Origin of the sequence: Hydrogeniiclostridium mannosilyticum (genome assembly GCF_003268275.1) — a bacterium.
GTDB lineage: Bacteria > Bacillota > Clostridia > Oscillospirales > Acutalibacteraceae > Hydrogeniiclostridium > Hydrogeniiclostridium mannosilyticum.
In genome coordinates, this window is record NZ_QLYR01000003.1 from 1 (window position 1) to 56613 (window position 56613).

Here is a 56613-nt window from a genome sequence, read left to right on the forward strand (position 1 = left end):
GAAGACGATATGATATTTGCAATTCCACGTCGTATGCGTTAAACTATTCATGTCGTTCATTTCGAATGACCTCCCTTTGCTTTTGTCGTGCAGTTGGCAGACCGCACTTCTATTTTAGCAAAGGGAGTTTTTTTGTCTACATCATCGGCATAAGCCTTCTTTTGAACCACTCGCCTAGCGAGTGGTTTTCTCCATACAAAAAAACCGGAAACCCACACGGGATTTCCGGCAATTATTTTATGCTTTCCTTTTAAAGCTGTCTTTTAAGGATACGCTGCGGTTAAAAACAAGATGTTCCGCTGAACTATCGGCTTCATCCGGGCAAAAATAGCCCTGGCGCATGAATTGAAAGGAATCCCCTGGCTGTGCAGTTGATAGGTACGGCTCAGCCTGACACCCCTCTAAAACGAGGAGTGAATCGGGATTAAGCGCCTCCATAAAATCGCCCGCCTCCGGGTCCGCAACAGCGAAAAGGTTATCGTACAGACGCACCTCAACGGATACTGCGGAGGCAACCTCCGCCCAGTGGATGGTACCTTTGATCTTTCTGCCGTCGGCTGCATTGCCGCCCCTGCTTTCCGGGTCATATTCGGCAAAAACCTCTGTGACCCTTCCATTTTCGTCTTTACGGCATCCGGTGCAGCGGACGATATAGGCCGATTTCAGCCGGACCTCACGGCCGGGAGAAAGCCGGAAATAGCCCTTTACGGGTTCCTCCATAAAATCCTCTTCTTCAATCCACAGGTTGCGCGAGAAGCTGACGGTATGGATGCCCTCTTCAGGGCGGGTCGGGCTGTTATCCACCTCAAAATCCTCGGTTTTATCCTCCGGATAGTTGGTGATGGTCAACCGCAGGGGGTGCAGCACAACCATGGCGCGGGTAGCATTTTCGTTGAGGTCTTCACGCAGGCAATGCTCTAAAAAGCCGTATTCAATGGTACTGTTGACCTTTGCCACGCCGACGCGCTCGCAGAAATTACGAATGGAGGCGGGCGTATAGCCTCTGCGGCGAAGCCCGCTTAGGGTCGGCATTCTGGGGTCATCCCAGCCGCCGACAACGCCATTTTCAACCAGGGTGCGCAATTTACGTTTGCTCATGACCGTATGGTCGATGCCGAGCCGGGCAAATTCAATCTGGCGCGGCTTTGACGGCAAATCAAGGTTCTCAATGACCCAATTGTAGAGGGGCCGGTGATCCTCAAATTCCAATGAACAAAGGGAATGTGTAATGCACTCCAGGGCGTCCTCAATGGGATGAGCAAAATCATACATGGGATATATGCACCACTCAGTCCCAGTACGGTGATGCGCCATGTGATTTATACGGTAAATGACCGGATCGCGCATATTAAAGTTGCCGGAAGCCAAATCAATTTTAGCGCGCAAGGTCATTTTTCCGTCTTCAAACTCACCGTTTTTCATGCGCGCAAACAGATCCAGGCTTTCTTGAACGGGACGGTCCCGGTATGGGCTGACTGCCGGGGTGTTCAGATCTCCGCGGTTTTGGCGCATTTCCTCCGGGGTAAGCTCACAGACGTAGGCAAGCCCTTTTTTAATCAGCTCTACTGCACATTCATACATTCTAGGAAAATAATCGGACGCATAATAAAAACGGTCCGCCCAATCAAAGCCGAGCCAACGGATATCCCTTTTAATGTTCTCAACAAACTCGGTGTCTTCTTTGGTAGGGTTCGTGTCGTCCATGCGCAGGTTACACAGTCCTCCAAATTTTTCCGCAGTGCCGAAATCGATGCAGATCGCTTTTGCGTGCCCGATATGAAGGCAGCCGTTCGGCTCCGGCGGGAAACGGGTATGCACCTTCATTCCCTCATAGGCGCCGCCCGGCGCAAGATCCTCCTCGATAAAATCATGGATAAAATTGCTCCATGTTTCTTCGTTTTTTATCATCTCATCCATAAAGTAAAGCTCCTCTATGTTATTCTTGTAGTTTGCCCCAACGATAGACGGGAACATACCGCCTTTCTCCGCTTCAACAGACAGCATGTTTTAGCCGCTCCCAGGTCCCAAATGTAGTTCATGCGCTGAACCAATGAGAGATTAGCCCACTTGAGATAGCCGATCCAGGCCGTTCTGAAGACGGCGGAGCGCTTCCTCCTTACCAAGGAGCGTAAGAATCTCCATTGCGCCGCCGGGTGTAACCAGCGTGCCTGCGGCAGCGATTCTGACAGGCCACAGCAGCGTCCCGTTCTTTACTCCTAATTCCTGGGCCAACTGTAAGAGCAGCGCATGAAGCACATCCAGCTTCCAATCAGCAACGCCTTGCAAGGCATGAATAGCAGCTCTCAGCATATCTTTGGAATTTTCCAAATTGGTCTTGCTTTTTTTGTTGATAAAAAAATCAACCGGATAGTCGGGAAGTGTGCTAAAGAAAGCAAGCAGTCCCGGGATTTGAATAAATTTTGTAATGCGTGGCTGAAGAATTCCTACAAGAATGGCCCAGTCAGACGGTCCGCCGTTCGGGAAAACCTGCTGAAAATAAGGCAAAGCATGCGCTATGAACTGCTCTGCGCTCATAGCATGGATATGCTCACCGTTAAACCACTCCAGTTTGTCGTAATCGAACACAGCGGGGGATTTACTGATGCCGTCTATTGAAAACTCCCTGGTAAGCTCTTCCAGCGTAAATTGCTCGCGGTTGTCCTTGGGGCACCACCCCAGCAGGGCAATGTAGTTGACAATGGTTTCAGGCAGATACCCCTCCTTAATCAGCCCCTCAAAGCTGGTGGATCCGTGCCGTTTAGAGAGCTTGCTGACGCTGCCATCCTCATTTTTACCCATAATCAAGGGAAGATGGACGTAAGTGGGGATTTCCCAACCAAAAGCCTCGTAAAGAAGGTTGTATTTAGGTGTAGAGCTCAGATACTCGCAGCCGCGTACAACATGCGTAATATTCATCAAATGATCGTCAATCACATTGGCAAAATTATATGTAGGATAGCCGTCGGATTTCAACAAAACTTGATCCTCAAGCTCCTTATTTTCAATGGTAATATCCCCGTAAACGGCATCATGAAAGGTTGTGGACCCATCAATGGGCATACGCTGTCGAATGACATAAGGGGTTCCCGCAGCCAGCATTGAGTCAACCTCAGCCTGCGAAAGGCTGCGGCAGTGACGGTCATATCCGCCAAAGTCCCCTTCTGCATGGAGAGCGTCCAGCCGTTCTTTGGAACAGAAGCAATAATAAGCCTTTCCCTCCCGAACCAACTGCTCCGCGTAAGGGCGGTAAATATCCCTGCGTTCACTCTGCACATACGGGCCATAGGCGCCGCCTACATCCGGGCCTTCGTCATGCTTCAAGCCGACGCTCTGCAGCGTTTGGTATATGACCTGGACAGCGCCTTCCACAAAACGTTCCTGGTCGGTGTCCTCAATGCGGAGGACGAAGTCGCCGCCCATGGACTTGGCAATCAGATATTCATACAGGGCCGTGCGCAGGTTTCCCACATGCATAAAGCCGGTAGGGCTCGGCGCAAAACGCGTGCGAACTTTTTTGTCATTCATAGCATTTCCCACACTTTTCTTAAGATTATTTTATTATATCAAAAATAAGGCGGGAAAGGAAGTAAGAATTGACAATTTTTTACCGTTTTATCTACCGAGAGGAGGCCGAAGGGCTGCCGGCATATTCCTCCAGGCAAAGGCCAAGACGGTTTATCTCCCTTGCATGCTCACTGCCAACATAACGAAAATGCCAGGGCTCAAAGCGGATGCCGGTAATGGACTCTTTCTCTTCAGCATACCGAAGAATAAAGCCATAGTCCGCTGCATGCTTCATCAGCCAACGATATTCCGGCGTAGTGTCGAACTCCTCCGACACACCGTTAAAGTCAACCGCTAGGCCGGTGCTGTGCTCGCTAGAGCCAGGTCTTGCAATGGAGTTGGCCGCAACAGCCTCCGCTTCAGAGGAATCCATTCCCTCGTTTCTATTCTCGTTTACTGCCTGCTCAAAAAGTTGGCTTTGACGCTGAGGGGAACGGTAAGCTGAGGACAGTACCAGATGGACGCCATCCTTTTCACCCGCGGCAATCATTTCTTCCAATAAGCTGGCTATGCGGCTGTCTACCATGACGCCCTGCACCTGTGCCAGCTCAATTTCATAATCATCAGGAAGCGGATGTTCGTCGTTCACAAGAATGAGAGGCCATTCTTCCTGGCGAAACGACTGCTCCGAAGCGCTACTTTCGCCGGCAGAAGAAGAGGCTGTGCTGGATGAGAGCAAGGTCTCTGATGAAACAGGCCTTGACGAGGCCATGGATGAAGCCGCCCCCGCGGAGATGGGCAGCGCATGCTGCATGACGGCCAGAAAAAGCATGCTGACGCCGAAAATAGCGGCAGTAGCTATCAGAATTGTTAAAACGGAATACAGCGCTTTTTTTAACATAATACACCACCCATTATTCAGTATATAATACCTACGTTGTTAGTATGGGTCATATTTTTGTAGCTCATTCCGGTAAAAAAAATACAAAATAAAAAATATCAAATAAAGCTTGCAATTTGGTTTTATTTATGATAATATATTTCTCGTTATCCGGGTGTGGCGCAGTTGGTAGCGCGCTTGACTGGGGGTCAAGAGGCCGTGAGTTCAAGTCTCGCCACTCGGACCAAAAAGAAACGACAATTTTCGGTAGAAGATTGTCGTTTCTTTTGTACTTTTCACTCTTCGCTTTCCGTTCTTCTCTCTTCTCTAAAATTGTCGTTTCCAGTAAAAAAATAAAAGAGAAAAGATAAGAGGATCGGTAGCTTTGCCAAGGCAAAGCGTTGCCATATAAGCAAATATATGCTATAATTTGTTCAAGGTGATGATATGAATAGTCCCCTTTTAGAGAAGTCTTTGGATTTTGCAACAGACATTGTTTTATTTTATGAAGCATTCTCAAAATCACGCAAGGACACCACCATTGTAAAACAATTGTTACGCTCAGCTACATCTGTCGGTGCGAATATTAATGAAGCCATTTATGGAAACAGTAAAGCTGATTTTATTTCTAAGCTTCACATCTCTCTCAAAGAAACCAGCGAAAGCATCTACTGGCTGACTTTGTTAAAACGAACAAAATTATTTGAGTATGATTTCGATTGTTTGCTTTCTCTGGCCGACGAGATCAAGCGTATGCTCATCTCATCGATAAAAACTGCCAAGGAGAATAAATAATGATTTTTGCAGGATTATGTCTTACAACCGATGATGTCCGCCGACTGTCTGATTTTTATCAGAGAGTGTTACGGACAACCTCTGATTGCGATGACAATATACATCAGGAAATTCACACTTCGGGAGCGTCGCTGGCTATCTTGAAAAGTGACAATATCTCAGAGCACGGAAATAAAAACATGTCCTTAGCTTTTACCGTTGACGATGTGGACGCAGAATATATCAGGCTGAAATCTCTCGGAATAGAAATTCTTGACTCTCCAACCGTTAGACCATGGGGTGCAAAGAATATGCGCTTTTGTGATCCTGATGGTAATTTTATAGTGTTCAGAAGTTTTCCAAACTCATAAAGTTACGGTTGATTTTGCGAGAGTTCAAGTCCCTGCATAAATTTTATAAGCCGATCTTTTTTGTATCACCTTTACATTCCGAGTGTTCATATGGACACTCGGATTTTTTATTTTTCAAGTTTCGTTATGAACATCGGTACCACATCGCGGCGAATCCTTGAGGTTCGCCGTACTTTTTGTGCAAAATACAGCTTCACCGTTCGGATTGCTACCAACTTTTTGCAGATTAGTGCTACGATCACATGCCTGTATCTTTTTTGTCAACGCTTCCCAGGCTGAGCCTGGACACACTTCACGTTCCGGGTTCAGTTTTTTATTTTACCTGCTTACTCGCGTTTATGGCGAGTGTCTATATTTTGTAGCGTAAACCCAAATCGGAATGAGCGTAACTCGTTCCGATTTTTTATTCCCGCAAATGTTATTATGAAAGCCTGAAACAAAACCGGGCGCTTAGCCAGATATTCATGGTATCTTGCTAGGCTCCCGGTTTATTATTAATTGAACCTTATTCTTTGTAAGCTACCTGTCAATAATTTGAGCTGGTGCTTTTTCTAAATACCAGCCCTTCCCCTTTTGCCGTTGTGACTTGCTCTGTAACACTTTTCTCTATCTGCTCAAAGCGCCTTTTTCCCATACAGCAGAGAACCACCTTAGGCCGGCAGCCGCTGAGTCTAATATTTACCTTTCGTCTATAGCCGCAACCCCTTAACATCCTTAATGCGTGACAAAATCACCTGGCTGCTGATGTGCATAATCCCTGGCAAACGGTCAAGATCCTCCAAAATAAACCGCTCCATCTCCTCCTGGCTGGCGGCAACCGCATGGACATGCAGTCGGCTATTCCCGGTGACTCTATAAATTTGCGTCACTGTGCTGTTGTTATACAGCGCTCCGGTAACCGCTGTCAGTTTGGCTGGTTCGGTCTCGATCTCAAAAAAACATGAAACGGCTCCGCTGATCTTTTGCGGGTTAATGATGGTGGTGTACTCCTCGATAATGCCTTTTTCTTCCATTGCCTGTACCCTGGCCTTAACTGAAACGCGGGAAAGCCCCACCTGTTCCCCCAGCTCCGAATAAGACAATCGCGCGTTTTCTATTAACAAAGCCAACAGCGCCTGATCGGTCTGGTCTAATCCATTCAGAAACACGTCCATTCCCCCTTATGTTTTAAGTATAGCACAGCATTTTATTCTTGACAATCCGCAATTTATACCTTAACATATAGTATATAAAATTCGTTTTAATTTATTTTTTTGAAAGTTTATTTCGTCTATTTGTAAGGAACACTATGAAATCATTGAATCTTACCCAGGGAAGCATCACAAAAAGCCTGCTGCTCTTTTCCTTGCCCATTATGGCCGGCAACCTCCTGCAGCAATTCTACAATATAGCCGACACCCTCATTGTCGGCCGTTATCTAGGCGCTGATGCGCTGGCTGCCGTCGGTTCTTCCTATACGCTCATGACCTTTTTAACCTCTATTTTATTGGGGCTATGCATGGGGAGCGGAGCGCTCTTATCCATACGTTATGGTGAAAATGACACCGAACGGCTTAAGTCCACCATCTTTACGTCATTTATCCTTATAGCTGCCGTTACCCTTCTGCTCAATGTATTGGCCTTTTGCGGAATTGATGTAATTATTCAGCTTTTACAGGTTCCTGCATCTGTCGTTCCTGATATGAGGGACTATTTATGGATCATATTTCTGGGAATTAGCGCTACCTTTTTATATAATTATTTTGCAGCATTACTGCGCGCGATTGGGAACTCGCTTATTCCGCTTTTATTTCTCGGTGTCAGCGCAATCCTGAATATATTTCTCGACCTGTTTTTTATTTTATCATTAGGATGGGGTGTAAGCGGCGCAGCGGCAGCCACTGTTCTGGCTCAGTTTTTATCCGGTATCGGCCTCTCCCTCTATACCCTGGCGCGTTTTCCTGAACTGCGGTTCAGCCGAAGGCACATGCACTGGAACCCGGCATTGATCAGGGAATTGGCCGGTTTTTCCCTTCTTACCTGCGCGCAGCAATCTATTATGAATTTTGGCATTCTGATGGTGCAGGGGCTGGTCAATCAATTTGGCCCCACCGTCATGGCCGCCTTTGCCGCAGCAGTAAAAATCGACTCCTTCGCCTATATGCCGGTTCAGGATTTTGGAAACGCCTTTTCTACCTTTGTAGCCCAAAACTATGGCGCTCGGCAGACCGGCCGGATTCGCCTCGGAATCCGCCGCGCAGCCGCTGTTTCCCTGATATTCTGCCTGGCGATCAGTACCATTGTTTGTATATTTTCCGGCCCGCTGATGCAAATTTTTGTTCAGCCGGGTGAACACGAAATTATAGCCACAGGCGTTCAATATCTTTGGATAGAAGGGTCATGCTATGTCGGTATTGGTCTTTTATTCCTGCTCTATGGTTTTTACCGTGCTGTTAAACGGCCTGGCATGTCTGTTGTTTTGACAGTTGTCTCTCTGGGCGCCCGGGTCCTGCTTGCATATACACTGTCCGCGGTGCCTTTCATCGGCGTTGCCGGGATTTGGGCCGCCGTTCCCATCGGATGGTTTCTAGCAGACGGAATCGGCCTGATTTATTACTGTAAACATAAAAATTCCTTTTTATCCTCTCCTCGCAGCTAGGGGCTTCAGCAAAAAATAGAAAGCCAGATCCGTCCCGTAGCGGCCGGTCCGGCTTTTTGTATAATACATCTAAGAAACAGCAAAAAGCGCCTTGCCGGTTGGCAAGACGCTTTTTTAAGAATAAAATGCTTATTTCATGCTCTCTTCGTACTTCTTGATCATGTTTTTGACCATCTGGCCGCCAACAGAACCGGCCTCCTTGGAGGTCAGGTCGCCATTGTAACCCTGCTTGAGGTTTACGCCGACTTCAGAAGCAGCTTCCATCTTAAACTTATCCAGTGCGCCACGAGCCTCGGGTACAACAACCTTGTTCTTAGACATAGTAAAAACACTCCTTAATTTTTAATTGAATTTTGTTTTGTTTTACGTTTGCCTTCCTATTTTGTGCACCGGGCCAAATATTATAACTGTAAATTTTTGGCGATACAATCTTTTTTTGATTAGATTTTAACCGGCTAGGATAAAAGCGCAGAGGCAGCCCAAAAGCTTTGAAACGCCCCTGCTTTATAAGCCAATCATAAATCCGTCGGACGAATCCATTCCCAACAAAAGCAATACCATTGCCACTACCAGCATATGCCGGGGACTCACCCGGCTATGGGTCTGCACCTGAAAATCATGCGGCTCCAACAGGCCCCCGCGAATAGTTTGCACATTGCGGAGCAGGCTCAACACGGCATTGCCATAATCCAAGCTGGAGATGCTGAGGGTGTCACGTGCACTTAGCCCGCAAACCGCAGCAGAGGCGCCGGCATTTTTCAGAACCTCCGCCGCATATTGGTTATGAGACTCGAATACGCATAGAAATTCAGGCGGAACCTGTATACTCGTTAACGGGCGGTAACTGTTTTAAAACCAGAACGCCGCTCTCTAAAGCTACCTCAGGAATCTGTTCACAGTCCCATACTAAAAAAGCGGGACTTTCCGGCCCAAATTGGCGTATTTGATCTCTGCTGCTAAACCGCACGCCCCCGTACCTAGATAATGAGGGAATCAAGATTTCACTTAAAGCGTGATCTTCCGCTTTGCCGCACAAAATGATATCCGTCAAAAAAGTTCCACCCTCTCCTCAAAGCTAATTGGTCAAACTGCCGTCTTTCTTCCTCTTAGTATTAAGAAAATCAGGTGGAATATGTAATTGAATATATTGAATAACCTAGCGATAGGGGGCATTGGCGCTATTTTGAAAGATACTCTTCCAGCAGCTCTTTCAAGAGCTCAGCATTTTTCCGTTCCAGCTGAATGCTCAATGGAGACAACCGCATTCCTGTTTCCGCGCCGGCCTCATAAACCCACATGGAAAAGTAACGCTCGTCCATATTAACCTCCGCCACTGTTTTTTCTTTTGCAGCTATTTTGCGGTCACAATGACGAATATCCATGATAACTGCCACCCTTATTCTCTCCCCTTTCATCCGTAATATTTTTAGGAAGGTGCCTATTATGCCCCATTCACCCGTCAACTATAAAAACAAATTGCCGCTGGCAGCCCTGCTCCTGCTCAGTGTCCTGCTGCTTTTCAGCGCTGGGGAATGGTCTCAAGCGCTTTTTACCTCGACTTACCCCTATTCCCCCCCGCTGACCCATATTAAAACAGATGAAAAGATTGTTGCCATCACTTTTGATACAGAATGGAGCAGCAGCGGCATTGAGCGTCTGCTGCCAGTTTTAGCGGATTATCAGATTAAGTCCACATTTTTTGTCACAGGAGATTGGGCCAGAGAGCACCCCATACAGCTGCGCAGTATAGCAGAAGCCGGCCATGAAATCGGCAATCATTCCACCCGTCACCGGCATATGCAAAGTCTAAGCCCACAGGCTGTTCAAGAGGAGATACTGGAATGCAGCAACACTATTCGCGGCATCACCGGAATAAAACCCGCCTGTTTCCGCCCGCCCTACGGGGAATATGGAGAGGATGTGCTCAGGTCGGCGGCACAATTTTCCATGAGGACAGTTTTATGGAATTTAGACAGCTGCGACTGGAAGAACCTTTCTCCAGCTTCCATTGCAGAGAAGGTTTTAGCGCAATGTACCCCTGGTTCGATCGTGCTTTTTCACAGCAGTGCGCTGAACACACCTGAAGCGCTAAAAATAATATTACCGGCACTGCAATCTCAGGGCTATGAAATTGTGACTGTATCCGGGCTCCTCGCCTATCGAGGCTCCTAGGCAAAAAGAAAAACCGGATTGGCAAAGATAAAATCCCACCCCGGCTTTTACTTTTTCTTTTATTATGCCTCAAAGAACGCTTTAATGCCCAGATATGTCATATATAGATCTGTTTTGCTGATAACCTCCAACGGGGCATGCATAGAAAGCACCGGGACGCCTACGTCTATGACCTCAATATCCCGATTGGCAACATACATCGCCACGGTTCCGCCGCCGCCATTGTCGACCTTGCCCATTTCGCCGGTCTGCCAAAGCACATTATTTTTTTCAAAAATTGAACGCACCTCAGCCATTAGCTCCGCGGATGCCTCGCTGGTTCCAGATTTTCCACGGGACCCTGTATATTTGACAATACAGACGCCGGCATTGACCGCGCAGGAATTATTGACATCATAAACACTGGCAAAGTTTGGGTCGTAAGCGGCTGTTACATCGGCGGACAAGCACTTGGAGCGGCGGAGTACATAGCGCGCCTCCAGGCCTTCCGCCACCGCGAGATCCTCGATAAAATGGTGTAAAAATTCAGAATTCATACCCGTATTTCCGCTGCTGCCAATCTCTTCACGGTCCGCCAGCACGGTCAGCACCGTGTTTTCCGGTGTTTTTGCATGGATGGCCGCCATAACGGCTGGATAGGCGCACACACGGTCATCATGTCCATAGGCGCCAATCAACGAACGGTCAAAGCCAATATCTCTGGCTTTAAAAGCCGGCACAAACTCAATGTCGGCTGAAACAAAATCCTCTTCTGTAATGCCGTATTTATCATACAAAAGCTTCATAATATTCAGCTTTACAAGGTCGCCGCCCTCTTCGTCCGCAACCGGGCGGCTGCCGACCAGAATATTTAAATCCTCCGCCGAGATTGCCTGATGCATGACCTTACTCATCTGTTCCGTACTTAAATGAGGCAGCAGATCTGTGACACAAAACTGAGGGTCCCCCTCCTCTTCACCGACAACAACCTGGACGCTGGTTCCATCCTTTTTGACCAGCACACCATGCATTGCCAGTGGGATGGCCGTCCACTGGTATTTTTTAATGCCTCCGTAATAATGTGTTTTAAAAAACGCCATGTCATTGTTTTCGTATAACGGATGGGGCTTAAGGTCCAGCCTTGGGGAATCAACATGGGCCACTGAAATCCGTACTCCCTGCCGGCAGCCCTTTTTGCCGGCCACCATCAGAATTACCGATTTATTGCGGTTGTTATAATAGACCCGGTCGCCCGCTTCATACTTCTTACCTTCCTCAAAAGCGGCAAAGCCATTCTTCTTCGCCAGTTCAACAGCAGCCGCAACCGCTTCACGCTCTGTCTTGGAAGCATCCAGAAAAGCCTTGTAGCTTTCTGCAAAGCCCTCTGCCTTCTCCACTTGTTTTTCGCTCAGCTGGAAAAAACCATTGGTTCTGGGAATGAGCAGCTTCTTTTTCAGCTCCTTGACATCTACCTCTTCTTTCTTTGCCATGGGATTGTCCTCCTTTAAGAAATTTGATAAAGTTCTTTATAAACCTGATAGTTGCCAGCCACGGACTCTACATATCTGCGTGTTTCGCCAATCGGTATACTTGATAAATTTTTTCCGTCTACCGAGGTTTCACTGTCTGCAAGCCATCGGTCCACGTTTCCCGGCCCCGCATTATAGGCCGCCAATGCCGTTTCTAAAATTTCATAGCGCTGGCAGAGCCATGCCAGATAGTAGCACCCGTAGCGGATATTTACGGCAGGAGTATAAAGGTCCTCTTCTGTAAAAGCACCGCTTTCACCGCGCTTGCTCTGCAACCAGACAAAGGTCTCCGGCATCATCTGCATCAAGCCGCGTGCCCCTGCGTGGGACTCCGCCTCGCAGTCAAAATTGCTCTCCGTTTTGATAACGGCAAACACCAGCGCCGGGTCGAGGCCGGCTTCCTTGGACTCCTCCAGGACCGTTTCTTCATATTCCAGTGGATAGGCGCGCTTCATGATATATTCGCGCCCGCCGCCTATGGCAAACCACATGCCGGTTAAAAGAGCGGCAAAAACGACGAATGCCAGAAGGATTAATGCGATACGTCCACCCCAGGATTTTTTTCTCTTTATGGTATAGTTCATTTTATCCCTCATTCATGATACGCACATAGAGCCGAGCCGCCTTTTCCTTGTTCTCCGGCTCTGAGCCGCCGGTGTCAATGGCGTACGTGCACAGGCCGGCATAATAGGCATTGTCCTTTTGAACCGACATTCGCAGCTCAGCCTGCCGCGCCGTGATAGCATCCCGGTTCATAATTCGTTTTTTCCGAGTCTCCGGGGCGGCAACCACAGCCACAGTGACATCGCAGTAACGCTCCACACCGCCTTCGAACAACAGCGGGGCATCGATAACAATAGCGGCGGCCCCGGACTCCTTATAGCACATAATCCTACGCTCTAATTCCCTCAAAATGGCCGGATGCGTGATCTGGTTTAAGCGAGCGGTTGAAGCCGGAGAACGAAATGCCCGGTCAGCCAGCTTCTGCCGGTTCAAGACCCCATTCATAACAATGTCGCTGCCAAATGCGCCGCACAGTGCGCTGATGCAAGCCGGGCTTTCCGTCGCTTTACGGGCCAATCGGTCACAGTCGATAATTTTTGCCCCCATATCCGCAAACACGCCGGCTATGACGGATTTTCCCGCTCCCGTAGGCCCGGTTAAGCCAATAATCTTAGTCAAGGTCAATCACCTCAAAGCCTGCCGCGCGAATCAGCCGGTTATAAACCGCCAATCCCATCCCTACCGTTGACGGCGGACAGTGCACATAAACCTGTTTTGCATGCATGGAATCATCCACCTCACGTAAAGCCTCAAATAAACGCCGCGCCTGGGCCCAGCTGTCCGAAGCGCTGCCATAGGCTAGGCAGGGGATAAGCAGCTCCTCCTTTTCCTCATCAAAGCACAACGCGGCCACACCGTCCGCCCTGTGCATATTGACAAAGCGGCAGAAATCCGGGCTTGCAGCGCGTACCAGCGTCACATTAGCCAGCGGTGAATAATGCTTGTACTTCATGCCGGGCGACGGGGCTTGTTTTCCTTCAGCAAGCGGCTGAGTAATGGCAGGGTCCACCTCCACAGTACCCAGTACAGCCTGAAGCTGCTCCAGTGTAACACCGCCCGGCCGCAGCAGGCGCGGCGGCTGTTCGCTCAGATTCAGAACCGTAGATTCCACCCCGATTTGGCAGGGTCCGCCGTCAAGTATACCGTCTATCCGGCCAAAAAAATCATGCCAAACGTGTTCTGCCGTGGAAGGGCTTGGATGCCCGGAAAGGTTTGCAGAGGGCGCCGCCAGCGGTACACCTGCTAATTCAATCAGCCTCTGTGCAACAGGATGCGACGGAAAGCGGATGCCGACCGTGGGCAGTCCGCCGGTAACCTCGTCTGGCACACAGGCTTTTTTCGGCAGAAGAAGCGTCAGTGGACCAGGCCAGAAGGCTTTCGCCAGCCGTGATACCTGCTCAGGAATTTTTGCCGCCAGCAGATCTATTTGTTTCATGTCTGAGATGTGCACAATCAGCGGGTTATCCACCGGGCGCCCCTTAGCGGCAAAAATTTTCCGGGCTGCATTACCGTCCAGCGCATTCGCCGCCAAACCGTAAACCGTTTCCGTCGGCATAGCTACCAGACCGCCCTTTTTAAGGATCTCCGCTGCGGCCTCTAATGCACCCGCTTCCCCGGCCTTCCAATAGAATGTCTTCATGTCGTCCCTTTCATTCCTTTGAAGCTCTGAAAATAAACATCATATTTTTACATCCGCCTATCCATTCAAACGTTTTCCATTGCCGTGGACTCCTGCAGCTTTTTTGCCCGATCTTCTTCAATTAATGCGTCAATAACGCCGTCGAGCTCTCCGTTCAGAAACGCCTCCAGCTGGTAAAGGGTTAGGCCGATCCGGTGGTCCGTCACTCTTCCCTGCGGATAGTTATAGGTGCGGATTCGCTCCGAGCGATCCCCGGAGCCAACCTGGGAGCGCCGTTCGGCGGCAACCGCGGCATCCTGTGCCTGCTGCTCCATCTCATACAGGCGCGAACGCAGGACCTTCATCGCTTTATCCTTATTTTTCAGCTGGCTTCGTTCGTCCTGGCATTCCACAACCATTCCCGTCGGCAGATGTGTAATCCGAATTGCCGAGGAGGTCTTGTTAATATGCTGGCCACCTGCGCCGCTGGAACGGAAGGTATCAATCTGGATGTCCTTCGGATTGATTTCCACCTCTACGTCGTCCACCTCCGGCAAAACCGCCACCGTTGCAGCCGAGGTATGGATTCTTCCCTGCGTTTCCGTCTCCGGTACACGCTGAACCCGGTGAACGCCGCTTTCATATTTCAAGCAGGAATAGGCGCCGGCGCCTGTAATCATAAAGCTGATCTCCTTAAAGCCACCCAACTCGGTCTCGTTTACATTCAGAAGCTCTGTCTGCCAATGGCGGGCTTCAGCGTACATGGAATACATGCGAAACAATACCGAAGAGAACAGGGCGGCCTCCTCGCCGCCCGTGCCCGCTCGAATTTCCATGATAACATTTTTATCATCGTTGGGGTCTTTGGGCAGTAGGAGCAGCTTCAACTCTTCAGCCAAAACCTCCGACCGTTCCCGCGAGGCTGCAAAATCCTCGGCAGCCATTTCCTTCAGCTCACGCTCGAGCCCCGGATCCTCCATCAGCTCGCGGGCCTCCTCCATGGCGCGGTTGTTCTCTTTCCACTCCTTGTATTTCTCTGCAACCGGCGTGACCATGCTGTACTCTTTCATGAAATCACGATACAAACTTGGATCCGCCAGTACGGAAGGGTCCGCCAGCTTCTGGTTGAGCTCCTGATAGCGCTGCTCAAAAACGATCACATTTTCAAACATTGTCGTTCATCCTATTCCATTCTATTTTATTCAACTGGGCCACAGGATGAATCGCTACTGCCCATCCTCTATATTCTCCCGAATAATCTTCTTGATATTTTTCTCACATTTCAACCTCGGGAGCATGATCTCGTGCCCGCAGGATAAACAGCGTATTTTAAAATCCATTCCCGAGCGAAGGACCAAAAAACTCTTCCCGCCACACGGATGCGGCTTTTTCATCAGCAGGGTGTCCCCCGGCCGAACATCCATGGTACTCCCTCCTTTAACCTTTATGCTTTAAAGAATAGTATAACACCAAACCCGTAAGACACACAACCCCTTTTTATCCCCGCCGGTTTCCTCCTAACCCCTCAAGCCGCCGCCCTGCTTTTCAAGAACCCGGGAATGACACAGAGCCCTAAAAAATTTGAAAAGCAGCAGGCGCGCCGCGTAAAATATGCTATAATAAAATATTATTACAGCAAGCTGGACTGCACGCTGGCAGGAGGAACGCGCTTATGACATTATTGGAACAGGAATGGCGGCAATTAACCCAGGCGGCTACAGTGGCAGAAGGGCCTCTTTTCTGCCGCGAAATCCATTTTCTCTCAACTGTAGATTCGACCAACGAGGAAGTCAGACGCCGGGCGGAGCAGCGAGCGCCGCACGGCAGCGTCTACGTGGCAGAGCAGCAGACCCGCGGCAAGGGACGCCTGGGAAGATCCTGGTTCTCCGCCCCCGGCACCGGCCTTTACTTTTCACTTTTATTGTACCCTGAAAAAATCCATTCCGCCCCCAGCAGCTTTACACTGTTGGCGGGACTAGCCGTTTGCCGGGCTATCCGGGCGCTGACAAATTGTCCGGCTATGATAAAGTGGCCCAACGATATTGTCATTGGGCCAAAAAAAATCTGCGGAATTTTAGCCGAACGCTCCCTTACGCCATTGGGACAGGCTTTTATCGCGCTCGGCATCGGTATCAATGTAAACGCCGGCGTCTTCCCGGATGAGCTGCAAAAAAAGTGCAGTTCTCTTTTCCTGGAAACTGGAAAAAAGCAGAACCGCGCCGCGCTTTTTTTGCAAACGCTCAGCTGCCTGGACAAGCTGTACAGCCAGCCGGAAGCGCCCATTGCAGACTACGCCGCCCTTTGCGTAACCCTTGGCCGGGAAATCTGCTATTCTAGGGAAAATCAGATTTTATTGGGAAAAGCCATTCAAATTTTGCCTAACGGCGAGCTCCTCGTCCTGCGCAGCGACGGCCGGGAGGAAGTGGTCTCCTCGGGTGAGGTTAGCGTACAGGGAATTTATTGAGAACAGGTCACCGCCATAACCGAATAATCAGCGGAAAAAGATAGACCGCAAAGAATAACGCGCACCATAAGGCGCCAAGTAAAATCCCCGCTGGCAAATACAGGCTGCACATACGCTCAAGCAGCCCTTTCTTAAGGCCGTAAAGCAATAGCAGCAACAGGACAGCGCCAACGCTCAGCAAAACCAGCCCCGGCCTCATTCCAGGCGGGCAATACTGTATTTCAACGGTATTGCCTCCCTGCTGCAGCGGAATGGCTAAAAAGCAGTCCATCACTGTTTCCGGTACTACCTGTTCCCCGTTGACAACCGCGGTAAAGCCGCCGTCATTAACCACGGGAACAAAGAGGTATTCCCCGCTGTTCTCCGCCGTTACAGTGCCAGAAAGGCCATTGCTTTCCTCCGTCAATTCTGCAGCGTTTAGGGTTTCTGCCGCCTGTCCTAAAACATCCAGGCGTATACCGGCAACTCCAAAGGAAGCGGTGGAAAGGCTTTTATGGACATCAACCTGAATCACCACCCGCTCATCTGTATAGGTTCCCAGATTTAAAAGGCCGTTTTCACTTTGAGAAGGATATGGGCCAGCCACCCTCTTCCCATTGACCGTTATGGTAAAGCTGTTATTGATTGACTCGCTTAGGCTATTTGAGAGACGGTCAAAACAATCAAAATATAAGGTCTGGGTTCCCTTAACTGAAAGCTCATATAAAAAATAGCTCGGCGCGTCAGGATTGTCGGGGCTGATATTGTACTTTCCATCTGTAATATAGCAATTTGTGTTGACAGCATGCTGTAGTTCATAGGACATGACCAGCGTTTCATCCGTGTGGAAAAGCGCCGCAAATATCTGTTGCTGGCGCTCCATCCGGCCGGTATCCGGCAGCTGCTTCAACATAGCAAACGCCTCGCTGTTCATGGTAAAGCCAAAAGGCGTTTCATAATTGGATTTTACAATCGAATATCCCGCATTGGTATATTCCAGGTTTCCCGCAGCATACTCAGCGGTGTTCAGGTCGTCATTGCTGTAAATGGTATAGCGGTTACCCAACAGGACGTCTGTAAACGCCGTTCCCCCGTTAGAATTGACCTCCATCCAGTACGATGAGTACCCTAGCTTCTTCATGGCAAACATGTAGGACTCCGCGGTAAGAGACGTATAGTGGTTTAAAGTTCGATAACCTAGGCCCCCCAGTAAATTGGCATCGAAATACTTTTTATTATTTCTTACACGATAGATTTCCGCATCTTCAATTTTCCCTTCCAGATCAGCAATAGTCTGGTAGCCCTGCACATTGCCGCTAGGTGAGCCGATATAAACGCTGGCGTTAAAGATGCACTCTACTAAAACAGCCACCGCCAACAGGACGGTAAAGGCTGTTCTGCGCATAAAGCGGTACTTGTAAAATAAGAGCAATACAAAATAGGCCAGTGCAATGATAAGCGCAAAGGAAAGCGTTTTTTCCAGCGAGTCTGTATTTCCCCACAGCGTTCTGGTATATACGGTAAGCTCCCGGTAATACCGGCCGAGCAGCAGGCACATCACTGCCACCGCCGCCGTCAGAATTACGGCTGTTACCACACCGGCGGTAATTCCATTTGACAGTGCCGGCAGCCGGCTTGTTTCATTGTAATCAGAAATCAAATAGGCCAGCATAATCAATCCGAAAAACACCGTCATATAACCGTAGCGCACCGGAAAAGCCTGATAGTTCCCCGTGTGCCACATTTTGTTAATCGGCTCGATAATAACGGGCAAGAGCAATAATAAGAATAAAACGAGTACGACACAGCGCTCCCGGCCTTCCCGGGCTGCCGGTATTTTCCCCGAAGCGATAAAAAAGGCGGCGGCAATAAAGATGACCGAGGTACAGAGCAGTACCGCAAGGGTCGTGGGAAAGGCTGTGAAGAGCGCGCTGTATTGCAGTGAGAATACCAAGTCCCCCATGCGTGCCGATTTGATGTATTCCAGCAGCGACGGCAGCCAGACCGGCGCCGTCAGCAGGGCTGCTGCTGCCGTTGCAAATCCCAGCAGCAATGCACGCCTTCCCCTGCTGTTCCGCTCTACGCAACAAAAAATATAAAGCCCGGCGGCTAAAACAATAAAAATCGCCACCATATAGCTCAAGTAAAAATTAATGGTCATCACCGCTGAGAGCGCCAAGACATAGGGCAGTACTTTTTCCTCGTCTGCAAGCTTTTTCAAGGCGATCAATAATAACGGGAATAAAGCCATCATATCCAGCCATACAATATTCTGGTAATAAAAAAGGGTATAGCCGCAAAAGGCATACAATACGCCAAGAATGCTGCACTGCATCCTGTCCAACCCGCAGAAATAGCGGTGAAAGAACAGAACAGCCGTAAAGGCGCAAAGCATCATCCTTAAAAGAAGCAAGATGTTGACCGCATAATAAATATCCGCTTTTTCTATAAAAGCCACCAAAAATGAAAACGGGCTGGAAATAAAAAACAAAAAAACGCCCCAAAAGTTCATGCCTCCGGCGTTCTGCATATTCAAGAGCAAGCTCGACTTTCCCGCGAGAATATCCTTAAAGTCCATCAGCAATGGAATGACCTGTTGATTCATATCGCACCAGGCGATGCTTTTTTCTCCAAAAGGAAACTGACCGTGTGCAGCCATAACCGCGCAGGTCAAAGCCAACACCGTAAGCGGCGCCAATAAATAAAAGAAAACTTTTTCCGCTCTTTTATTCAACCTCATCCCCCGTTCCATATGAAGCGGCAGCTTTTAGGGTATGCACAAGCTTGCCCATCATAAATTCAGAATGCTTTTATTATAAAGAAAATCCTGTAAAAAATCAAATTTTTCCAAACTGGGGACCCATATAAAAGCGCCCCGGGCAGAGCATCCCCGGGGCGCCGCTTTCATCTACATGCGAGGCCTGCCGCTTTTATAAATCCTTTTTAATTTTATCCAGCGCACCCTTTTCAAGCCGCGAAACCTGGGCTTGGCTGATATGAATTTCACTGGCTACCTCCATTTGAGTCTTTCCCTGAAAAAAGCGCATGGTCAATATTTTTTTCTCTCTATCGCTCAAATCGTTAATCGCTTCCTTCAGCGCGATTTCATCCAGCCAATTACTGTCGTCATTATTGTCGCCTACCTGGTCCATGACATAGATGGTATCACCTCCGTCATTAAACACAGGCTCATACAACGAAACCGGCTCCACAATAGACTCCAGTGAGAGCACCACGTCCTCGCGGGGAATATCCAGCTCCTTGGCTATTTGATCCATAGACGGCTCACGGTTGTTCTCCGCCGTCAGCCTTTCCTTCACCTGCATCGCCCGGTAAGCAGTATCACGCAGAGAACGGCTGACACGAATGCTGTTATTGTCCCGCAGATAGCGCCGTATCTCTCCGATAATCATCGGCACGCCGTAGGTAGAAAATTTAACCATTAAATCAGGATTAAAATTATCAATGGCTTTCATCAGGCCAATGCAGCCCACCTGAAAGAGGTCATCCAGGTTTTCACCCCGGTTTGTAAAACGCTGAATAACGCTCAATACTAATTTTAGATTGCCGTTAATCATTTCTTCTCGCGCCGTCTTCTTTTCAGCAGGGGTTCCATTTTTGATTTTTTGTAACAATTCATATTTTTCCGCCTCGGATAAAACCTTTAGCTTTGAGGTATTCACACCGCAAATTTCCACTTTATTGAACACGCTGCACATCCCCCTGTTTCTCAAGTTCTTACCTTCATTATTGCCATAGTTTTTTCGGAAAATTCAGGGGGGATTTAATTAATCAACGGACAAAAAATCTTTCCACCGCTTTGCCGGTTTCACTGTTTTCTGCAATAAATTGCAGCTTTCACACTTATCCTCTTGCAATAAGACATAAACCGTCACCGGCGTTATTGCGCGCTTACAGCAGGTCTTCTCACTTTAAATGCGCCGGGGCAAGCCCAATATTTGGCTTTGATCTTCCCCGAGATTTATAGTATAATAAGTCCGTTATTCGTCCCGGCAATCGCCGAGCATCCATTCCCTCTCCAGAGCCGGGTGCTACCCCGGTCCTGAACAGATCTAGAAAGGCATGGTTTAATATGTATGATTCCGAACACTACCGCTCCTTTTACAGTTGTATTTCCGACCTATTAAAGCAGCCGGACGTCTTGGCGATGAAGGATATTGCCCAGCATGCGGATGTAAATTGCCTGCAGCATTGTTTGTATGTGGCCTACCTGAGCTTTCGCATGTGCCGCTTTTTTCATTTGGACTACCATGCCGCTGCACGCGGAGCGCTGTTGCACGATCTTTTTCTTTATGACTGGCATATTCCAGGCGGGCACGAGGGCCGCCATCTTTTCAGCCACCCCGTAGCTGCCCTCAAAAATGCATCCAGAATTACAAAGCTGAATAAAAAAGAAGAAAACATTATTCTCTCACACATGTGGCCGGCAACCCCAAACAGGCCGCCACACTCCTGGGAAGCCTTTCTCGTCGGATGCGCCGATAAGCTTTGCGCTGTTTCTGAGGTTTTGCATTTTTACCACGCCGCACATATGGAAAAAAAGCTGAATGCAAACGCGGAGCCCTCTCTATAACACAAACTACGTCAAAAAAACACCAAACCGCCGAAAAGCAGTTTGGTGTTTTTATTTTTCAGCCCTGAAAAAAGATCTATTGAAAGCTCTCTGTTAATTTACGGATTGCATCGATATTAATTGCACTTTCCCAAGGACGGCAACGGCAGTTAAACGGTTTTTTATTGTCATAATACTCCACCCAGGCGCCCGTCTCGTCCAGCACCTCCAGCATCGCAGCCAAAGCCGGGACGCGCAGGGAATGCTTCAGCATACTCATTGCATACAGGAAAAGCCCATAGTCATAACCCAACGAACGGTTGCCCTCCGCATTAGAAGGCACAAAGCCATTCTTTGCAAACAATTCAATATAAGGCGATGCTATGCGCTCCAGCTCCCCAGCAGCAAAAATTGTGCTTTCATAAAAAGCCGGCAGCAGGCTGGCCGAGCTGAGCTGATGGCGCTTTTTGCGGTCAACTGGGTCCGGATGCTTTTTACCATAGCATTCCGGACAGCAGTAATAGCCGCTTTTCTCGTCATACATCAGCCAGCCCAAAACCAGTTGGTGCTGCAGCGTGTCATGCACCTCGCAGAATCCTCTGGCGAAAGCCGGCTTTTTGATATAGTTCAACCGCGCCGGGTTGTTAGCATAGAGCAGGCCGTCAACACAGAAATTTTCTTTATAGCGCGCCTTTGCGTCAACCACCATTTTTTCATAGCGTTCCAACTCCGCAGCCGAAATTTTTTTGTTTGTACGGCACCAATCCAGGAATCGCAGCCCGCCTTCGATGAACAGCAGCGTAGACTCTGCCGATCCGTCATACATCAGGACGCGCGGCAGAGTCCCGCCTGCAATGTAGGTTTCATCCCCGGAGAAGCTCGTCATCCCTCCGCCAAGCTGAGGCAATTGAATTTCAAAGGCCCACTTGAGCATCGGATAAATTTCATCCAATAAGCCCCAGTCCCCTGTCTTGTCCGCATACCAAAACGCACTGACAATCAGGTAAGCGGGAACCTCTACTTCATCATTGGGGAAATAGAGGCGGCCGCCGAAATTCCCCATGCCCTCGGCATTGTGCACATTGCCGAAAAGGCAAAAACGGCTGTACCAGAACTCAAGGATTTTCCGTGCTTCCTCCTGCATTCCCAAAGAAAGCATCCCCCGCATTGTGCCGGCCATGTCTCTTACGTAGGCCAGCGGATAGGGATACCCCGCCTGCTCGCCGCCGGAGGAGGACTGCTGGCATTTAATGACCACCGCCACGCTCTCACAAGCCTGCGACACTCTTTCTCTCAGCTTCTCCGGAACCTCGTCCGCCGGAAGGCTGGCGCCCAGATCGGTAATTCCTGACAAGAAGTCCTTCCAATAATGGCGTACCAAGCCCTGTGCTTGTGCAGGCTTCAGCCCCAGAGCCTCCTCCATTTGTGAAACCGCATCCGGCAAAAGCCCCGCCGACAGCAGCAGGCGTCCGCTGTTCTCTAGAAGCAAATGCCCTTCCTCCGTCACAGCCCCGCCTTCTACCGTCAAAATCAACCAGGTTTCTTGCTCCACCGCTATACTGGTAAAAAAATTAGTCCCCATCGGCATACGAATCATAAGACAATCCCTGCGCATACCGCCGAAAGCAAAGTCACGGTAAACCCGTTTAGCCGTTTCCGGCCCCTCATGGACGGTCAGGGTCAGCGGGGCGGAAACCGAGTAATCCCGGAAAAACAAATTTTTGTCCGGAAGCATATAATCGGTAAATTGGGCCTGCACCTCCCCAGATATCCGGTGGGTCCAAATATTGGCGCCTTTTTCCCGCTGGCTTTCACTCATAACCGCCTGCGCAGACTTGCAGCCAATAGCCAGACTACAAAAAGACGGCATAGAATATGGCGGCCCCTCCACCTGTGAAAGGTTGGGCCCCTGGGCATAAATCAAAAAATTCCCGTTTCCAAAGCAATGTACAGAACCGCTGTCGGCCTGTTGGTTCGACCAAGACCGAATCATTGTAGAACTCCTCCAATCAATGTTCGCTAAACCCATTAGAAAAACAATTTTCTAACTTCTATTGACTGTATGCTACCATGTCTGCCGCTGCTTGTCAACCGTTTGTTATATCCGTCTGCTCAGGTTGTCCCGCTCAGCGGCAAACCTCTTCCAGAGCAATACGAGACCAATTCCACAGGCGCTGCGGTTCATATTGTACCGTGCTGATATCCTTCAAAATTAATTCCAGGTTAACCTGATTCCTCTTTGCCGCATCAATCGTACGACGAATATCTTTACGCACCTCTTCTTCGTCCATCACCGAAGCGCCGACCAGTGCAGGATTCGGCTTGTTAGACATGATGTATTGTTTGGGCAGCGTTGCCGCAAAATGCTCCCGGTTGCTCCACGGGCTGCAGGACACCTTATGGATATTGGGCATCTGCGCAATAATGTCCAGCCGGTCATCCAGCTTTTCACAGCAGCCATAATAAATGGCTCCAAATTTAGAGAAGATCCGCTTCATATAAGGAACCTCAAACTCTGCGGTAATATCCGGTGAAACCGACGAAAACAGCTGTGCCAGCCCGAACGCCCATACATCCTTTGACTGTGGCCGGTCCGGGTCGCAGCCAGGCGTAGGCAGTTCATCCAAATAGGTGTAGGAACAGTGGCAGACATTTGTATAGACATCAAACAGTCCCTGTCTGTTCATATTGTCAATTAGGCTTTCCATTCCCGAGGTAGCCCGCTCCATAATGGCATGCATGAACGCGGGCCGGTCCATCAATTCGATATAACAATTTTCCACGCCCATCCATTGTGTAATGGAGTCCCAAATGCCCAGGTGCATTGTCATTCCAGCCATGTGGAATGGAGCGATTCCATGGAAAAGGACCTCTGCTTCCTGTATGATTCGTTTCTCATCCTCCGCCAGCAACGTCGCCGTCGGTGTTTTGATTTTTTCAAGATCCTCTTCGGTCTCCAATAAATTAGTAAAATGCTGAGCCGCGACATCATTTTTCTGATCCAACCGAATGGTGTCAACATGAATCTGCATGCCGTACGGATCATAGACAATCGGACGGTACAACGTAATATAGGGTTCAACCACCATATCCACCGGCATATGCTCAAAACGATAAATGGTGCGCCGCAGCGTTGTTTCGACATTCCGCCAATAGGGATCCTCCACTTGGTTTACCAAGGAACCGTCCACATCCATCTCATGCCAGGGAATCTGGTCCATATTCAACATCGGCCGCTGCATTTGCAAGCGATTGAGCGCCTGCCATAGCGCCTTTTTTTCCCGCTGCACCGGCAGAACCGCAATTTCCATATATTTCTGGGCCAATTCCCTCAAAATCTTTTGCTCCTTACTCGATAGTGTCATCAAACCACCTCCTTTCTCATTATACAGAACCAAAATTGATTAATACACCGTCAAAGCTGATTATAAAGCCACTAAACTTGATATTTGATATAAAATATGCTAGGCTATTTCATAGAAGGAGAGGATTTGATGCTACTGGAGCAAGGCTATGGCACACAGGAGGCCAACTGGTTTGTCGATGAAAAAAAGGGTCCCGGCTTTTGCCGGGTTTATTACTTAGAGTCTGGCATCGTTTTTTTTCACGACGAAGCGGGTTTACAGCAGTTAACCCCTGAGACTCTATATATTTTCCCCTCCCATGCCCCCTTTTCCATTCGGCATCAACCCAGCCATCCTATTTGCTGCTTATGGTACCATTTAAACCTGTTTCCTATCATGGTAACCTCTTTAATTAAAATTGCTGTTCCCCCTGACGGTGAGCTCTTTCATTTGATTGCCGCCTTCCGCTGCGCCATTCAAAATCCGGCTACCACTGCCGAAACGCTCCGCTATCTGGCGGATGCCCTAACCTCCTTTTTCAATGAGGAAAAGCTCCTTCCTCAGCCTGCCGCCGCTGAGTGGACAGACTACTTACAGACGCATGCCTGTGAGAATGAGGCAATATACCAAATTGCAAACCGCTTCGGTTATACTGCCGAGCATTTCATCCGGCAGTTTCATGAAAAAACTGGGATGTCTCCCTGCCAATACCGCATTCACTGCCGTTTAAACCATGCGATTGGCAGGCTTGCAGCGGGCGCCTCCATCAGTGATATTGCTCAAGAGCTGGGATATGCCGAGAGCAAATCCTTCAGCCGGGCCTTCCGCACACACTATGGGGTTTCACCGCAAGAATACAGGAAAAGAAGGCACACACAGCCATGACCCAAATAAATGGCGCCCTGTTACTGGGTAAGGTTCCCCAAGTGTGATGCACCCCAAACCAGCCAACTCTTGATGTATGAAGGAGGAAATAAAAAGCAGCAAATAAAATCGAAATACATGCTTGACATTAATTAACAAATACTATATAATAAGTTCCAGTTCGCGTAAGGTCTTGGAGAGGTGTCCGAGTGGTTTAAGGAGCTAGTCTTGAAAACTAGTGATCTCGCAAGGGACCAAGAGTTCGAATCTCTTCCTCTCCGCCAAAAGATAAAAACACGGGAGTCCGTGTTTCATCTTGTTTAACCGGGTCTATCCCTTTTTTAAATTAATATAGATTGTTTATTCACATTTTGGAGAAGTACCCAAGTGGTGAAGGGGCTCCCCTGCTAAGGGAGTAGGTCGGGTAACTGGCGCGAGGGTTCAAATCCCTCCTTCTCCGCCAGAAAGAACGTTGCTTTTGCAGCGTTCTTTTTTGTATGTTGATACCCGGGAATTTCAGGCCCGGTTCCGGCACGGGTGAGCCAAACTTCCTCCGCTGGGGTGAATTCAGGAAGTTTGGCGAAGTGCAGCGGTCAAAACCGGCAACGACGAATGAGCGGTGGCTGGTTTAGCGCACCGCAAAAAGGGGTGAGTTTCTCCAGCTCCGCCAGAAAAAGCGTTGTAAAAGCGACGCTTTTTTCGTTATCTTCTTCACTATTCTGCAATCATAACCATCCGCTTAATGCATGACTATGATTGACTTTACCTGAATTAAATGTTGTATTGAACATCGGAAGAAAACGTGTTAGAATGCAATAAACACAAGCTGAAAAATAGTATCAGTTCCACCGCATATCCATTAAGGAGAATGTAAAATGATTTTCAGAGAGGCTGAATTATATGACTTGGCACAAATCGTGCATTTGTTAGCAGATGACCCGCTTGGTAAACAGCGCGAGCAGGCCGGTAAAAATATTCCTCAGTTTTATATCGATGCGTTTCATAATATTAAAAATGATAAAAACAGCATGATCTATGTGGCTTGCGATGAAAATGACTTAAAAGCAGTTATTGGTTGTTTTCAGATAACTTACACACAATATCTTTCGCGATGCGGCAGCAAGCGGGCTACAATCGAAAGCGTGCGTGTAAAAAAAACTACAAGAAATAACGGCGTTGGAACTCAAATGCTCAACTTTGCTATAGCCGAAGCAAAGAAAAATCAAGCAACTATAATACAGCTGACAACCGATAAAACGAGAACAGATGCTAAACGATTTTATGAACGTATAGGTTTTAAAGATACACATAATGGAATGAAATTAGAATTATAAACAGTAATAATGTATATCAGAAATTGTAAAGCAATGCGACACAGTGCAAAAAAAGTTAAAAAGAAAATAGTTGTTATGAGCCTCTTGACACTCTATGAAAACAGATTTAGCCTCAGCAAGGCTGAAAAAGAATTTGAGGCAGCCCCGTACTGCTTAATAAAGCATTCTTGCAATAAAAACCATCTTGTTAACAGCGCTCTTGGAGAGGATCAATATAAACTACTACGCTGCAATTAGGGGATGAGACTGATATGCGTCGTTTTGAATGGAAATCTGAACCGCCTGCGGAATGCCCTTTTCCACAGTCTGAAAGTTTATCGCGTATTATTTTTACAGGGCAAAGCAGTGATTATTATGTTGCAGACACTTGGTATCCTTCTTGGGCCGATGACGGAAACCTTTATTCGGGTTATACGGATGGTATGGTGGACTCCATATTTTCCTGCTCGGATGCGGCTGCGCTCTCCACCATTCCCGCAACAAAGAATTATCCCACGGCCTCGACAGGGAACGGGGTTTTGATTGGTAACGATCCACTTCATTTGCAGATTCGTTCACTGGGCGTTCAATTTGCAAATCCAGCACCTTATGGTGGACGTTACCCGTCAGGCGGGTTGGTCCATAATGGCGTCTGGTATTATGGAACCTATTGTCTCGGGCCTTACGGGCAGACAAAAGTGGGATCCATGGTTTATAATTGGCCTCACCTGGGACCATTTGTCGGTTTCCGGGTTTCAAAGGATTATGGGAGAACATGGACCGATTGTCCACACACTCCAGAGGCTCCTTTGTTCAACGAAAACGGCATGTGCGGGTATCCGGTAAAAATCGGCGCACCGCATTTCGTTGACTTTGGCAAAAACATGGAGCATTCCCCCGATGGGAAGGCCTATTTGGTCGCCCATGGCTCGGACCTCAAATTTTATCCTGTGGGCTTTGAGCGTTTTGCGCATAACAGCTGGATTACAGGAGACCAAGTATATTTGTTACGTGTGGTTCCTTCTCCCGAGACCATTAATAATCCAAATGCCTATGAGTTTTTTGCTGGCCGTGAAAAGGATGGGACTCCAGTCTGGAGCAATGACTTTTCAGCCATCCAGCCTTTATTGGAGTGGGAAGGCAGCATGGGTTGTGTAACGGTTACATACAATGCTCCGTTAAAAAAATATTTGATGGCTGTCACAGATGGCGGCAACACCTGCGCCAAAATGCATACCTATATTTTGGAGAGCAGCGCTCTTACTGGCGAGTGGAAACTTGTCACCTATATGAAAAATTTCGGGGAACAGGCTTATTTTGTAAACTTCCCTTCAAAGTTTATTTCAGATGATGGAAAAACATTGTGGATTTGTTATTCTGGCAATTTTGCCGTTAATTGGAATGGTGAAGCGATCCAAGAGAACCCACCGGGCAGTCACTATGGACTGGTTTTACAGGAAATTGAACTTAGCTAGAAGCTCAGAAGATTTTTATGTGCCTAGCAATTACATAAAAGGTGGCCGCAAGAAATCCATCAATGTAGTATTAAGTACGTTTTCCCCTGCTGTGGCGCTATCATTCGGGCAGCGCAGGAGGTCGATGTGATCTGCGGGGATTGCAGAGAACCTTTCGATCGGGCATAAAAACAGGCGTTAAAAAGTAGGTTTGCACTATCGCCGGAAAAAAGAAAAGCCCGAAAACCGCATGAACACAGGCTTTCCGGGCATAAACGCAAAAATAGCTCTCCGTTATGGAGAGCTATTTTTGTATCAAAGTTTGTACTTTGATTTGGAGCTGGTGAGCGGACTTGAACCGCTGACCTGCTGATTACGAATCAGCTGCTCTACCAACTGAGCCACACCAGCATTATTCCATATTCCCAAGACAGCGATTATTATTATATAAGGAAAAATATTATTTGTCAATATTTGTTCTCTATAAAAATGGAAAATTGTCTTTCTTATCTCTGAATCAAAGGCCGCTGTGACCGCTCCGTCTCTCATCCTCTATCGCCTGATGCGTTTTTAACAGGTTTCCTATATCAACATGTTCCCCAGCAGCCGTTTGTCCGCCTTCATATTCTAAATTAGGAAATCCGGCTGAAGTCTATGACGATTTAGCCGGATTCCTTTTTGGGGGATTTATTCTGCTACAGAATCATGTGTCACATGTTTTTCCTTATTCCACATAAAACGCTGATTCCAGCGCGATATTTTCCTCGCATTTCATATCCAGCCGGTAGAGCAACGCCCCGGCTTCTATACGGTAGCTCTCCTGTTGCTCTATAACCTTCAGATCCTGCAGCTCCTTCTTTTTTTTCTCTGCCTCATCTCTGGCAACTTTCAAGGCCTCTGTCTCAGAACGCTCTTCTGCTCGCACCTCCTGTTTCAGCCAGCTTTCCTCCAGCCAAGTAATAGGAAGCGCATTTCCATTTACCTCTAGCTTTGTCCGTACAGCCTCTTTTCTATAGGACTCGTCCGGCTGCGGTGTTAATGACAGTGGAATCCTCACGCCAAACAGATCCATGCTTTTTCGCATGACGGGCTCGCCGACTGTATAAGTGACCTCTTTTTGCAGCGGAACGCTTACTTCAAAGCGCCTGGTCGTAGAGGCAACTACGCGCCCGGATGCATGCTTAATCAGCGTGACATTTTTGTTGGTGTCCTCTACCATCCCGCTGATTAATAGCTGGCCCTCAACGACAGCCTCGCCCACTTTGGCAACGGCTGTTCCCTCATAAACCTCGATGCGCAAAATTTGCCCCGAAAAAGCTGCCTTTATATTGCAAGGCGTTTCCTGATTTTCCATTTCCGGCTTTCCCACAGCCTCTGCCACCTCTACAGAGACACTGCAGCCCTTTGTATTAACTGATATCCAAGCGATCTCTGGCAGCTCCTGCATAATTGCCCGCTGCATCGCCTGGGGGTCGAGATCTTTTTTTGAGATCCCAGGCACCAGGCCCACCTTTTGATAGACCTCCTCCAATTTAGCCGCCGGGATCTCTTCATTGCCTATGGTTTTGATACTCCACACATGCTGGGACAGCCCTATGAGAATCACCATAAAAAGAACCACACCCAGCGCCAAGCCTTTTCTTTTTTTCAGCCACGCAGTACGAAAAGGAAGGCCCTTTCTTTGTTCAATATGCAGCCGGCAACGAGACCGGGCGGCACAGCTTAACAGTTTTTTGTAGCGAGAAGCCATGATCCAGGCGCTGGGTTCTTCACCGCTCTTCATATCCCAAAGTATAATGCCCTGCCGGGCACACTGGTTAAAAAAGCGCTCCGCAGAGCCATAAATATGGAACCCCACTGCGCCCTGTAGCCAGCGCAATACCTGAACCAGCAAAGCCGCACCTCCTCACACCATAAATTCCAAGCCTGTCAAGAACCCTTCTACAACCAATGAATCGGCCGTCATACATTTTATAATTAGCCCCCGGCCTGAAAAGCGAATAATCAAACGCCCTGCTTTTACCCGCACCACATCCGAATCATATTCTAAAATTCCCTGGCAGCCTTCTACAATGGCTTTTCGGTTCCCAAAAAATTCTAAATGCGCATTTCCAATTGCATTTTGTAACAGGGAAAGGCTGCCCAATTTTTCTTTTCTGTTTTTTTCGCCCAAAAAGAACCACTCCCTTCCCGCTCTCTTCTCCTTCTAAGATTATGCCTTCAAATTTGCATGTATGCGGGTCTTCGCTAATATCTATGAAGAAGAAGGAGTGGTACAAATGAACGTCGATATTCAAAAAAGGACATCGCCCAAAATTTCACGAACATCGGTTTTTCTTGTTATTCTTGGTTCCGTTTTTTTTGGCGTGCTGCTCTGTATCTACCCATTAGAAGCGGCAAACGGTGCTGCAAACGGTTTGGGCTGCTGCTTAAATATTTTAATTCCCTCTCTGTTTCCCTTTATGGTTCTCAGTGTGTTTGTCATCCAATCCGGCGCCGCCAATTACTTAGACCGCCCGCTGGGCCCTTTTTGCCGCCTGATTTTCCGTCTGCCCGGCAGCTCGGCTGCCGCTATTTTTATGAGTATGATTGGCGGCTACCCCGTCGGCGCCAGATGCGTTTCCGCCCTGCTGGACCAAGGGGAGATCTCGCTTCAGCAAGCGCGCCGTATGCTCTGTTTCTGCATCAACGCCGGACCGGCCTTCGTCATTACTGCCGTCGGTGCCGGTTATCTGCATAGCATACAATCCGGCGTTATCCTACTAATCTCTCAATTAGCGGCCTGCCTATTGCTCGGATTGTTCTGCCGCGGGCGAAAAAAAGAGTCCATTCAACCGCGCAGTACCTCCCGTAAGCCCGTTGCCGCACCCGGCCAAGCGCTTATCCATTCCACTGCCGATGCCGCGCGTTCCATGTGCTCTATGTGCTGCTTCGTTATCCTATTTGCCGTCCTGATCTCCTTTCTGGAAATTTTTATTCAGAACCCCGCAATATCGGCCTGGGCCGCTGCATTCCTGGAAGTAACAAACGGCTGTGCAAAACTCTCCCAAATTGGGATACCTCTGTGGATTTTCGCCTTTTTTATTGGATGGGGCGGTCTTTGCGTCCATTTTCAAATCCTGTCCTTGCTACGGAATCTGCCAATGCCTCTTGGTAAATTCTTTCTATTTCGCTTTCTTCACGGAGTTCTTTGTGCCGCCATCGCTTTCTTTCTCTGTAAAATTTGGCCTGTTTCCAGCGAAACCTTCTCCAACGTATCCACAACGCCTATGATCCATGTTCCAGATTCACCGGCTGCCGCAGTTTGCTTAATTGTCCTTTGTATTATTTTTCTGGTCGGCTATTCCAAGCATAAGGCCTCGCTTAAATAAAAAAGCAGCGCATCCGGTCTGGATTTTATCCGCTGGCTATGTTATGCTTACAATAAGAATTATTAAGTAAACGGAAGGTCTTAATTATGAAGAAAAAAAGCTATTTTAACGAGCATATAGATGTTTCCTGCGGTTACTGCAAACACGGCTCTGAGTTTGACGGCGCCGTGGTTTGCAAGCTTGGCCGTTTTCTCTCCGCAGACTGTACCTGTAAATATTTTGACTACGACCCGCTCAAACGCCAACCGGCAGCAATGCCTCCCTTAAAAAGCTTTGATCCGAACGACTTCAAATTATAAGAATGAGATAGTGACAAATAAGCCACCCGGGGTTAAGGCCCCGGGTGGCTTATTATATTTGAAAACCACCTGCGGCGGCCTGATTACAAGGTGTTCCCGGAAACCGGCTTTATCCTCTTGCCCTGCGCCTGGATGGTCCCCAAACTTGTCTGCGCAGTCCCCTTAAACAGATCGTTTTCTACCGTAGCGCGCACACGAATGAACATGACCCCCAGCAGCGTCTGTACATTGCTTTCAAAACCGCAGCTGCTTCCCTGAACCCAACCGCCGCTGAACGGGTAGCTTCCTTTTCCTGCAGAGATTTTTCCGCTGAGCTCGCCCCCATTACTTTTTAACGTCAGCCTGGCCTGTATGGGGCCGGCTGGTGTTTGTAAAGTCAAGAGATAGGCGCCATCCACCATCTTATATCACCTCATGATCATTGTATGCCTGATTGGTGAAAAGCGTTCCTTAAAAAATTCACCTTCAAAAGGCCATGGAAGCCCTATAGCCATCTATGAAAATCCATCCTAAACAGCTTTTATCGCAATATGTCCTCCAGACATAGGAGGATATCCTCAAGCATTGGCTGCAAGTTCATACCCCTTACAGCCAGAAAAGCGTGCCGAACCTCTGCGGTGGAGAGAAGTCCCCAATTGGCTTCGTCCAACAGATGGAGACACATGGAAATAATTGAAACAGCCAGCCCGTCCCGGTCCAGTTTGTGCAGCTGCTCCCGATAAAGCGTGCGGTCAATAGACCCGCGCCTTTTGCAGCAGGCTCTCCACAGCTGCTCGTCAGATATTTCAAACTGCTCCAGTCGCTGCATTACGCTGTGCTGGTATGCGCTGCACATGCCTGTTTGATGAAAAAGCGCCTCTTTTACTGCTTTTTTCACGCTCTGGGCAATTAGCTCCCCAAGTTTTGCATGGGTTCCTGCATCGGTCAGTTCGATATTGGCGGATAAATCCGCGGACAAAATAACGCCGTCTGTACCCGACCCCGTGGCAATGCCATGGGAGTACCTGCTGGGCACCATCAATTCCCCTACCGCGGCTGCCTTCGCCTCGGTAGCAGTTACCAACGCACGCGTTAAAATGCCGGGTGACAACTTACAGCTAAATAACAGAATCATGTTGATTGTACCAGGCTGAAAAACAATAAATTCCCCGTTCCTCTCGCAATAGGAAGCCGGATCACCCGCCCGGACAGCATTAACGTTGATTCCTCCTGTCGCAATGGTCGTGACGCTCACATTCTCAAAGCACGCTGTTGCCATTGCGGCGTTGTGCATCTGGGCAGCCGTCGAAAGGCCGGTGGTAGATTCGGGGTCCAGCCCCAAGTCGCAGGCCGTCAGCCGCAGCTCGCCTTCATAGGTATCCGTCCGTAAATCCGAATAACCTGTCTCCTCATCCTTACAATCAAAATTGTAAACCGCTGTAATATCTTCCCGGCAGCCGCCGTTATAAGGGGAAGTACTCAGCACCCGCCTGGGGCCGCAAAACTCGATGACTATACTTTTTTTCTTCTGAATCAGCGCATCTCCTGTAGGTGGCTGCTGCAACACATTGATTCCTCCCAGCTGAATACACAAATTTTACGCTGCCCGAAAACGAGGCCGCCAATAATGTTCTTTAGTTATAGCATCCAATTGCCAAAAAGTAAATACGCCCCTAATACTTCCTCTTCACTTAGCCGTATCCGTCGCTTATTTTTCCGCAACACGCCTTTTTTCCGCTCCATTAGGCCGGGGAAATACCGGCGGTCAATCAGGCGCATGCTTCTTACTTGAAATTCTTCTGCCCTGAAAGGGGGGCAAAAATTTTTTTGTTAAATAGTATGATAGAAAAGATTATTTCATTAGGAGACTTTCTTATGAGAAATATAATGCCTTTAGCATATCTACAAGAAGGGCAGCATGGCCGCGTCGGCTTTCTGACCGCCTCCGGCGCCATGAGACGCAGGCTTCAGGATATTGGACTCATTGAGGGCACCCGTGTCGAATGCCTGCAAAAAAGCCCGTCCGGCGACCCGGTCGCCTATCAGGTTCGCGGCGCCGTCATTGCGCTGCGGCATGACGACGCAAAAAACATATGGCTAAAAGAGGTGAATTGAGATGGGGTTAACGGCTCAATCCACCGGATTAAATTCAATGGACACTGGTATAACAATCGCAAAAAACAACCCGGATGAACGGATCATTGCCATCGGCGGAAATCCCAACGTAGGTAAAAGCACCGTTTTTAATGCTTTAACAAATTTGAATCAGCATACAGGAAATTGGCCGGGAAAAACGGTAACAAGCGCTACCGGCTGCTGCAGCTTTAATGGGCGCAATTACTGGATGGTCGACATCCCGGGCACGTACTCCCTGTTTGCACACTCCGCAGAAGAAGAGGTTGCCCGGGATTTTCTCTGTTTTGGCGGGGCTGATGCCGCCGTCGTGGTTTGCGATGCCACTTGTTTGGAACGAAACCTGAATCTGGTCTTGCAGACAATCGAGATTCTTCCGCGCACAGTGGTTTGTATCAACCTGATGGACGAAGCTGAAAAAAAGAAAATCCGCATCGATCTGGACAAACTGGAAAACCTGCTCGGCGTCCCCGTTGTCGCTGCAAGCGCCCGCGAGGGCAAAGGGATGGACGCACTGATGGAGGCCCTGGAAAGCCTTCTATGTGTAACCAGCCTACAGCCGGTCCAGTTAAAATACCCGCAGCCTGTAGAGCAGGCGGTTTCCCATATTCTCCCTGAAACCGCCGCGTTTTTAGCCCGGAGCCATCGTTCACTGCCGCCCCGCTGGGCCGCCCTGCAGCTGCTCCAGGATTCCCTTTCCCTCAACACCGCCCTGTTGGGGCGCCTAGGCGAGCTTCCTCCCGCGTTGAACAGAAAAATCGCTGAGGCCCAGAGCCAGTTGGCAGAAGCCTCTGTTACGCCTGAAGCGCTTCAGGATAAAGTCATCTCCAGCATATTTTCCACGGCAGAGCAGATCTGTAAAGAGGCCGTCCATTACGAAAATCCGGCCTGCAACGCGCGCGACCGTAAAATCGACCGGCTTTTGACCAGCCGCAAAACCGGCTTGCCCGCCATGCTGCTTTTGCTGGCATTCATCTTCTGGCTGACGATTTCCGGCGCAAACTACCCCTCGCAGCTGCTTTCAGATTTCCTTTTTGCCGCAGGCGACCATATCTATGATTTTCTGCTATGGGCTCATACGCCTATTTGGCTGTGCGAGCTGCTGATTATGGGCGTATACCGGGTGCTCGCCTGGGTGGTCGCCGTCATGCTTCCGCCAATGGCTATTTTCTTCCCGTTGTTTACGATTCTGGAGGATCTGGGATACCTGCCCCGTATTGCCTTCAACCTGGATAAATGCTTTCAGAAGGCCCGGGCCTGTGGAAAGCAGGCGCTTACCATGTGTATGGGCTTTGGCTGCAACGCCGCCGGTGTGGTCGGCTGCCGCATTATTGACTCACCCCGGGAGCGGCTCATCGCTATTCTTACTAATAATTTTGTCCCATGCAATGGGCGCCTGCCAACCCTTATTGCCATCATTAGCATGTTTTTCGTCAGCGGGCTCGCCGGGCCGGGCCAATCCGTCCTATCCGCCCTAATGCTGACAGCCGTCATTTTATTGGGTGTACTCATGACGCTCGCCTGCTCCAGGCTGCTCTCCGCCACACTCCTCAAGGGTGTCCCCTCCTCATTTACCTTGGAGCTCCCGCCCTACCGGAGGCCGCAAATTGGAAAGGTTATTGTCCGTTCCATCTTAGACCGTACGCTCTTTGTCCTCGGGCGGGCCGCCGCGGTTGCCGCGCCGGCGGGCCTGCTGCTCTGGCTGCTGGCCAACCTTAAGGCCGGGAACCTCAGCCTGCTGCAGCACTGCGCCAACTTTTTAGACCCGTTTGCCCATTTGCTGGGGCTGGACGGCGTTATTTTACTGGCCTTCATCCTCGGTTTTCCGGCCAATGAAATTGTGGTGCCCATTATCATCATGGCCTACATGGCAACAGGCAACATCATGGAGCTCGACACCGCTTCTCTTCACACACTTTTAGTTAATAATGGGTGGACGTGGCTTACAGCGCTGTGTACCATGCTGTTTTCACTCTTTCATTGGCCCTGCTCCACCACCTGCCTCACCATTAAAAAGGAAACTCAAAGCTTTAAATGGACGCTAGCGGCTGTTTTTCTGCCCACCGCATGTGGCATGCTTCTGTGCTTTTTGACTGCCTCCGCCGCCAGGATTTTCGGCCTGGCCTAGCCGCGTTGTTTTGGTTGTAACTTTATACAATCCATGTTAAAATATAAATATACCACAGGTTGTACCAATAAAATCTCCCCTGAATCTGCAATGTGGACGGTAAGGGAATAATGAAGTAGGATGTGGCCATATGATTCGTCTTTTCCGCAAAAGCAAAATACTTTTTGTCGTTCTTTTCTTCGCCGTTCTTCTTCTTTTAAGCTCATTATTTATTTGCTACCCTGTATATCAAAACGGCAGCTTTACAGGTTACCGGCCTTTACTTCCGTTTGGTTTTGTCATTCGCGACCCTTCTGCTATTGACCTGCTGATTCCACTTCTTCTCATCCTCAGCTTTTGTGCTGCCTATCTGGCGGCCAAAAGGGCCGCCAAGCAGGAGTATCAGCGTGTTATGAACCTTCTGCTGAAGGACTGCGACCCGGATGCCTTTATCCGCGAATTTTCTCCGGTTCTGAATCTCTGCGCGAATCGTCCCACGGCGCCCGGCATGCAGCTTACGCTGTTAAATGCCTACATTGCCCGCGGAGATTTCTCTTTGGCTGCGGAAAAGCTGGCCTCCATGTTAATTGACGAACGCAATGCGAGCTCCCTTTACTATAACGCGGTTATTTATAACGACCTGAGTATTTGCTTTTTGCATCTGAATAACCTGCCCGGCGCTAAGCTCTATTTACAAAAGGTACGGGAGCAGTTGAACAAAACCAGCGAGTACCCGGAAATGAACCAGAACATTCGGGTGCTCTACCGCAATCTGGAGCATCGCGTTTCTCCTGAGCATTACAGCCCGGAGCAAAACATTGAACACTTTTACCACCTGGCCCATACATCTCCGGAGCGCTACAGCCGCGTTACGGCCTTTTATTACCTGGCTGTTTTGTATGCTAAGCAGGGAGATGACGAAAAAGCTTCTGAGGCTTGCGCCTATATCATCGCTCACGCTCCGCGCGCGGCAGTCTCTGCCGATGCCAGGGCCTTACTGCAAACGCTTCAACGAAAATAACATCCTTCTTCCTAAAAATTTATTGGAACTGGGCTTCATAAAAAATCTCTCTTACCCCATACTAAAGAGAAAAGGAAAGGAATGGTCAAATGATCGATTTTCAAAAATGCGCGATTATCGGCTGCGGCTTCGTTGGTTCTGCGACTGCCTTCAGTCTGGTTGAAAGCGGACTTTTCTCCGAAATGGTGCTGCTGGACGCTAACCCTGATAAAGCGGAAGGCGAGGCTATGGACCTCAGCCACGGTTTACCCTTTGCACAGCCAATGCGCATATATGCCGGCACCTATGACGACATTGCGGACTGCGGCCTGGTTGTCATTACAGCAGGAGCCAACCAAAAGCCGGGCGAAACCCGCCTGCAGCTTGTTAAAAAAAATGTCTCCATTCTAAAAAGCATTATTCCGCAAATTAAGCAGCGCGGTTATGAAGGTATTCTGCTGGTGGTGAGCAACCCGGTGGACATTCTCACCTATGCCGCTTGGAAGCTTTCCGGTTTTCCGGCCAAGCGCGTAATCGGATCCGGCACGGTGCTGGACACTGCCCGCCTGAAGTACCTTTTAGGCGAGCATCTCGGAGTGGACAGCCGCAGCGTTCACGCCTTCATCATTGGCGAACACGGCGACAGCGAGCTGGCTGTCTGGAGCAGCGCGAACATCTCCGGTGTAGACCTGGCTGATTTTTGTGAGTTAAAGGGTGAAAGCAGTTACAGGGAAGACCTGCATTCTCTCTATGAAAATGTCCGCGACAGCGCTTACCAGATCATTGAGAAAAAGGGCGCCACTTACTATGGCATTGCCATGGCTGTCCGGCGGATTGCCGAATGCATCGTCCGTGACGAGCACGGAGTACTTCCCATCTCTTCCTTTATTAACGGACACTATGGACTGAATGACATCTGCATGAGCATCCCCGCTATCTTGGACCGCGATGGTGTGGAACAGGTTCTGGATATTCCCCTGAACGCCGAGGAGCTGAAAAACCTGACGGCCTCTGCGGCAGCTTTACAAAAAGTACTGGATGATATCGCGCCGGACCTGGAGGTCTGCTGAAGCCGGCGGAGCTCCCCTGAGAAAAGCATGCGCTTTCCAGGCCTTACTCGTGTTTTTATATTGACAAACCCCGGGCCACAGCTTACAATGATAGCAAAGATAGCTTATGCTAACTTTGCTATCATTTTTTACCCACATTCAAAAAAGGATGCCTATCACAGTGTTAAGAACGCATCTGAAAGAAGGAAGAAACCGATGACATTGGACCAGCTTCCCATTGGTAAGCAAGCGAAAATTTTAGCTGTAAACGGGCAGGGGGCCCTGAGAAGGCATCTGCTTGACATGGGCCTGACCCCTAAAATAACCGTGATGGTCCGTAAGGTTGCCCCGATGGGCGACCCTATGGAGCTCCATTTGCGGGGCTATGAACTGACAATCCGTAAGGAAGATGCAAGAAATATTGTAATAGAGGAGGTTTGAGCCCATGATTTTTGCATTGGCCGGCAACCAGAATTGTGGAAAAACCACTCTATTCAATCAATTGACCGGCTCTAACCAGCATGTAGGCAATTTCCCCGGCGTTACCGTCGAGCGAAAGGAAGGCGTTATCCGTGGGCGCCGGGAGGCCACTGTGGTCGATCTGCCCGGTATCTATTCCATCTCCCCCTATTCCAATGAGGAAATCGTCACCCGGGACTTTCTGATTAAGGGCCACCCGGATGGCATCATCAACATCGTTGACGCAACCAACATTGAACGGAACCTCTACCTAAGCATGCAGCTGATTGAGCTCAACATTCCCATGGTTATCGCTCTGAACATGATGGACGAGGTACGGGCTAACGGTGGTACCATTAAAATTTCGGAGTTGCAAGAGGAGCTTGGCGTCCCCGTTGTTCCCATCTCAGCAAGCAAAAACGAAGGAATTGACGAGTTGGTGGACGTTGCTGTCGAGACAGCTGCCAACCGCCATATACCTAAGCGCCTTGACTTCTGCACAGGCGCCGTCCACCGTGCAATTCATTCCGTTGCCCACCTCATCGAGGACCACGCAGAGCGAATCGGTGTTCCCATGCGTTTCGCGGCAACCAAGCTCATCGAAGGGGACAAGCCCATGATGGACGCGCTGAAATTGTCTGATAACGAAAAAGATATGATCCAGCACAGTGTCACCGAGATGGAAACCGAGCTCGGCATGGACCGCGAGGCTGCACTGGCGGATATGCGTTATAATTTCATCGAGCAGCTATGTGCCGGCACCGTCGTTAAGTGCGGGGAAAGCAAGGAGCACCGGCGGTCCGTAAAAATTGACAACCTATTAACCCATAAATACCTTGCAATCCCGATTTTCTTATTGATTATGCTGCTGGTTTTCTGGCTGACCTTCGGCGTTATCGGGGCCGCGCTCAGCGACCTGCTTTCGCTGGGGATTGACTCGCTGACCTCTCTGGTGGATAGAGGCCTTACCGGTTACGGCATCAATCCCGTTGTCCATTCTCTAGTGATCGACGGTATTTTCGCCGGGGTCGGCAGCGTGCTTTCCTTCCTGCCTACTATCGTCGTCCTGTTTTTCTTTCTTTCTCTGCTCGAAGACAGTGGGTACATGGCACGTGTGGCCTTTGTCATGGATAAGCTTCTGCGCAAAATCGGCCTTTCAGGCCGCAGTTTCGTCCCTATGCTGGTCGGCTTTGGCTGCAGCGTTCCAGCCATAATGGCTACCCGCACCCTCTCCAGTGAGCGCGACCGGCGGATGACCATGCTGCTCACCCCCTTTATGAGCTGTAGCGCCAAGCTGCCGATTTACGCTGTTTTCAGCATGGCATTTTTCCCCGGCTACAGCGCGCTGGTCATGATTTGTCTCTATGTTTTCGGGATGCTTACCGGCATTGTCAGCGGCCTGTTCATGAAAAAGACCATCTTTCACGGAAACCCTGTGCCGTTTGTCATGGAGCTGCCGAACTACCGTCTTCCCAGCCCCAAGAGTGTGGCCCTACTTATGTGGGACAAGGCCAGGGACTTTCTGACCCGTGCCTTTACCATCATCTTCCTGGCAACCATTGTTATCTGGTTCCTACAGACCTTTGACATCCGCTTCAATGTGGTTGCCGACAGCGCCGACAGTATGCTTGCAGGAATCGGCCGCTTCATTTCCCCCATTTTCGCACCGCTTGGTTTTAACGATTGGCGAGCCTCCACCGCGTTGATTACCGGCTTCAGCGCAAAGGAGGCTGTGGTCAGTACCCTCGCCGTCTTATGCGGCACCTCTTCCGCAGCCCTTCCCGCCGCGTTAGCCAGCTTGTTTACCCCGCTTTCCGCCTGCTCCTTCCTGGTCTTCACCCTGCTTTACACGCCCTGTGTTGCCGCAATTACAACGGTATATCGTGAAATGAACAGCATAAGATATGCTATAGGCGTTGTACTTTTTCAAACCGGCCTTGCCTGGGTGGTTTCTTTTCTGGTTTATCAGGCTGCAACGCTGATTTTTCACTGATGGAGGGCTTCTCTTGGGCATAATCGATTATATCCTGCTTATCTGCGTCGCCGTTCTCGTCTTCTTCGCCATTCGTTTTTGGTTCCGCCACCGTGGCGGCTGCAACGGCTGCTGCGGCAGCTGTTCCTCCTGCCATGGACATTGCAGTAAGCCTGAGGAGGCTTGCCGGTTGGAAGAAACAAATGATCCCGATTAACCCCTGATTAATCTAAACGGCTTTAAACGCAGCACTGGCAAACAATTTGCCGGTGCTGCGTTTAGCTATTGCGTTGTTTTAGCCGATAATCCCAATACTCGGATATAAAATTTCCTAAAGCGAATTATTTCGTCATCGTTCTATTGTATAATACTAAAATAAATAATCAAAAGGTTTGACTTTTTTGGAGGTTTAACAATATGAAAAAAATATGGGCGTTTATTCTGGCAGTTTGTGTTTGTGCCGGTATGACAGCCTGCTCCAGCGGCGAATCAGCCTCCTCTTCCCAAGCCATAGCATCCGCCAGCTCTGCCGAATCCCCCAAAACGGAACCTGCCCCGGCTTCAGCGGAACCGGACTCCCCCGCCAGCTCCACCACACCCGAGGTAAGCATCGACGGCCTACGGCTGGAGTTACCTGAGTTTGGCTTGGCCCTTACTTTCCCCGAGGGCTGGACGCTCGCCAAGGAAACAGAGGACGGTGTGTCGCCTGCTAAACAGAGCGCTGTCAATGAAGATAAAAGCCAGCAGGTCTTCATCCAGGAACTGCCCCGAAACGGCATAGACTCCATGGACTCGTTTATTGACGCTTACAGCAAAGAGGTCCAAAATGAAAGCCGGATCAGTAATTTTACCGACAAAGGGCCGGAAATCCTCGCTGAAAAAGAATTCCGACGCCTTGAGCTTCAATCTCAAATCAATGATAACACCTTATACCAGGTCACATATTTCTATATGAATGAAACGACAATTTTGCAGGTTGTCGAAACCGCACAAAAACCCGAGGATCTTGAAACCATCAAACAGGTTTTATCTGCTGCTCAATAATATTCACCCTCAAAAAGCCTTGGCACGTAAAACTGCCAGGGCTTTTTTGACAAATATAAACAAAATGCTGAGAAATATTATTTTTTTCGATGTCGTTCCTTGATATTCTGATAAATATTAATATAATTGAAATTAAAGAAGCGTTAAAAATACGATTGATCTCTCATTTTTAAGGAGGGCACTCTGGTTATGATGCACTATATCTATTGCAAAACACCGGTTGGTTATGTGACAATATTCGACAACAGGATGGCCATCACAGCAATTTCCTTTGGCAGGCAGACGCCGCAAAAAGGCATCTATAAGGAAACCAGCCTCTCAAACGCCGCCCAAAAGGAACTTCATGAATATTTTGAACGAAAACGTAAAATATTTACATTACCGTTAGAGCCATCCGGAACGGTCTTTCAACAAAAAGTATGGGCCGTACTACAGGATATTCCCTGGGGACAAACCCGAAGCTATAAACAGGTTGCCCAAGCAGCCGGAAACCCCCGCGCCTGCCGGGCCGTGGGAATGGCAAGCCACCATAATCCCATCGCCATTATGATTCCCTGCCACCGGGTCATCGGCGCATCTGGTTCTCTGGTCGGGTTCGGCGGCGGGCTGGAAATTAAAAAAATATTATTGGAATTGGAACAGGACTGACAAGGAGGTTCTTAATATGCTTCACATTGGATGCCACCTCTCTTTTGCAAAAGGTTTTGTCCATATGGGCCGGGAGGCCCTGAAAATAAATGCCGACACCTTCCAGTTTTTCACCCGGAATCCACGCGGCGGCGGGGTCCGTAAAATGGATGTTGCGGACGTTACCGCTTTGCGGGAGCTTTTGGCACAGCACGGCTTTGCCAAAATTGTTGCGCATGCCCCGTACACCCTGAATAACTGCGCCGCAAAGCCGGAAATTCGAGCGTTTGCACGCCAAGCCATGGCAGACGACCTGGCACGCCTGGAATATTTACCGGGAAATTATTATAACTTTCACCCCGGCAGCCACGTCGGCCAGGGTATAGATGAGGGCATCCGGCTGATTGCCGACGCACTGAACGCCGTCCTCACGCCTGAGCAGCAGACTACGGTTTTACTCGAAACCATGGCCGGTAAAGGCAGCGAGGTCGGCAGCCGCTTTGAGGAACTGCGCGCTATTTTGGATCGCGTAGCATTGCGTGAAAAAATGGGGGTTTGCCTGGATGTCTGCCATGTCAACGATGCCGGCTATGACATTGCAGGGAACTTAGAGGGCGTGTTGCGGGAATTTGACCGCATCATCGGCCTGGATCAGCTGCGTGCTATTCATCTGAACGACAGTAAGAATCCGCCCGGCAGCCATAAGGACCGCCACGCCACCATTGGCAACGGCACCATTGGCTTGGAGGCCACCAAAGCCATCATCATGCATCCGCTGCTTCACCGGCTGCCTTTTGTGCTGGAGACTCCAAACGACCTAGACGGCTATGCCGCAGAGATCCATCTGCTGCGTGAAATCGACGCGCAAATGGAAAAGGAGGAGGAAGCATGATTCTCAGTGCCAGCAGGCGAACCGATATTCCCGCCCTGTATGCCGACTGGTTTTGCAACCGGCTGCACGCGGGCTATGTCTATGTGCGTAATCCACATGCGCCTCATCAGATCAGTCACATTGACCTCTCCCCTGATACGGTAGATATGATTGTTTTCTGGACCAAAAATGCGCTTCTAATGGAGGACCCTTTGGAGGAAATTACCCGCCTGGGCTACCTCTTTTATTTCCAGTACACCATTACTCCCTACGGCAGCGATATTGAGCCCGGCCTCCCCAGCAAGCAGTCGATTATCAGCAATTTTATTCGCCTGAGCAGCCTGTACGGCAAGGAACGCATGGTTTGGCGTTATGACCCCATTCTGGTCAACCGTAAATACTCTATGGCGTTTCACAAGGAGGCTTTTGCTAACATGTGTGCGCTGCTGGCCCCTTGGGCCTGCCGATGCGTCTTTAGCTTTATAGACCCCTACCCCAAGGCTATGCGCCGCAGCGGCGGGCAAATAGACCGCCTCGTCTCACCGCAGGAAATGCAGCTGATAGCCGCCGAATTCTCTCACATTGCCGCCACACATCGCCTGCCGTTGATGTCCTGCTGCGAAGCGGTGGATTTATCCCCGTACGGCATCACACATTCCGCCTGTATTGACGGCAGCCTTATTGAAAAGCTACTGGGCTGCCCCTTACAAGTAAAGAGCGACCCAAACCAACGAGCCGGCTGCGGCTGTGTGCAAAGTATTGACATTGGGGCCTACGATACCTGTACGCATAACTGCCTATACTGCTATGCTACCCACTCGCCGAAAACGCTCGTACATAACCTTTACCTGCACGACGGCGCCTCTCCGCTGCTGGTTGGTTTTCCTACGCCAAAGGATAAAATTATCAAGCGTGTGACAAAATCATTGAAGAACAGTCAGCTTTCATTTGATTTTCTACCATAAATCAACGTTTAGGGTTTTATCGATTATTTACTATCAAATAGCACATTTATTTATCGCTTATTTTGTACAATAAGACGATATTTAATTTTTTCTTAATTTTTTTGGAAAAATTTTCCGAGAAGTGTAACATTTTCAATGTGTAAAACACTTCTATTATGTAGAGGGATAAAGAAAGGGGGTGAAAAAATGACGGTGGAGGAGAAAATTCTGAAAAAGGAATTGAAAAAAGTTAGAAAAGAGCTTAAACTAGTAACCGAAGAACTTCGCAGCATGAATGTGACACTTCAAAGCGTCGTCTGCAATCAAAATTACCTATATTTCAAACTGGATCCGGAGGGGAAAAATATTGAGCGCATGCTTTAACCATGACTGCCATATCCCTTTTCTGCGCAGAAAGCGTTCCCTTATGCACTTCTCTATTATCTGTCACTACAAAACAGAGAGAGGAGTGAATAAGCTTGCCACGCATTAGTTTAGCAGTTGCAGAAAAACTTCACAAGGTTTACGGCGAGTTTTCACACCTCATGTATAGTGAGGCCTTCGGCATTTTAAGCAATCGCGATGATGCTGAAGATTCTGTGCAGGAAGCCTGTATGAACATTATGCGGTCGCCTCAAACGCTGATGCGCATTGAGGACGCCGAAACACTGCAGCCTTATTTAAGAATCGTAGCCAGAAACGCAGCAAAGCAGGTCTGGGTTAAGCGCAGGTACCATTTTCGTGAAATATCACTTGAAAGCAACTTGGACTGGATTGACAACATACCGGACACCGATTGTCTGCCAATAGACAAGGCTTGCGAAAAGGTGGATGCCGAGGCCTTTGCCAGCAGACTGCCTACCAGATACCGCGACCTTCTGGTGCTTCGCTATTACTACGAAGCCAAAACGCGTGAGATTGCTATTATTCTTGGCATGTCGGAATCCAACGTTCGCACACGGCTTTCCCGTGCCCAGCAATATGTGAAGGCACATCGAAATGAGATTTGGAAGGAGGAAAAATGAACAGGTTTGAAAAAAAGGATCTGGATGCGGTTGCGTACCGGCTTGTGCAAGCAATGAACAAAGAAACTCCCTCTATGCCAGCCGACCCCTACGACCCAGCATCAAGCAAAACCAAATTGTGGCTCGACGAACTGGTGGAAACTACCAAAAAACGCCATAAACGTGTTATGCGTGCGCTGCGCACCGGCGCTGTTGTGTCATGTTCGATCTTTCTTTTCATAACTTCCACTTTTACAGTCGATGCTGCACGTAAAGAAATGTACTACTTCTTTGACAAGGCTTTTGCTCCTACTCAGCAAGCTGAGCAACCTTGGAATGACTCCATTAATCCTCTGTTATTAGAAAAATGTAATAATGTCTATCTTCCTACCTGGATGCCCGAGGGCTACATAGCTGATTCCTGTGAAAAAGTTGGCAATATATTTAGCATTGACTTTATTGCCTCAAATGGACGACAAATTGAATTTAGACAGGCCGATGCTCTCGACGTGAGTTATGCTGACGCCGAGATGGAAAACATGAAAATCCTCCATATCGGCAAACAAACACTTTATTATGGGGAAAAAAACTTGGAAGATTATCGTTTTGCTTCCTTAATGTGGCAGAATGAGGGTAAGCAATATTGCTTTTATTCTTACGCTCCCACTTACGCTGAGCTTGTCAAGGAATCTGAGCTTGTTAAGATTTTCGAAACCTTCAGTACAAAAAGTAGCTGTTTATCCTTGCGCTATTTGCAACTATATCTTTTTAAGAAAGGACATCTGCATTCACTATGAAGAACTCTCTGAAAAAACTCACTGCCCTTATGCTTTCTGCTGTGCTTCTTGCATCGGTGACCATTGTCTCCGCTGCGGAGCCCGCACAGGCACCGCAACATCCGCTCGTCCAAAACAGCTTGCTGGAAGCTGACGGTTCGGTCGATCTCAATGCTGATGAAATCCAGCCAAGATTTGCTATTTTCTCCCATGTTACCGTCGGTATTACTCCAACCAATCGGGTCATCCGCTACCAAGCAGGTGTCGAGTGTTTACCTTTTACCAGTAATTGTGGTATTACTGGTTCGCTCCAACGATGGAACGGCTCTTCCTGGGTTGAATTCCGTTCGTGGGAGGTTTCGAGGAATTCGGCCATTGCCGCTCTTGACAAATATGTCAGCGTACCGGCAGGAGATTACTGTGGCGTTGCCTATTTCTCGGCAACTTTTGGTGACCAAACTGAATACACTCAGCTGGCCACCGCTAAAAAGACTGTCAGCTAATTTTTCCAGGATCTGTTGTGGCCGGGCTGCCACTTGAGAAGCCAGCCACACACCCGTCTAATTTCATGCGCTTCTCCTGAACTCCTCTGCGCATGAATTTATTTTGATTATTCCTTTGACCCACGGGGGTACGGGTCTTTTGTTTAGGTACCCTCTACATATTGTTGGGAAGTCATGCTTGTCCCGGTCTCAGCCCCTCCCGGCTGTACATTCCTTCTGGCCGCGGCAACCGCGGGCTTCCCACCTCCCTCGGGCGCCACCGTTCGGCTTAAGCGGTGGCGCCCATCTTTTTACCTACTGCTGAACGGCCCTGCCCCGTCAAATATTTTTGGCTATTTCTGGGCAGGTCCAACACCTTGTCCCAACCGAAGGACAACAAAGGGCTGCCGGATAGATTTATCCGGCAGCCCTTTGCTCACTTATTTAATTACTTCCTTCCCGGAAATCATCTGCTAAAAAGGCCTGTTTTAGGGCTCTCTGGCACATACAATCTCCTTAATCTGCAGGATTCGCATGCCGTCCTCCAGGCTCTCATCGTCTAAAATCATTTTGATCTCCATCAATGCCTGGTCTATGCGATTTTCCATATAACCGTTCGCTGTTTTTCTTTCTAAATACTGGGTTAAAATCTCTTTATACAGCTCCATAAATCTCTCCCCTTTACGTTTATGTAACGTATTTTAGCGCAATATATATGCTAAAGTCAAGTAAAATACAAGATATAAACGCGGGGATGTCCATGAAAAAGATACTTTTCGAAAATAATAAAAACGTAATTTCAACCTGTTTGAAAATTAACCGTATCAAAAACCATCTGTCTCAAAGTCAGCTCGCAGCAAAAATGCAAATGCTCGGCATTAATTTAGACCAACAGATGATTAGCAAAATTGAGAACAACACCCGAATGGTTACCGACTATGAACTGGCCTGCTTCAGCATGGCGCTCGATGTCAGTGTTGGGGACCTACTTGAAAACTTTTACCAGCAATATAGACGGTAACGATATTTTTACTATACCCCAAATAAAACAAATTTTTTGAGCCGCCTGGAACCCCAGGTCTTATTTTTTGTAAATAGCATTATGAATGTAAAGAAGCAAGGGGCTTCTTATTTTTTTGAAAAAACCGTTGGATTTTGTGAATATTATTAATAATAATTTAAAACCGTATAGGCAGTGGATTTTACTTAAAACCACACCCTATACGGTTTTTTATTTTTCTTCTAATCTTCAAGCCAAGAAAGCGCTATACTTCCCGCACCTAGATTTATGCCCAGAACCAGGCCAATTTTACATATTTTAGCCGAAGCTACAAAAACTTTATACAACCTTTTTTCCCGCCATACAGGCTGTTTACAGGCTATCCAGGTGTGAATAACAAATCGCCGGGTGTTGGCAGGGATATTTTTTATCAGGGCATACAGCCTCGCCTGAAGTCCGCGGACGAGTTCCAGGTTTAATGCGATCATTCGCCATACACTCCCAGCTTGCGAAAACGCTGGTAACGCCGTTCGCAACGCTGCCCGGCCTCCAGGCGTCCTAGCCGTTCAAACGCTTGAATTAATTGATCTTTCAGCGGTCCAAACAGATCTGCGCCCTCTGTCTCAGGAATGACTCGTTCCACAACGCCTAAGCGCAGCAGATCCTCCGAGGTCATTTTTAAGCAGGCGCAAGCCTCTTTCACCTTACTAGGGTCCTTCCACAGGATGCTGGCACAGCCCTCCGGACTGATGACGGAATAAACAGCGTTTTCCAGCATCCAAACCTGATCCGCTACCGCCAGGGCAAGGGCGCCGCCGCTGCCGCCTTCGCCGATAAACAAAGATATAACCGGTATGCGCAGGGCCATCATTTCCATCAAATTTTCCGCAATCGCCTGGCCCTGCCCACGCTCCTCCGCACCTGTGCCGCAGAACGCGCCGGAAGTATCGACAATACAGAGGACGGGGCGCCCGAATTTTTCCGCCTGCTTCATCAGGCGCAGCGCTTTACGGTAGCCTTCGGGATGCGGTGAGCCGAAATTTCGGGTCATACGGCCGTGGATATCCACACCGCGTTCCTGTGCCACAACGGTCACCGGCCTGCCGCCAAGCCGTCCGATCCCCGCGATGATGGCGGCGTCATCGCCAAAGCGCCGGTCGCCATGGAGTTCGATAAAATCCGTCAGCAGCTTGTTTATAAAGGCCGACGCCGTAGGGCGCCCGCTTTTCCGGGCGAGCTGAACTCTTTTATAAGGCTCCACCGTCGTTCACCTCCCCGCAATGAAGCTGTAATAGCTGAACCAATATCTTTCTGATTTCTCTTCGCGGAACCACCGCATCCAAAAAACCTTTTTCAAGCAAAAATTCCGCTCGCTGAAAGCCTTTGGGCAGTTTCTGCCGGATAGTCTGCTCAATTACCCGCGGTCCGGCAAAAGCAACCAGCGTTCCTGGTTCGGCCAGCAAAATATCTCCTTCCATCGCAAAACTGGCTGTCACGCCGCCCGTTGTCGGGTTTGTCAGTACGGTTATATACAACAGCCCCGCATCGCTGTGACGCTTGACGGCCCCACTGGTCTTCGCCATCTGCATTAAGGAGAGAATCCCCTCCTGCATCCGCGCGCCGCCGGAAACCGTAAAGCCGACTACCGGAAGCTTTTCTTGGACTGCCCTTTCAAAAAGTCGGGTGATCTTTTCTCCGACGACGGAGCCCATGCTCCCCATCATAAACCGGGAGTCCATCACAAACACGGCACAGTACACACCGCCTATCCGGGCTCGGCCCGTAACGACCCCCTCGTTTTCCCTGCTGGAGATTCGGCTGCTCTTCAATTTGACCTCATAGCCGGGAAAATTCAGCGGATCCTTACTGTACATCCCCTTATCCCATTCCTCGAAACTTTCCGGGTCACAGACAGCGCCAATACGCTGCCGGGCAGACATGGAAAAATGATGCCCGCAGGATGGGCAAAGCCAGTCATTATTTCTCAGTTCCGCAGAAAAGACCATCTGATTACAGCCCGGGCACTTCATACACAGGGCATCGGGCACATGGGGAGAAGGTCCGCCGGCGGCATACCCCTCCAGCTGGTTCCCGCTTTGCTTAAAGTTGAATCTCTTCAGCATAGCAACCCTCTTTTCTCCATAAAGCCCGTTGTATAGGTACCGTCCAGAAATTCAGGATCGGATAGGATTTCCATTTGTAATTCCGCCGTATGCGTCACGCCCTCAATCACTAGCTCACAGAGCGCCGCCCGCATTTTGCGGACCGCCTCCTCCCGGGTCTGTGCGCAAACGATCAATTTTCCCAGCAGAGAGTCATAATAAGGCGGCACAACATAGTCCGTGTAAAGCGCAGTGTCAAAGCGAACCCAAGGCCCGCCGGGAATATGTAACAGGCTGATTTTACCACAGCTTGGCAAAAAGTTGTTTGCGGGATCCTCTGCGTTAATTCTGCACTCTATCGCATGGCCCGACAGTGCGATCTCCTCCTGTGTGAAGCCCAGCGGCAACCCTGCCGCCACCCGAATCTGCCATTTGACCAAATCCAGTCCAGTGACCATTTCTGTGACAGGATGCTCAACCTGAAGCCTGGTGTTCATCTCCATAAAATAGAAATTCCGCTCGCTGTCCACCAAAAATTCAATGGTCCCCAGATTGCGGTACTGTACGGCGCCAGCGGCTGCGGCTGCCGCGCGCGCCATCTGCTCCCGCAGTTCCGGTGTCACAAAAGGAGACGGGCTTTCCTCCAGAAGCTTCTGGTTTTTCCGCTGCACAGAGCACTCCCGCTCCCCCAGGCACACCACATGGCCGAAATGATCACAGATGATCTGCATTTCGATATGTTTGACCTGCTTGAGGTATTTTTCCATGTAGCACGCACCGTCCCCAAAGGCAGCCTTCGCCTCCGCACAAGCGGCCTGAAAGGCTCCGGGCACATTCTCCAGGTGTTCGACCAAGCGGATTCCCCGCCCGCCGCCGCCCGCCCTCGCTTTAATCAGCAGCGGGAAACCAATTCTCTGCGCCTCACGGCAGGCGGTTTCCTCGTCCTGAACCAGCTCACAGCCGGGAACCACCGGTACCCCGGCCTCTCGCATTGTCCGCTTTGCCGTGTCCTTATCGCCTAATAATGAGATCAATTCCGGGGAGGGGCCGATAAAAACAATTCCGCACTCTCTGCAAAGCCGCGAAAAACGCGCGTTTTCACTGAGCAACCCATAGCCCGGGTGTATGGCCTGGGCGCCGGTCTGCACCGCCGCCGTCAAAATGGCCGCCATATTTAAATAACTGTCCTGTACTTTGGGCGGCCCAATACACACGCCCTCGTCCGCAAGGCTTACATACAAAGAGTCACGGTCCGCTTCGCTGAAAACAGCGACGGTCGCTATCCCCATCTCCTTACAGGCCCGGATGATCCGTACCGCGATTTCTCCACGGTTGGCAATCAATATCTTAGAAAACATTTTTGTACCCCCATCAATGCTTCTGACCGAAAAACCCGGTTATCCTGGGGATCACGGCTGCGCATCCATCAGAGTAAAACTCATTTCCGCACTGACGGCCACCTTGTCGTCCACGTTGGCTTTCCCCTGCACAAAGTAGAAATGATGGCGGCTTCCCACCAGCTTGCATTTAATTTCAAGACAGTCGCCCGGACGTACCGTGTGACGGAACTTGACCTTATCAAGCCCGGTAAAATACGGGGTCTTCCCCTTGACGGCATCTGCAAGCAATACGCAGCTGGCCTGGCCGATCATTTCACAAAGGACAATCCCGGGCACTACAGGATTTCCCGGGAAATGCCCCTGCAGAAACCATTCATCCCCCTTGACCGTATAATGTCCAATCGCCTCATCAGCCCCGATTATTTCGGCATCATCGACCAACAGCATCGGCTCCCGGTGCGGTAATATGTTTTTAAGCTCTTCACGATTCATAGCGACCCTCTATTCGTCAATATATTTTAAATAAACACTGGCCATATTCCGCCAGCTGCCCGTCTGTCACACAAATGTCAACGATTTTGCCGTCCTGCGGGGCTGTGTATTCGTTCATCAGTTTCATCGCCTCGAGAATACAGAGCACCTGCCCCTTTTTCACACGGTCGCCCACCTGTACAAAGGGCTTTTCCCCCGGCGTGGGAGACAAATAAACGGTTCCCACCATGGGGGACTTCAGCTCTGTCAGCTCGTTAAAATCTGCTACCGCGTCCCCGTCTATCGTTTCCGCTACCGGCACCGGCAAAGAGGCAGTCGCCGCCCCGGCTCCAGCCGGCCTCGTTTCACAGGGGACAACGGGCGTATTGGCAGGCTCACGGTTCAGCCGTAGCCGAAATTCGCCGTCCACGATTTCCAACGAGGACAACCGGCGCTCTTCCATCAGCTTTGCAAGCTCTTGAATCTCTTTTACATCCATTGTTCAATCCTCCATCCTGCGGAACACCAGGCAGGCATTATGGCCGCCAAATCCCAATGAGGTTGAGACCGCCGTATGAACATCCATTTTTCTGGCCTCGCCGGGTATATAATCCAGATCGCACTCGGGGTCCGGTTCCTGAAGCCCGACTGTCGGCGGAACGGTTCCATCCTTCAGTGCCAGGACACAGGCCACCGCTTCCACCGCGCCGGCCGCCCCAAGCATATGGCCTGTCATACTTTTTGTACTGCTGATAGCCACCTGGTAAGCTGCTTCTCCAAAGGCCTTTTTAAACGCCATGGTTTCGGTCTTATCATTAAGCGGCGTACTCGTTCCATGCGCATTTACATAGGTGTGTGCATCCGCATGAACGCCGGCCTCCTCCATGGCCTGAGTAATGGCGCGCGAGATCCCCTCGGCCTCCGGCTCCGGCATTGTCATATGATAGGCATCCGAAGTATTGCCATAGCCGCCGAGCTCCGCATAAATCTGCGCGCCGCGCCTTAAGGCATGCTCGTATTCCTCCAGCACCAGCACCGCTGCGCCCTCGCCCATGACAAAGCCGTTCCTTCGCCGGTCAAAGGGAATACATGCTGTTTTAGGATCTTCATTTGCCGTCAGCGCCATACAGCTGCTAAAGCCCGCAATTGTCAAGGGGCATACAGCGGCCTCCGTACCGCCCGCCAGGATCGCCTCCGCGTAACCGTGCGCAATGGCCCGGTACGCCTCACCGATGGAATGGCTGGAGGTTGCGCAGGCGGTGACAATCGGCAGTGTAGGCCCTTTAGCCCCAAAACGCATGGAAACCAGACCCGCAGCCATGTTGATGATCATCATCGGCACCATGAAGGGCGAGACCTTCTTGCCCTCCTCCTGCTTCAAATGATTCTCCAGCAGGGTGCTGATTCCGCCGATTCCACTGCCGATATAAACGCCGAACCGTGTAGGCTCCACCTGTCCCTTAATACCGCTGTCCGCCACTGCCTGCTCTGCTGCTGCAACGGCATACTGTGCAAATAAATCCGTATGGCGCAGCTCTTTTTTTTCAAAATACAGCGTCGGGTCAAATTTTTTAACCTGGGCCGCAATTTTGGCCTTCATTTCCGAGACGTCGAAGCTTGAAATAAGCTCTATACCGCAGATGCCCGATGTCAGGCCGCGCCAAAACTCCTCTACCGTATTGCCGACCGGCGTCACAGCGCCCAAACCGGTTACAACTACTCTTCGCATAAAATCTACCGCCTTTCTCTGAGCTGAAGATCAAATACACATGCCGCCGTCTACACGGATGACCTCTCCGGTGATGTATGCGGCGCCGGGGCCTGCCAAAAAGGCCGCCAGCTCGGCCACCTCCTCCGGCCTCCCCTCCCGTCTCATGGGAATAGCCGCCAGGATGCCGGCTTTGGCCTTTTCCGAAAGGGCTCCGGTCATATCCGTTGTAATACAGCCTGGGGCAATTGCGTTACAGGTAACCCCCCGGCCCGCAAGCTCTTTCGCGGTGCTTTTCGTCAGGCCGATTACGCCCGCCTTCGCAGCCGCGTAATTGGCCTGCCCCGCGTTGCCGGAGAGGCCTACCACCGAGGAGAGGTTGATAATCCGCCCGCTGCGCCTTCTCATAAAATGTGGATAAAACTGCTTGATCATATGGTATGCGCCCTTCAGATTGGTATTAAGCACCTGGTCAAAATCCTGCTCCTTCATGGACAGAATTAAACCGTCCCGCACAATACCCGCATTGTTCACTAAAATATCCACGCCACCGAAATCCGCCAGGATTTGCTTTGCCACTGCTTCTGTCTGTTCAAGGCAGGAAACATCACAGCAATAGCTTTGAACCCTTCTCCCCAACTGTTGGACCTCCGTCTCGACTATGGCGGCGGCTTCCCGGTTGGAAGCATAGACCAAGGCTATATCTGCGCCGTTTTCAGCCATTTTCAGGACAATCGCCCGTCCAATTCCACGTGAGCCGCCAGTGACGACAGCTACTTTATTTTTCAGCATCTATACCATGCTCCTTTCCCTGAGCTGTTCTAATACCGTCTGCACATCCGTTTCCGTCTCCACAGAAAAGGCCGGGACCCCTGGCAAAATCCGTTTTACAAGCCCTGACAATGTCTTTCCCGGGCCAATTTCAATAAAGAAATTAAAGCCGTCATCCGCCATATTCCGAATGGTTTTCTCCCAGCGAACCGGACTTTTCAGCTGGCAGCCAAGCAGCTCCTTCAGCGCTTGAAGCGCATAAGGCTTTGCAGTGCAGTTAGCATAAACGGGAATTTGCAGCGTGCTGAGCTCCTGCGGAGCTAATTCCTGTGCAAAAAAAGCGGAGGCCTCTGCCATTAACGGGGAATGGAACCCGCCGCCAACCGCCAGTCTTTTAGCGCGGCCGCCGGCCTCTGCAACCGCCCGGCAAAAGCCGTCCATTTCCTCTTCCTTTCCCGCCACGACCAGCTGTCCTTCACAATTGTAATTAACCGGGTAAACCTGCTGAAAGTGTTCGCAAAGCCTCTCAACCTGCTCATTTTTCAGCTTCAGAACAGCAACCATAGTGCCCGGATATTTTTTGGCTGCCACTTCCATGATCTCGCCGCGCCGGCAGACCAGGGAAAATCCCTGGTCTAGTGAAAAAGCGCCTGCAAAGGTTAAAGCCGCTACTTCTCCCAGTGAAAAGCCCGCCGTCCCCTGGGGGCTGACCCCTGCCTCACGCAGCGCTTGTGCGGCTGCCAGCTCCACCGCAAACATGCAGGGTTGGGTATTGGTTGTGTGCACCAGTTCCTCCTGGGTACCCTCAAAGCACTGTCTCCGCGTCCCCGGACGCTTTTCTTCCAATGCATCCAAGACAGCTCTTGCCGTCTTATTTTTTGTATAAAGATCTCGGCCCATTCCCGGATACTGCGCGCCCTGTCCAGCAAACAAAAACGCTATTTTATCCATTGGCTCGCTCCTTTTAGCAGCTCAGCCGCCAGCGCGTCCACCTCGTGAAGAATTTCCGCCGCAGACTGCTCCCGATTGACCAAACCTGCTATTTGTCCCGCCAAAAAGCTTCCGCGCTGCTCGTCCCCCTCTATGGCGGCCCGGCGCAGAGAGCCGACTCCCATTTCTTCCAGATTTTCGTCCGTGAAGCTGGAGTCATACTCCCTTTGATAATAATCACGGCTGAAACGGTTTTTCAGTGAACGGACAGGGTGGCCCAGACGCCTCCCTGTTACAATGGTATCAATATCCTTGGCCTTCAGGATTTTCTTTTTATAGTTTTCATGGACATTACATTCCTGTGCCACCAGGAAGCGCGTGCCCATCTGTACGCCAGAGGCCCCCAGCATCAGAGCGGCGGCCATCCCCCGGCCGTCACCAATTCCTCCCGCCGCAACAACCGGGAGCTGAACGGCGTCACAAACCTGAGGGATAAGGGCCATCGTTGTTGTTTCCCCCACATGGCCACCGCTTTCGCCGCCCTCTGCTATAATTGCGGTTGCTCCACTGCGCTCCATCATTCTGGCAAGCGCTACGCTGGCCACTACGGGAAGCACCTTGATCCCGGCAGCTCTCCATGCCTCCATATATTTACCGGGGCTGCCTGCCCCAGTAGTCACCACAGGTACCTGCTCCTCTACCACTACCCTGGCTACCTCTTCGGCAAAAGGGCTCATCAGCATGATATTAACGCCAAAGGGTTCCTTTGTCAGAGCCTTTGCCTTGCGAATCTGGTCCCTTAGCCAGTCCGCGTTGGCATTCATAGCCGAAATCAGGCCTAGCCCGCCGCCATTGCTGACCGCCGCCGCCAAATCAGCATCCGCAATCCAGGCCATCCCCCCCTGAATAATCGGGTAACGGATCCCTAACAACTCGCAAATCGGTGTATGCACCATCATCTCAACCTCCAACTTTTAAATCAACCAAAATCAGATTTTCCACTGCAAAACGGCAGTACCTGCCGTCATACCAGCGCCGAAAGCACTGAATACCAGAATGTCCCCCTTATGTAACCTGCCCTGATTCATAAACTCGTCCAGTACCAGGGGGATACTGACCGCGGAGATATTGCCGTTTTTTTGAATGTTGCACGCAAACTGCTCCATTGGCATGCGGAGCCTCTTCGCAGCTGCTTCAATGATGCGCAAATTGGCTTGGTGGGGAACAACAAAGCGGACCTCCTCCTTTGCGTATCCCGTTGCCTCCAAAGCGCTTGCCACACCTGAGCTCAGCGCATCGACCGCAAACCTGTACACCTCGCGTCCATCCATCTGTAAAACTGTCTGACGGTCTTTCTTCGCCGTATAGGGGCAGTTTCCATTCAGGAAAGGAAGATTCAACGCCAGGCTAGGGGCGGAACCGACCGCGAGGTATTTGAGCCCGTCCCCTTCTCCCAGTACCACCGCCGCCGCACCATCCCCGAAAAGTACGCTGGTAGAGCGATCGTTCCAATCCAAAATCCTGCTCAACCCATCAGCCGCTACAACCAACACTCTTTTCGCCCTTCCCCGGGCGAAAAGGCCGTCCGCTATATCGCAGGCATATACAAAGCCACTGCAAGCCGCATTCATATCCATGGCCGGGCATTTTGCTCCAAGCCCCTGCTGCACCATGCATGCCAGACTGGGGGTGATATAATCCCCTCCTAATGTCGGGCAGAGAATATAATCAAGCTCCTCCGCTGAGGTACCGCTGTTGCGCAGCGCCGCCTTGGCCGCAGCTATCGCCAGCCCGGCGACCTGTTCGTCCGTTATGATGTGGCGCTCTTCTATTCCCGTTCGCATACGGATCCATTCATCACTGGTGTCAAAAAGCTGTGTCAATTCATCATTCTTAACACAACGCGCGGGCAGACAGCTGCCCGTTCCTAAAAGGTCAAAACTCATGGATGCCCTTCTTTCTTTTTCAGGTTATCATCAAAAAAACGGCTCAGCTTCTCCATACCCTTCAGCATAGCCGACTTTTCCTCCTCCGTCAGCGATGCCGAAATAGAGCTGACCATTTTTTTGTGAAAATATCGATGGGCCAAATCCGCCTTTCGCCCCAGTTTGGTCAAATAAACGTAGACGACGCGCCCGTCGCTTTCCGCCTTTC

The 56613-nt window shown here is 49.7% G+C and carries 61 protein-coding genes and 4 tRNA genes (1 of these 65 only partly in view); 30 read left to right on the forward strand and 35 right to left on the reverse strand.

Annotated features, from left to right (window positions below; all coding sequences use genetic code 11):
• Nucleotides 1–237 precede the first annotated feature (237 nt).
• The 3 genes from DPQ25_RS06460 to DPQ25_RS06470 form a co-directional block, all read right to left on the reverse strand.
• On the reverse strand, nt 238–1917 hold the full coding sequence (locus DPQ25_RS06460) for a glutamine--tRNA ligase/YqeY domain fusion protein (protein ID WP_112332565.1): 1680 nt from the start codon (nt 1915–1917) through the stop codon (nt 238–240).
• 141 nt (nt 1918–2058) lie between these two features.
• Nucleotides 2059–3525: a glutamate--tRNA ligase gene (gene gltX, locus DPQ25_RS06465; RefSeq protein ID WP_112332362.1), complete on the reverse strand. Its 1467-nt coding sequence runs from the start codon at nt 3523–3525 to the stop codon at nt 2059–2061.
• 91 nt (nt 3526–3616) lie between these two features.
• Entirely contained in the window at nt 3617–4405 is a 789-nt protein-coding gene (locus DPQ25_RS06470; RefSeq protein WP_112332363.1) for a M15 family metallopeptidase, read from the reverse strand.
• Between the two features lie 150 nt (nt 4406–4555).
• Here DPQ25_RS06470 and DPQ25_RS06475 point away from each other — a divergent pair.
• The 3 genes from DPQ25_RS06475 (at nt 4556) to DPQ25_RS06485 (ending at nt 5529) form a co-directional block, all read left to right on the forward strand.
• Nucleotides 4556–4631, forward strand: a tRNA-Pro gene (locus DPQ25_RS06475).
• Nucleotides 4632–4858: 227 nt separating this feature from the next.
• Entirely contained in the window at nt 4859–5179 is a 321-nt protein-coding gene (locus DPQ25_RS06480; RefSeq protein ID WP_242978249.1) for a four helix bundle protein, read from the forward strand.
• Entirely contained in the window at nt 5179–5529 is a 351-nt protein-coding gene (locus DPQ25_RS06485; protein WP_112332365.1) for a VOC family protein, read from the forward strand. Before DPQ25_RS06480 ends, DPQ25_RS06485 begins: the two co-directional genes overlap by 1 nt.
• A 689-nt stretch (nt 5530–6218) precedes the next feature.
• On the opposite strand, the gene DPQ25_RS06490 is transcribed toward DPQ25_RS06485, so the two are convergent.
• Nucleotides 6219–6677, reverse strand: a complete 459-nt coding sequence (locus DPQ25_RS06490; RefSeq protein WP_112332366.1) for an Lrp/AsnC family transcriptional regulator — start codon at nt 6675–6677, stop codon at nt 6219–6221.
• Nucleotides 6678–6817: 140 nt separating this feature from the next.
• Here DPQ25_RS06490 and DPQ25_RS06495 point away from each other — a divergent pair, with 140 nt between their 5' ends.
• Complete coding sequence (locus tag DPQ25_RS06495) at nt 6818–8167, forward strand: MATE family efflux transporter (RefSeq protein WP_112332367.1); 1350 nt, start codon at nt 6818–6820, stop codon at nt 8165–8167.
• A 129-nt stretch (nt 8168–8296) separates the two neighbouring features.
• Here the strand turns inward: DPQ25_RS06495 and DPQ25_RS06500 are convergent, their stop codons facing one another.
• The 3 genes from DPQ25_RS06500 to DPQ25_RS06505 all read right to left on the reverse strand — a co-directional run bounded on the left by DPQ25_RS06500 (nt 8297) and on the right by DPQ25_RS06505 (nt 9561).
• Entirely contained in the window at nt 8297–8488 is a 192-nt protein-coding gene (locus DPQ25_RS06500) for an alpha/beta-type small acid-soluble spore protein (RefSeq protein ID WP_112332368.1), read from the reverse strand.
• A gap of 183 nt (nt 8489–8671) precedes the next feature.
• On the reverse strand, nt 8672–8860 hold the full coding sequence (locus DPQ25_RS14520) for a hypothetical protein (RefSeq protein ID WP_146740533.1): 189 nt from the start codon (nt 8858–8860) through the stop codon (nt 8672–8674).
• Between the two features lie 485 nt (nt 8861–9345).
• Complete coding sequence (locus DPQ25_RS06505) at nt 9346–9561, reverse strand: hypothetical protein (RefSeq protein ID WP_146740534.1); 216 nt, start codon at nt 9559–9561, stop codon at nt 9346–9348.
• 49 nt (nt 9562–9610) lie between these two features.
• On the opposite strand from DPQ25_RS06505, the gene DPQ25_RS06510 reads away from it, so the two are divergent.
• On the forward strand, nt 9611–10339 hold the full coding sequence (locus tag DPQ25_RS06510) for a polysaccharide deacetylase family protein (RefSeq protein WP_177576897.1): 729 nt from the start codon (nt 9611–9613) through the stop codon (nt 10337–10339).
• A gap of 62 nt (nt 10340–10401) precedes the next feature.
• Here DPQ25_RS06510 and DPQ25_RS06515 read toward each other — a convergent pair whose 3' ends face one another.
• From DPQ25_RS06515 to DPQ25_RS06540, 6 genes are all read right to left on the reverse strand, one after another.
• Nucleotides 10402–11808 carry an aminopeptidase gene (locus DPQ25_RS06515; RefSeq protein WP_112332371.1) on the reverse strand — a complete coding sequence of 469 codons (1407 nt, stop codon included), beginning with the start codon at nt 11806–11808 and terminating at the stop codon, nt 10402–10404.
• A 14-nt stretch (nt 11809–11822) separates the two neighbouring features.
• Nucleotides 11823–12431, reverse strand: coding sequence for a lytic transglycosylase domain-containing protein (locus DPQ25_RS06520; RefSeq protein WP_177576898.1), 609 nt, complete (start codon nt 12429–12431; stop codon nt 11823–11825).
• A 1-nt stretch (nt 12432) separates the two neighbouring features.
• Nucleotides 12433–13029, reverse strand: coding sequence for a dephospho-CoA kinase (gene coaE / locus DPQ25_RS06525; protein ID WP_177576899.1), 597 nt, complete (start codon nt 13027–13029; stop codon nt 12433–12435).
• Nucleotides 13022–14050 (reverse strand): L-threonylcarbamoyladenylate synthase, encoded by a 1029-nt coding sequence (locus DPQ25_RS06530; protein ID WP_112332374.1) that lies wholly within the window; start codon nt 14048–14050, stop codon nt 13022–13024. Before DPQ25_RS06530 ends, coaE begins: the two co-directional genes overlap by 8 nt.
• Nucleotides 14051–14115: 65 nt before the next feature.
• Nucleotides 14116–15201: a peptide chain release factor 1 gene (gene prfA, locus DPQ25_RS06535; protein ID WP_112332375.1), complete on the reverse strand. Its 1086-nt coding sequence runs from the start codon at nt 15199–15201 to the stop codon at nt 14116–14118.
• Between the two features lie 54 nt (nt 15202–15255).
• A complete protein-coding gene (locus DPQ25_RS06540) occupies nt 15256–15453 on the reverse strand; it encodes a DUF951 domain-containing protein (RefSeq protein ID WP_112332376.1) in 198 nt (65 codons plus the stop codon).
• Nucleotides 15454–15701: 248 nt separating this feature from the next.
• Here DPQ25_RS06540 and DPQ25_RS06545 point away from each other — a divergent pair, with 248 nt between their 5' ends.
• Nucleotides 15702–16493 carry a biotin--[acetyl-CoA-carboxylase] ligase gene (locus DPQ25_RS06545; protein WP_112332377.1) on the forward strand — a complete coding sequence of 264 codons (792 nt, stop codon included), beginning with the start codon at nt 15702–15704 and terminating at the stop codon, nt 16491–16493.
• Between the two features lie 7 nt (nt 16494–16500).
• Here DPQ25_RS06545 and DPQ25_RS06550 read toward each other — a convergent pair whose 3' ends face one another.
• Both DPQ25_RS06550 and sigG read right to left on the reverse strand, forming a co-directional pair.
• Nucleotides 16501–19206, reverse strand: a complete 2706-nt coding sequence (locus tag DPQ25_RS06550; protein WP_177576900.1) for a YfhO family protein — start codon at nt 19204–19206, stop codon at nt 16501–16503.
• A 196-nt stretch (nt 19207–19402) separates the two neighbouring features.
• Nucleotides 19403–20191: an RNA polymerase sporulation sigma factor SigG gene (gene sigG, locus DPQ25_RS06555; RefSeq protein WP_112332379.1), complete on the reverse strand. Its 789-nt coding sequence runs from the start codon at nt 20189–20191 to the stop codon at nt 19403–19405.
• Between the two features lie 374 nt (nt 20192–20565).
• Here sigG and DPQ25_RS06560 point away from each other — a divergent pair, with 374 nt between their 5' ends.
• A complete protein-coding gene (locus DPQ25_RS06560) occupies nt 20566–21066 on the forward strand; it encodes an HD domain-containing protein (protein ID WP_112332380.1) in 501 nt (166 codons plus the stop codon).
• 76 nt (nt 21067–21142) lie between these two features.
• Here the strand turns inward: DPQ25_RS06560 and DPQ25_RS06565 are convergent, their stop codons facing one another.
• A complete protein-coding gene (locus DPQ25_RS06565; protein WP_112332381.1) occupies nt 21143–23038 on the reverse strand; it encodes a hypothetical protein in 1896 nt (631 codons plus the stop codon).
• Between the two features lie 133 nt (nt 23039–23171).
• Nucleotides 23172–24410, reverse strand: a complete 1239-nt coding sequence (locus DPQ25_RS06570) for a uroporphyrinogen decarboxylase/cobalamine-independent methonine synthase family protein (protein WP_112332382.1) — start codon at nt 24408–24410, stop codon at nt 23172–23174.
• Between the two features lie 129 nt (nt 24411–24539).
• Here DPQ25_RS06570 and DPQ25_RS06575 point away from each other — a divergent pair, with 129 nt between their 5' ends.
• The 5 genes from DPQ25_RS06575 to DPQ25_RS06595 all read left to right on the forward strand — a co-directional run bounded on the left by DPQ25_RS06575 (nt 24540) and on the right by DPQ25_RS06595 (nt 28041).
• Nucleotides 24540–25274 (forward strand): helix-turn-helix domain-containing protein, encoded by a 735-nt coding sequence (locus tag DPQ25_RS06575; RefSeq protein WP_177576901.1) that lies wholly within the window; start codon nt 24540–24542, stop codon nt 25272–25274.
• A gap of 174 nt (nt 25275–25448) precedes the next feature.
• Nucleotides 25449–25537: transfer RNA gene (locus DPQ25_RS06580), tRNA-Ser, on the forward strand.
• A gap of 89 nt (nt 25538–25626) precedes the next feature.
• A tRNA-Ser gene (locus tag DPQ25_RS06585) sits at nt 25627–25716 on the forward strand.
• Between the two features lie 412 nt (nt 25717–26128).
• The gene (locus DPQ25_RS06590; RefSeq protein ID WP_112332384.1) at nt 26129–26587 is read left to right on the forward strand and encodes a GNAT family N-acetyltransferase; all 459 of its coding nucleotides are present in this window, start codon (nt 26129–26131) and stop codon (nt 26585–26587) included.
• A 251-nt stretch (nt 26588–26838) separates the two neighbouring features.
• Nucleotides 26839–28041, forward strand: a complete 1203-nt coding sequence (locus DPQ25_RS06595; RefSeq protein ID WP_112332385.1) for a DUF4185 domain-containing protein — start codon at nt 26839–26841, stop codon at nt 28039–28041.
• 314 nt (nt 28042–28355) lie between these two features.
• Here the strand turns inward: DPQ25_RS06595 and DPQ25_RS06600 are convergent.
• The 3 genes from DPQ25_RS06600 to DPQ25_RS06610 all read right to left on the reverse strand — a co-directional run bounded on the left by DPQ25_RS06600 (nt 28356) and on the right by DPQ25_RS06610 (nt 30193).
• Nucleotides 28356–28431, reverse strand: a tRNA-Thr gene (locus tag DPQ25_RS06600).
• A 313-nt stretch (nt 28432–28744) separates the two neighbouring features.
• Nucleotides 28745–29914, reverse strand: a complete 1170-nt coding sequence (locus DPQ25_RS06605) for a sporulation protein YqfD (RefSeq protein WP_112332386.1) — start codon at nt 29912–29914, stop codon at nt 28745–28747.
• Nucleotides 29915–29926: 12 nt separating this feature from the next.
• Nucleotides 29927–30193, reverse strand: coding sequence for a YabP/YqfC family sporulation protein (locus tag DPQ25_RS06610; RefSeq protein WP_112332387.1), 267 nt, complete (start codon nt 30191–30193; stop codon nt 29927–29929).
• 106 nt (nt 30194–30299) lie between these two features.
• Between DPQ25_RS06610 and DPQ25_RS06615 the strand changes: the two genes are divergently transcribed.
• Complete coding sequence (locus DPQ25_RS06615; protein WP_112332388.1) at nt 30300–31391, forward strand: sporulation protein; 1092 nt, start codon at nt 30300–30302, stop codon at nt 31389–31391.
• A gap of 86 nt (nt 31392–31477) precedes the next feature.
• Nucleotides 31478–31690 (forward strand): hypothetical protein, encoded by a 213-nt coding sequence (locus tag DPQ25_RS06620; RefSeq protein ID WP_112332389.1) that lies wholly within the window; start codon nt 31478–31480, stop codon nt 31688–31690.
• A gap of 83 nt (nt 31691–31773) precedes the next feature.
• Here the strand turns inward: DPQ25_RS06620 and DPQ25_RS06625 are convergent, their stop codons facing one another.
• Both DPQ25_RS06625 and DPQ25_RS06630 read right to left on the reverse strand, forming a co-directional pair.
• A complete protein-coding gene (locus DPQ25_RS06625) occupies nt 31774–32091 on the reverse strand; it encodes a hypothetical protein (RefSeq protein ID WP_112332390.1) in 318 nt (105 codons plus the stop codon).
• 119 nt (nt 32092–32210) lie between these two features.
• On the reverse strand, nt 32211–33236 hold the full coding sequence (locus tag DPQ25_RS06630; RefSeq protein ID WP_177576902.1) for an adenosylcobinamide amidohydrolase: 1026 nt from the start codon (nt 33234–33236) through the stop codon (nt 32211–32213).
• A gap of 308 nt (nt 33237–33544) precedes the next feature.
• Here DPQ25_RS06630 and DPQ25_RS06635 point away from each other — a divergent pair, with 308 nt between their 5' ends.
• From DPQ25_RS06635 to DPQ25_RS06700, 15 genes are all read left to right on the forward strand, one after another.
• Nucleotides 33545–33784 carry a FeoA family protein gene (locus DPQ25_RS06635; RefSeq protein ID WP_112332392.1) on the forward strand — a complete coding sequence of 80 codons (240 nt, stop codon included), beginning with the start codon at nt 33545–33547 and terminating at the stop codon, nt 33782–33784.
• 1 nt (nt 33785) lies between these two features.
• Entirely contained in the window at nt 33786–35930 is a 2145-nt protein-coding gene (gene feoB / locus DPQ25_RS06640) for a ferrous iron transport protein B (RefSeq protein WP_112332393.1), read from the forward strand.
• Between the two features lie 130 nt (nt 35931–36060).
• Nucleotides 36061–36930, forward strand: coding sequence for a tetratricopeptide repeat protein (locus DPQ25_RS06645; protein WP_112332394.1), 870 nt, complete (start codon nt 36061–36063; stop codon nt 36928–36930).
• Nucleotides 36931–37019: 89 nt separating this feature from the next.
• Complete coding sequence (locus tag DPQ25_RS06650; RefSeq protein ID WP_112332395.1) at nt 37020–37979, forward strand: L-lactate dehydrogenase; 960 nt, start codon at nt 37020–37022, stop codon at nt 37977–37979.
• Nucleotides 37980–38174: 195 nt separating this feature from the next.
• Nucleotides 38175–38399: a FeoA family protein gene (locus tag DPQ25_RS06655; protein WP_112332396.1), complete on the forward strand. Its 225-nt coding sequence runs from the start codon at nt 38175–38177 to the stop codon at nt 38397–38399.
• Nucleotides 38400–38403: 4 nt separating this feature from the next.
• A complete protein-coding gene (gene feoB, locus DPQ25_RS06660; protein WP_112332397.1) occupies nt 38404–40410 on the forward strand; it encodes a ferrous iron transport protein B in 2007 nt (668 codons plus the stop codon).
• A 13-nt stretch (nt 40411–40423) separates the two neighbouring features.
• Nucleotides 40424–40606: a FeoB-associated Cys-rich membrane protein gene (locus DPQ25_RS06665; RefSeq protein WP_112332398.1), complete on the forward strand. Its 183-nt coding sequence runs from the start codon at nt 40424–40426 to the stop codon at nt 40604–40606.
• A gap of 200 nt (nt 40607–40806) precedes the next feature.
• Nucleotides 40807–41433, forward strand: a complete 627-nt coding sequence (locus DPQ25_RS06670) for a hypothetical protein (RefSeq protein ID WP_112332399.1) — start codon at nt 40807–40809, stop codon at nt 41431–41433.
• Between the two features lie 192 nt (nt 41434–41625).
• Nucleotides 41626–42081, forward strand: coding sequence for a methylated-DNA--[protein]-cysteine S-methyltransferase (locus tag DPQ25_RS06675; RefSeq protein WP_112332566.1), 456 nt, complete (start codon nt 41626–41628; stop codon nt 42079–42081).
• Between the two features lie 16 nt (nt 42082–42097).
• Nucleotides 42098–42952 (forward strand): deoxyribonuclease IV, encoded by an 855-nt coding sequence (locus DPQ25_RS06680; protein ID WP_112332400.1) that lies wholly within the window; start codon nt 42098–42100, stop codon nt 42950–42952.
• Entirely contained in the window at nt 42949–43896 is a 948-nt protein-coding gene (locus tag DPQ25_RS06685; RefSeq protein WP_112332401.1) for a DUF1848 domain-containing protein, read from the forward strand. Before DPQ25_RS06680 ends, DPQ25_RS06685 begins: the two co-directional genes overlap by 4 nt.
• 186 nt (nt 43897–44082) lie before the next feature.
• Complete coding sequence (locus DPQ25_RS14640) at nt 44083–44259, forward strand: hypothetical protein (RefSeq protein WP_177576903.1); 177 nt, start codon at nt 44083–44085, stop codon at nt 44257–44259.
• A 95-nt stretch (nt 44260–44354) separates the two neighbouring features.
• Complete coding sequence (locus tag DPQ25_RS06690; protein ID WP_112332402.1) at nt 44355–44900, forward strand: RNA polymerase sigma factor; 546 nt, start codon at nt 44355–44357, stop codon at nt 44898–44900.
• Entirely contained in the window at nt 44897–45676 is a 780-nt protein-coding gene (locus tag DPQ25_RS06695) for a DUF4367 domain-containing protein (protein WP_112332403.1), read from the forward strand. The genes DPQ25_RS06690 and DPQ25_RS06695 overlap by 4 nt, the downstream gene beginning before the upstream one ends.
• On the forward strand, nt 45673–46158 hold the full coding sequence (locus DPQ25_RS06700) for a hypothetical protein (RefSeq protein ID WP_112332404.1): 486 nt from the start codon (nt 45673–45675) through the stop codon (nt 46156–46158). The genes DPQ25_RS06695 and DPQ25_RS06700 overlap by 4 nt, the downstream gene beginning before the upstream one ends.
• Before the next feature lie 467 nt (nt 46159–46625).
• Here the strand turns inward: DPQ25_RS06700 and DPQ25_RS06705 are convergent, their stop codons facing one another.
• Nucleotides 46626–46805: a hypothetical protein gene (locus DPQ25_RS06705; RefSeq protein ID WP_112332405.1), complete on the reverse strand. Its 180-nt coding sequence runs from the start codon at nt 46803–46805 to the stop codon at nt 46626–46628.
• Nucleotides 46806–46897: 92 nt separating this feature from the next.
• Here DPQ25_RS06705 and DPQ25_RS15230 point away from each other — a divergent pair, with 92 nt between their 5' ends.
• Nucleotides 46898–47158, forward strand: coding sequence for a helix-turn-helix domain-containing protein (locus DPQ25_RS15230; RefSeq protein ID WP_112332406.1), 261 nt, complete (start codon nt 46898–46900; stop codon nt 47156–47158).
• A 221-nt stretch (nt 47159–47379) separates the two neighbouring features.
• Here DPQ25_RS15230 and DPQ25_RS06715 read toward each other — a convergent pair whose 3' ends face one another.
• The 12 genes in view from DPQ25_RS06715 to DPQ25_RS06770 are tightly spaced (at most 51 nt apart) and all read right to left on the reverse strand, a layout consistent with a single transcriptional unit that may run on beyond the window.
• Complete coding sequence (locus tag DPQ25_RS06715) at nt 47380–47625, reverse strand: hypothetical protein (RefSeq protein WP_112332407.1); 246 nt, start codon at nt 47623–47625, stop codon at nt 47380–47382.
• A complete protein-coding gene (locus tag DPQ25_RS06720; protein WP_112332408.1) occupies nt 47622–48398 on the reverse strand; it encodes an acetyl-CoA carboxylase carboxyltransferase subunit alpha in 777 nt (258 codons plus the stop codon). The genes DPQ25_RS06715 and DPQ25_RS06720 overlap by 4 nt, the downstream gene beginning before the upstream one ends.
• On the reverse strand, nt 48385–49260 hold the full coding sequence (gene accD / locus DPQ25_RS06725; RefSeq protein WP_112332409.1) for an acetyl-CoA carboxylase, carboxyltransferase subunit beta: 876 nt from the start codon (nt 49258–49260) through the stop codon (nt 48385–48387). The genes DPQ25_RS06720 and accD overlap by 14 nt, the downstream gene beginning before the upstream one ends.
• A complete protein-coding gene (accC, locus tag DPQ25_RS06730; RefSeq protein WP_112332410.1) occupies nt 49254–50597 on the reverse strand; it encodes an acetyl-CoA carboxylase biotin carboxylase subunit in 1344 nt (447 codons plus the stop codon). Before accC ends, accD begins: the two co-directional genes overlap by 7 nt.
• 51 nt (nt 50598–50648) lie before the next feature.
• Entirely contained in the window at nt 50649–51071 is a 423-nt protein-coding gene (gene fabZ, locus DPQ25_RS06735; protein WP_112332411.1) for a 3-hydroxyacyl-ACP dehydratase FabZ, read from the reverse strand.
• Between the two features lie 16 nt (nt 51072–51087).
• Nucleotides 51088–51549, reverse strand: a complete 462-nt coding sequence (gene accB, locus DPQ25_RS06740) for an acetyl-CoA carboxylase biotin carboxyl carrier protein (RefSeq protein WP_112332412.1) — start codon at nt 51547–51549, stop codon at nt 51088–51090.
• Between the two features lie 3 nt (nt 51550–51552).
• Nucleotides 51553–52779, reverse strand: a complete 1227-nt coding sequence (gene fabF / locus DPQ25_RS06745; RefSeq protein WP_112332413.1) for a beta-ketoacyl-ACP synthase II — start codon at nt 52777–52779, stop codon at nt 51553–51555.
• Between the two features lie 30 nt (nt 52780–52809).
• Entirely contained in the window at nt 52810–53550 is a 741-nt protein-coding gene (fabG, locus tag DPQ25_RS06750; protein WP_112332414.1) for a 3-oxoacyl-[acyl-carrier-protein] reductase, read from the reverse strand.
• Nucleotides 53551–54480, reverse strand: coding sequence for an ACP S-malonyltransferase (locus DPQ25_RS06755; RefSeq protein WP_112332415.1), 930 nt, complete (start codon nt 54478–54480; stop codon nt 53551–53553).
• Nucleotides 54468–55415 (reverse strand): enoyl-[acyl-carrier-protein] reductase FabK, encoded by a 948-nt coding sequence (gene fabK, locus DPQ25_RS06760; protein ID WP_112332416.1) that lies wholly within the window; start codon nt 55413–55415, stop codon nt 54468–54470. Before fabK ends, DPQ25_RS06755 begins: the two co-directional genes overlap by 13 nt.
• Before the next feature lie 33 nt (nt 55416–55448).
• Complete coding sequence (locus DPQ25_RS06765) at nt 55449–56405, reverse strand: beta-ketoacyl-ACP synthase III (protein ID WP_112332417.1); 957 nt, start codon at nt 56403–56405, stop codon at nt 55449–55451.
• Nucleotides 56402–56613, reverse strand: partial view of a MarR family winged helix-turn-helix transcriptional regulator gene (locus DPQ25_RS06770; RefSeq protein WP_112332418.1) — the final stretch only. The gene runs 265 nt beyond the window's last position; the window shows 212 of its 477 coding nt (coding positions 266–477); the start codon falls outside the window, past its right edge — the gene reads right to left on this strand; it ends in the stop codon at nt 56402–56404. Before DPQ25_RS06770 ends, DPQ25_RS06765 begins: the two co-directional genes overlap by 4 nt.

Bases quoted from the DNA above. Each gene is read 5' to 3' on its own strand.
- DPQ25_RS06460 (WP_112332565.1), bottom strand. From the start codon at position 1,917: ATGGATGAGATGATAAAAAACGAAGAAACATGGAGCAATTTTATCCAT.
- gltX (WP_112332362.1), bottom strand. From the start codon at position 3,525: ATGAATGACAAAAAAGTTCGCACGCGTTTTGCGCCGAGCCCTACCGGC.
- DPQ25_RS06470 (WP_112332363.1), bottom strand. From the start codon at position 4,405: ATGTTAAAAAAAGCGCTGTATTCCGTTTTAACAATTCTGATAGCTACT.
- DPQ25_RS06485 (WP_112332365.1), top strand. From the start codon at position 5,179: ATGATTTTTGCAGGATTATGTCTTACAACCGATGATGTCCGCCGACTG.
- DPQ25_RS06495 (WP_112332367.1), top strand. From the start codon at position 6,818: ATGAAATCATTGAATCTTACCCAGGGAAGCATCACAAAAAGCCTGCTG.
- DPQ25_RS06500 (WP_112332368.1), bottom strand. From the start codon at position 8,488: ATGTCTAAGAACAAGGTTGTTGTACCCGAGGCTCGTGGCGCACTGGAT.
- DPQ25_RS06510 (WP_177576897.1), top strand. From the start codon at position 9,611: ATGCCCCATTCACCCGTCAACTATAAAAACAAATTGCCGCTGGCAGCC.
- DPQ25_RS06515 (WP_112332371.1), bottom strand. From the start codon at position 11,808: ATGGCAAAGAAAGAAGAGGTAGATGTCAAGGAGCTGAAAAAGAAGCTG.
- DPQ25_RS06520 (WP_177576898.1), bottom strand. From the start codon at position 12,431: ATGAACTATACCATAAAGAGAAAAAAATCCTGGGGTGGACGTATCGCA.
- DPQ25_RS06530 (WP_112332374.1), bottom strand. From the start codon at position 14,050: ATGAAGACATTCTATTGGAAGGCCGGGGAAGCGGGTGCATTAGAGGCC.
- prfA (WP_112332375.1), bottom strand. From the start codon at position 15,201: ATGTTTGAAAATGTGATCGTTTTTGAGCAGCGCTATCAGGAGCTCAAC.
- DPQ25_RS06540 (WP_112332376.1), bottom strand. From the start codon at position 15,453: ATGGATGTTCGGCCGGGGGACACCCTGCTGATGAAAAAGCCGCATCCG.
- DPQ25_RS06545 (WP_112332377.1), top strand. From the start codon at position 15,702: ATGACATTATTGGAACAGGAATGGCGGCAATTAACCCAGGCGGCTACA.
- sigG (WP_112332379.1), bottom strand. From the start codon at position 20,191: ATGTGCAGCGTGTTCAATAAAGTGGAAATTTGCGGTGTGAATACCTCA.
- DPQ25_RS06560 (WP_112332380.1), top strand. From the start codon at position 20,566: ATGTATGATTCCGAACACTACCGCTCCTTTTACAGTTGTATTTCCGAC.
- DPQ25_RS06565 (WP_112332381.1), bottom strand. From the start codon at position 23,038: ATGATTCGGTCTTGGTCGAACCAACAGGCCGACAGCGGTTCTGTACAT.
- DPQ25_RS06570 (WP_112332382.1), bottom strand. From the start codon at position 24,410: ATGACACTATCGAGTAAGGAGCAAAAGATTTTGAGGGAATTGGCCCAG.
- DPQ25_RS06575 (WP_177576901.1), top strand. From the start codon at position 24,540: ATGCTACTGGAGCAAGGCTATGGCACACAGGAGGCCAACTGGTTTGTC.
- DPQ25_RS06590 (WP_112332384.1), top strand. From the start codon at position 26,129: ATGATTTTCAGAGAGGCTGAATTATATGACTTGGCACAAATCGTGCAT.
- DPQ25_RS06595 (WP_112332385.1), top strand. From the start codon at position 26,839: ATGCGTCGTTTTGAATGGAAATCTGAACCGCCTGCGGAATGCCCTTTT.
- DPQ25_RS06615 (WP_112332388.1), top strand. From the start codon at position 30,300: ATGAACGTCGATATTCAAAAAAGGACATCGCCCAAAATTTCACGAACA.
- DPQ25_RS06620 (WP_112332389.1), top strand. From the start codon at position 31,478: ATGAAGAAAAAAAGCTATTTTAACGAGCATATAGATGTTTCCTGCGGT.
- DPQ25_RS06625 (WP_112332390.1), bottom strand. From the start codon at position 32,091: ATGGTGGATGGCGCCTATCTCTTGACTTTACAAACACCAGCCGGCCCC.
- DPQ25_RS06635 (WP_112332392.1), top strand. From the start codon at position 33,545: ATGAGAAATATAATGCCTTTAGCATATCTACAAGAAGGGCAGCATGGC.
- feoB (WP_112332393.1), top strand. From the start codon at position 33,786: ATGGGGTTAACGGCTCAATCCACCGGATTAAATTCAATGGACACTGGT.
- DPQ25_RS06645 (WP_112332394.1), top strand. From the start codon at position 36,061: ATGATTCGTCTTTTCCGCAAAAGCAAAATACTTTTTGTCGTTCTTTTC.
- DPQ25_RS06650 (WP_112332395.1), top strand. From the start codon at position 37,020: ATGATCGATTTTCAAAAATGCGCGATTATCGGCTGCGGCTTCGTTGGT.
- DPQ25_RS06655 (WP_112332396.1), top strand. From the start codon at position 38,175: ATGACATTGGACCAGCTTCCCATTGGTAAGCAAGCGAAAATTTTAGCT.
- feoB (WP_112332397.1), top strand. From the start codon at position 38,404: ATGATTTTTGCATTGGCCGGCAACCAGAATTGTGGAAAAACCACTCTA.
- DPQ25_RS06670 (WP_112332399.1), top strand. From the start codon at position 40,807: ATGAAAAAAATATGGGCGTTTATTCTGGCAGTTTGTGTTTGTGCCGGT.
- DPQ25_RS06675 (WP_112332566.1), top strand. From the start codon at position 41,626: ATGCACTATATCTATTGCAAAACACCGGTTGGTTATGTGACAATATTC.
- DPQ25_RS06680 (WP_112332400.1), top strand. From the start codon at position 42,098: ATGCTTCACATTGGATGCCACCTCTCTTTTGCAAAAGGTTTTGTCCAT.
- DPQ25_RS06685 (WP_112332401.1), top strand. From the start codon at position 42,949: ATGATTCTCAGTGCCAGCAGGCGAACCGATATTCCCGCCCTGTATGCC.
- DPQ25_RS14640 (WP_177576903.1), top strand. From the start codon at position 44,083: ATGACGGTGGAGGAGAAAATTCTGAAAAAGGAATTGAAAAAAGTTAGA.
- DPQ25_RS06695 (WP_112332403.1), top strand. From the start codon at position 44,897: ATGAACAGGTTTGAAAAAAAGGATCTGGATGCGGTTGCGTACCGGCTT.
- DPQ25_RS06700 (WP_112332404.1), top strand. From the start codon at position 45,673: ATGAAGAACTCTCTGAAAAAACTCACTGCCCTTATGCTTTCTGCTGTG.
- DPQ25_RS06705 (WP_112332405.1), bottom strand. From the start codon at position 46,805: ATGGAGCTGTATAAAGAGATTTTAACCCAGTATTTAGAAAGAAAAACA.
- DPQ25_RS15230 (WP_112332406.1), top strand. From the start codon at position 46,898: ATGAAAAAGATACTTTTCGAAAATAATAAAAACGTAATTTCAACCTGT.
- DPQ25_RS06715 (WP_112332407.1), bottom strand. From the start codon at position 47,625: ATGATCGCATTAAACCTGGAACTCGTCCGCGGACTTCAGGCGAGGCTG.
- accD (WP_112332409.1), bottom strand. From the start codon at position 49,260: ATGCTGAAGAGATTCAACTTTAAGCAAAGCGGGAACCAGCTGGAGGGG.
- accC (WP_112332410.1), bottom strand. From the start codon at position 50,597: ATGTTTTCTAAGATATTGATTGCCAACCGTGGAGAAATCGCGGTACGG.
- fabZ (WP_112332411.1), bottom strand. From the start codon at position 51,071: ATGAATCGTGAAGAGCTTAAAAACATATTACCGCACCGGGAGCCGATG.
- accB (WP_112332412.1), bottom strand. From the start codon at position 51,549: ATGGATGTAAAAGAGATTCAAGAGCTTGCAAAGCTGATGGAAGAGCGC.
- fabF (WP_112332413.1), bottom strand. From the start codon at position 52,779: ATGCGAAGAGTAGTTGTAACCGGTTTGGGCGCTGTGACGCCGGTCGGC.
- fabG (WP_112332414.1), bottom strand. From the start codon at position 53,550: ATGCTGAAAAATAAAGTAGCTGTCGTCACTGGCGGCTCACGTGGAATT.
- DPQ25_RS06755 (WP_112332415.1), bottom strand. From the start codon at position 54,480: ATGGATAAAATAGCGTTTTTGTTTGCTGGACAGGGCGCGCAGTATCCG.
- fabK (WP_112332416.1), bottom strand. From the start codon at position 55,415: ATGGTGCATACACCGATTTGCGAGTTGTTAGGGATCCGTTACCCGATT.
- DPQ25_RS06765 (WP_112332417.1), bottom strand. From the start codon at position 56,405: ATGAGTTTTGACCTTTTAGGAACGGGCAGCTGTCTGCCCGCGCGTTGT.